The following is a 56,676-nucleotide window of genomic DNA, read 5'->3' as shown; positions in this document are numbered from 1 at the left end:
GGCGCGGCATGCGTTCAGGCGGACGTCGGCGGGCAGATCAGCCGGGCGCGCGCGACGTCGTGGTTCATCTGCTCGATCAGCGGGCCGATTCCATCGAACCGCACGTTGCCGCGCAACCGCTCGACAAATTCGACAACGACCTCTTCGTCGTATAGGTCCAGGTCGGTGCGGTCCAGGACGTAGGCCTCCACGGTGCGCTGGGTGCCGTCGAAGGTCGGGTTGGTGCCGACCGAGATGGCCGCCGGCATCCGGTGATCGGGATTACTCGTCGGCAAGGCCGGGCGCCACAGGTAGCCCGCATAGATCCCATCGGCCGGGATCAAACCGACAGCGTCCTGGCTGAGGTTGGCGGTCGGGAATCCCAGTTCGCGACCCCGCTCGAAGCCATGGACGACGGTGCCGCGCACGCTGTGCGGGCGACCCAGCGTATGAGCGGCGCTGGTGACGTCGCCCTCAGCCAGCGCAGTGCGTACGCCGGTGGACGACCAGCGACTTCCCTCGCCCACGTCATCGAGGACGACGACCTCGAAACCGAGTTCGGCACCAAGGGCGCGCAGCGTCTCGACGTCGCCAGAGTTGCGTACGCCGAACCGAGTGTCTTTGCCACACAAGACTGCTGCGACATGAAGGCGGTCGACGAAGACGCCCTGAACAAACTCCCGCGGCGTCATGGCCGCGAGCTCGGCGGTGAACGGAAGCACCAGGGTGGCCGCGATGGCGGCGGCTTCGATCCGGTCGAGCCGGGTCTGCAGGTCGGCGATCGGCTGCGGCGCTCGCTCGGGGTGTAGGAAGGCCAACGGATGGGGGTCGAAGGTGACCGCAACCGGGGCTGCGGAGCGCCGGGCGGCCTCATCGACCACCTGGGCGAGCAACGCCTGATGACCGCGGTGTACGCCGTCGAAGTTGCCCATCGCAACGACCGTCGGGCCGAGGTCGGAGGGGATGTCGTCGAGCGAATTCAGCCGGAGCACGGCCGCAACTCTAGTGCCCGCTCAGTTGGGGGCTGCGGCGTAGTCGACGCTGTCGTCGCCCTTGTCGAGCCCGAGCAGCTTCCAACCGATGATCGCCAGCACCCAGGTGACCAAGAAGATACCCACGATGATGAACCCGATGCCGTTCAGATCGATCGACCCGACGGCTGCGACGGGACCGGATTGCAGGTCGAGTCGGTCGGCGAAGACGGAGCAGAGCTCGATGCCGCCGATCACGATCGCGACCACCACGGACAAGCCGGTGACCGTCGCGTTGTAGTAGAGGCGGCGGACCGGACGAGCGAACGCCCACCCGTAGGCCTTGCTCATCATGATGCCGTCCGCGCCGTCGAGCAGGCTCATGCCGGCGGCGAACAGGATCGGCAGCGTGAGGATGGCGTACCAGGGCAGCGCCACCGCGGCAGCGCCACCGGCGATGACCAACAGACTGACTTCGGTGGCGGTGTCGAAACCGAGTCCAAACAAGAACCCGATCGGATACATGTGGCGAGCCTTGGTCACCGACTTGGTGAGGCCGCCGAGGATCCGGTTCATGAAGCCGCGCTTGTTGAGGTGGTCCTCCAGCGCGGCCTCGTCCAGCTCGCCGTCACGCGAGCGGCGCCAGACGCGCAAGATGCCGACGAGCGCGATCGCGTTGAGGATCGCGATGATCACCAGGAAGGTGCCTGAAACGGTGGTGCCGATCAGACCGGTGACGGTGTGCAGCCGCGAGCTGTCGTTCTCGACCGAGCCGGCGAGTGCGCGAACGCCGAAGGCGAGCAGCGCGCAAAGGCCGAAGACCACACTGGAGTGGCCGAGCGAGAACCAGAAACCGACGCTCACCGGGCGACGGCCGTCGGTGAGCAGCTTGCGGGTGGTGTTGTCGATCGCCGCGATGTGGTCGGCGTCGAACGCGTGACGCATCCCTAACGTGTAGGCGGTGATGCCGAGCCCGATCCCGAACGTTTGCGCGTGAGCCTGGCCGCCGACCGCCAGGTTCTGCGGCGAGATGAGGAACACCAAAGCGCCCCAACCCAGCACATGGAGCAGCAGGACGAACGCGCTCATACCAAGGATGCTGCGACGTTCCGTGCGGTCGAAGGATGCTGCGACGCGCTGCCAGCGAGCGGGCACGGTGATCGAAGTCATGATCGCACCTTAGCGCTACCTGCGATCGTGTCGCATCAGCCTGGGGCGGGAAAAACTACGTGACTGCGCACCGCGGTTCCGGACTGGTCGAGCATCGCGACAAGGTCATCGCCGTGCAAGGCCGCCACCACAGAGTCGGCATGGTCCGCCGGACCGATCTTCTGGCCGTAGCGCAAGGCCCGGGCTTCCAGTTCGGTCAACTCGCGCACCGGGAACTGCGCCCGAGCGGCGTCGGCCATTGCGAGCACCGGCAACGGTTGCTCAGATTCTTGGCGCGCCGTCAGTTCATCCAGGGAGGCGCACTCCTCGAGCGCGTAGCGCCCGACCCGCGTACGCCGCAGGGCTGTGAGGTGGCCACCGACGCCGAGGCCGGCGCCAAGGTCGCGAGCCAGGGCTCGTACGTAGGTGCCGGACGACACCTCGACCTCAACCTCGAGATCTACGACCTGGTCAACCTTCACCGTCGACAAGAGGTCGAACCTAGAGACGGTGACCTCGCGCGCTGCCAGCTTCACTTCGTCTCCGCCGCGCACCTTGGCGTAGGCGCGCTGCCCGTCAACCTTGATCGCGCTCACCGCGCTGGGCACCTGCTGGATTCGTCCGGTCAGCCCGGCGATCCCGGCCTCGATCGACTCCGCGGTCAGCCCGGACGCATCGCCCGTCGAGGTGACATCGCCCTCGGCATCATCGGTGACCGTGGCCTGACCGAGTCGGATGGTCGCGGTGTAGGTCTTGTCGCAACCGACCAGGAAGGTGAGCAGCTTGGTGGCGCGATTGATGCCGAGCACCAAAACGCCGGTGGCCATCGGGTCGAGGGTGCCGGCATGACCGACCCGTCGTGTTCCGGCCAGCCGGCGGCATCGAGCCACCACATCGTGGCTGGTCCACCCGGCTGGCTTGTCGACCAGCAGCAGGCCGTCGCCGGTCACTGCTCCTCGTCGGGCGCAGCCGGCTTGCGGTAGGGGTCGGCGTCACCGGCATAGGTCGCGCCCGCGGCCCGCGCCAGTTCGGCGTCGCGCTCGCGAGCAACAGCCAGCGCCGCCTCGATGTTCGCAGCACCTTCGGGGATGGCGTCCGGGATGAACTCCAAGGACGGCGTCAATCGGATGCCGAGGCCCTTGCCGACGTGGGAGCGAATGCGGCCACGGTTCTGCTGCAGAGCCGCAGCGGTGTCGGAGCGGGCGGCGTCGTCACCGAAGACGGTGTAGAAGACGGAAGCGTGTTGCAGATCACCGGTGACCCGGACGTCGGTGACGGTGAGGAACCCGAGCCGTTCGTCCTTGAGCCGGAACTCGATGTAGTCGGCCACGAGGAACTTGATTCGTTCGGCAATCTTGCGTGCGCGTGCGGGGTCAGCCATAAGGACAAACCTATCCCGCCGGGCGCTGACCTCACACCTTGCGGGCCACGACCAGGTCCCGATCGATCGACGCATCGACCCGGTGTCGGAACCGCTCCCCCGCGTCGAAGACGTCCAGACCGTGCTGTTCGAGCAACAAGCGCAGTTCGTCGGCGGGCGCCACGTGACGGTTGTACGACAAGCCGACAGCACCACCTACCCGCAGCGCGCGGATCCAGCCGGGCAGTGCGCTGTCGAGCAGCGCCAGCGGGCTGCGCGACAGTCGGTCGCCGTGGGAGCCGTGTTGGACGCCGTACGGGGTGTCCGTGACGATCACGTCGAACCCGGCCCCTCGTACGAGACCGTCGAGCGCTGTTGTGTCGGTGTTGAGGTAGACGAGCCGGTGCGTCTTTCCCGCCTTGTAGGCGTCCTTGTCGGGAGCCACGGTCAGTTCCAGTTGACGCCCACGGGCTCGCCCCCCGGTGGTGCTCGCGCCGCGATCGAGGGTGTGCTTGAGGCGGTGGGTCTGCACCCAGGTTTTCAGGAAAGTCGCGTAGGCGTCGTAGTCCTTGCGGTCCAGGTCGACGCCGGTGACGTCGTAGCCGGCCAACAGCGCGATATTCAAGGTCGTGCCGCGGCCACACATCGGGTCGAGAACCTCCAGGCCGCCGGTGAGCCACCGCTCCGGGCGACGGGTCGCAGCCGCGGTCACGTTGAGGCACAACCGGGTCCACTGCTCGTTGGTCTTGCCCTGATATTTCTGAATGGTGACCAGGTCGTCGGGGTAGAACTGCCGCCGCTGCATCGGGACCGGGCGCAGCAGGTCACCCTCTGCAGAGAAGACCGCGAAGGTGGTCGACAGATTCGACAGGATCGCCACCGCATCCGCGGCCTCGGTCTGCACCGCCAGGTAGGACACCCCGCCCAACTCGCGGACAGTCACCTCGGCGGTCCCGCCGAACGCTGCCAGGACGGTCTGCGCCTCGGCCGCGGCAAGGTCCGTCGCCGCTTCGGCGTAGACGCGATTGGCCGAGGGTGCAACGAGGAACAGAAAGTCAGTCACGATCGGCCAGGCTACCGGTGGAGGCTGCGAGCACCCTCGGGAAGTGGTCGTTATAGCGACCGAAATCCATGACTACGGCTGTAGTTGGGGCTGGTGTTGGTGGATGGGCGGGGGTGAAACGCGCGAGGCCCCCGGCACCGCTTTCGCAGTGCCGGGGGCCTCGACCGCTCAAGAGCGGAGCAACGCACCGATCAGGCGCGCGGCTTCTCCCGCATTTCGTACGTCGCGATGAGGTCACCGAGCTGCAGGTCGTTGTACGACCCGAGGTTGACACCACACTCGAAGCCCTCGCGGACCTCGGTGACGTCGTCCTTGAACCGGCGCAGGCCGGCCACTTCGATGTTCTCGGACACGACAACACCGTTTCGGGTGATGCGCGCCTTCGCGCCACGCTTGATCTCGCCACTGCGGACGATCGAACCGGCGATGTTGCCGAACTTGGAGGACCGGAAGATCTCGCGGATCTCGGCGGTTCCCAGCTCGACCTCTTCGAACTCCGGCTTGAGCATGCCCTTGAGGGCCTGCTCGATCTCTTCGATCGCCTGGTAGATGACCGAGTAATAGCGAACCTCGACACCTTCCTTGTCGGCGTACTCGGCGTTCTGACCTTCGGCTCGCACGTTGAAGCCGATGATCACCGCGCTCGAAGCAACCGCGAGGTTGATGTTGTTCATCGTGATCGCACCAACACCACGGTCGATGATCCGCAGGTCGACCTCGTCGCCCACGTCGATCTGCATGAGCGCATCTTCGAGGGCTTCGACCGAACCGGACACGTCGCCCTTGAGGATGAGGTTGAGCGTCTCGACTCGACCAGCAGCGAGCTGCTCGTTGAGGTCCTCCAGGCTGATCCGCTTGCGCGCCTTGGCCAGGCTGGCCTGACGGTCGGCAGCTTCACGCTTCTCGGCGATCTGACGGGCCGTGCGGTCGTCCGGAGCGACGATGAACGTGTCACCTGCGCGCGGGACGGAAGCCAGACCCATGACCTGCACCGGACGGGACGGGCCCGCTTCGGTGAGGTTGTTGCCGTGTTCGTCAAGCATCGCGCGGACACGGCCGTGGGCCGTTCCGGCCACGATGGCGTCTCCGACGTGCAGCGTTCCCGACTGCACCAGCACGGTCGCGACCGCACCGCGGCCACGGTCGAGGTTTGCCTCGATCGCGACACCACGGGCGTCCTTGTCCGGGTTGGCGCGCAGGTCGAGCGACGCGTCGGCGGTCAGCAGCACAGCCTCGAGCAGCTCGTCGATGTTCTCGCCCTGCTTGGCCGAAACGTCGACGAACATGGTCTCGCCGCCGTATTCCTCGGCGACCAGGTTGTACTCGGTCAACTGCTGGCGGATCTTCTGCGGGTTGGCGCCATCGACGTCGATCTTGTTGACCGCGACCACGATCGGCACGTCGGCCGCCTGGGCGTGGTTCAACGCTTCGATCGTCTGCGGCATCACACCGTCGTCGGCCGCGACCACCAGGATGGCGATGTCGGTCACCTTCGCACCACGTGCACGCATGGCGGTGAACGCCTCGTGACCCGGGGTGTCGATGAAGGTGATCGCACGATCGATGCCTTCGTGTTCCTTGTGGATCTGGTAGGCACCGATGTGCTGGGTGATGCCACCGGCTTCGCCGGCCTGGACCTTCTCGTTGCGGATGGCATCCAACAACCGCGTCTTACCGTGGTCGACGTGACCCATGACGGTCACCACGGGAGGACGCGCCTGCAGGTCTTCGTCATCCTCGGCTTCAGCCTCAGCCTCAAGGTCGAGTCCGAAGGAGTTGAACAACTCCTTCTCCTCGTCCTCGGGAGAAACGACGCGGACGTCATAGCCAAGCTCGACACCGAGCAGCTTGAAGGTGTCCTCATCCAGCGACTGCGTCGCCGTGGCCATCTCGCCGAGGTGGAACAGCACGGTGACCAGCGATGCCGGATTCGCATCGATCTTGTCGGCGAAGTCCGTCAGCGAGGAGCCGCGACGCACCTGCACGATGGTGAAACCGTCGCCACGGGGCACGGTGACACCGCCGATGCTCGGCGCCTGCATCTGCTCGAATTCCTGACGCTTAGCGCGCTTGCTCTTGCGGCCGCGGACCTTTCCGCCGCCTCGACCGAACGCACCTTGGGTGCCGCCACGACCACCGGGGCGGTTGCCACCGCCACCGGGACGACCGAAGCCACCGCCGCCACCGGGGCGACCTGCGCCACCAGCGCCGGGACGACCAGCGCCACCGCCGCGCGCCGGGCGTTCACCCGGACGAGCCACAGCCGACTGGTTCGGCATCATGCCGGGGTTCGGACGCGCACCGCCACCGCCACCGGCGGGAGCACCTGCACCCGCACCCGGACGGGGAGCACCCGGACGAGCGCCGGCCGGACGCGGGCCCGCTGCACCACCGGTGCCACGAGCCGCCGCCGGACGGGGCATGCCCTGGCTGGGAGCGAACGGGTTGTTGCCCGGACGGGAAGGCTGCGACGATCCGCTGCGCATTCCCTGGTTCGGGCTGAACGGGTTGTTGCCCGGACGCGGCGCGGAGTTGCCCGGACGCGGGCCGGGGCGGCTGCCGCCCTGGCGCTGGTCACGGCCACCATCGCGACCACCATCACGACCACCATCGCGACCGCCCTCACGAGCCGCCGGTGCGGCGGGTGCGGGAGCAGCAGGGCGAGCGCCCGGCTTGGGAGCCGGACGGTTGCCTGCCGGCTTCGCGGCGGGTGCGCCGGCAGCCGGAGCTGTCTGCGGGGTCGCCTCGGCAGGCGCCGGGGTCGAGGTTTCGGGCGCCGGGGTTGCCACAGCAGCCGGAGCCGGGGTTTCGACAGGAGCCTGCGGCTCGGGAGCCTTCGGGCCTGGACGCGGACCCGGCGCAGCAGCGGCGGGCTTCGACGTTGCGGGCTTCGCCGGGCTCGGCGTTGCAGCGGGAGCCGGCGCAGCCGGCGTTGCCGCGGACGGGGTTGCAGCGCCCGGCTTGGGCGCCGGACGGCTCGCGCCGGGCTTCGGCGCAGCAGCGGCGGTGGAGTTGCCGGCGCCTGCGGTAGCGGGCGGGTTCTCCTTGATCTTGCGCACCACCGGAGCTTCGATGGTCGAGCTCGCCGTCTTGACGAACTCTCCCTGCTCCTTCAGATACGCAAGCAGTTCTTTGCTCTCGATCCCGAGCTCTTTTGCGAGCTCGTGAACTCGGACCTTAGCCACACTTCTCCTTCGAGGTTGCGACGGTCCGAGCGGCGTTCTCACGCAGGACGAACCGTCAGTAGAGGGTGCTCATCGCTGAGTACTCATCGGGTGCTCATAGCGTCAAACCCGCTTTCGGTTCTCTACCGGCGCGTCATCGGGTGATGACACGTGGTGGGCGACCCACTCCACGAGGGAGTCGACGCCCGGTTCACTGGTCGCACGCAGCGCTCGGCGAAAAGCGCGCCGTTGCAGCGCTCTTTCCAAGCAGTGCGATTGAGGGTGGAGCCACGCTCCCCGACCGGGGAGGCGGCCGCGTTCGTCGACCGTCAAACGGCCGTCGGACACCTTGACCCGCACCAGACTGGACCGCTCGTCACGCGCCCGACAACCGACACACGTCCGCATTGACGGCGGTGCATGGTTGATGGACGACGAACTGTCCGCAGCCAAGTCTAGCGCAGCGTTCACGAACCGCTAACCGCGGTATCGGGCCTGATGTCGATCCGCCAACCGGTCAACTTCGCCGCGAGGCGGGCGTTCTGGCCCTCCTTGCCGATAGCGAGCGACAGCTGGAAGTCGGGCACGATGACGCGGGCCGCGCGGCCCTGAAGGTCGGTGATTTCGACCGACTGCACCTGCGACGGGGACAGCGCGGAGGCAACGAAGGTCGCGGGGTCTTCGGAGTAGTCGACGATGTCGATCTTCTCGCCGTGCAGCTCGGTCATGACAGCCCGAACGCGCGAACCCATCGGGCCAATGCAGGCACCCTTGGCGTTGATGCCGGCCACCTTGGTGTGCACCGCGATCTTGGTGCGGTGACCCGCTTCGCGAGCCAGCGCCGCGATCTGCACCGTTCCGTCGGCAATCTCGGGAACCTCGAGCGCGAACAGCTTCCGCACCAGGTTCGGGTGGGTGCGCGACAGGCCGATCTGCGGACCCTTCGGGCCGCGCTTCACGCTCACGACATAACAGCGCAGCCGCTCGCCGTGCTTGTAGCTCTCGCCGGGAACCTGCTCGGCCGACGGCAGGAAGCCCTCGACGGTGCCGAAGTCGACCCGGACCGTACGCGGGTCGCTGGACTGCTGAATGACACCGGCGACGATGTCGCCCTCGCGGCCCTTGAAGTCGCCCAGGATCGCTTCGTCTTCGACGTCGCGCATCCGCTGCACGATCACCTGGCGTGCGGTCGACGCGGCGACGCGACCGAAGTTGGCGGGGGTGTCGTCGAACTCGGGACCGGGGGCGCCCCGGTTGCCCTCGTCGTCGACCTCAGCATCTTCGCGGGCCCAGACCACAACGTGGCCCGAGCGGCGGTCGAGTTCGACCCGCGCGTTGCGGTAGGTGCCCTCAATGCGGTGGTAGGCGGTCAGCATTGCCTGTTCGATGGCGGGCACGATGACATCCATCGGGATCTCGCGCTCCCGCTCAAGTGCGCGCAGGGCGGCCATGTCGATGTCCATCAGTGTTCCTTCGACTCGGATCGGTTGAATTCCACGGAGACTTTGCCCTGACCGATGTCGCCGAAGGCGACCGTACGGACGGACTCGTCGTCGCCGCGCAGGTCGACACCCTCAGCGGCGACGCGGACGATTCGCCCGCTCACGTCGGGGTGACCATCGGTGGTGATCGTGACCAGACGGCCGACATTGCGGCGGAAATGCCGGGGCAGCGTCAGCGGACGGTCGACGCCCGGGGAGGAGACCTCCAGCACATAGGGCGCCTCCCCCATCGCATCGGTCTCGTCGAGGCGATCGGAAATCACCCGCGTGACGTCACCGACCGCGTCGAGGTCTAGGGAGTCGATGCTGCTGGTCTGATCGTCGGCGTCGAGATGGGACAGGTCGCGGTCGACCAGCACCCGAACGAGCCTGCGCTTGCCGGCAGGGGTGACCGTGAGGTCCTCGACGAGCACGCCCAAAGGAGCAACAGCGGTCGACAGGTCGGCCAGGATGCGCTCGTGGCGCTCGGACGGACTGGCACTCATGGCCGGACTCCCTGTGTTTTCGAGTGGGGATCCACCACTCTAATCGGGAGTCACGGCGGCTGACGAATCGCGACCAATGCCCCGGTGATCAGGCGACGTGAATGCCGCACTCCGTCTTGGCGGTGCCGGACCAACGGCCCGCACGAGCGTCTTCACCGGCCAACACTCGGCGGGTGCATGGGGCGCAACCGATCGACGGGTATCCCTGGGAGAGCAACGGATTCATGATCACGTCGTGTTCAGCGACATAGGCCGCCACTTGGTCGTCGCTCCACGTCGCCAGCGGCGCCAGCTTCAGCAACTCACGGCGCTCGTCGTAGGACACGACCGGGGTGTTTGCTCGGCGCTCGGACTCCGAACGGCGCAATCCGGTGGCCCAGGCGGACCGGCCATCGAGCGCCTCGTCGAGCGGGTGGGTTTTGCGCAGGGCGCAGCAGAGGTCGGGATCGCGGTCGTGCAGTTTTGCGCCGTACGCCTCGTCTTGTTGCGCGACGGTCTGTCGCGGCGTGATGTTCAGCAGCCGTACGTCGTATTCCGCGGCCACCCGGTCGCGGGTTTGCAGGGTCTGCGGGAAGTGGTAGCCGGTGTCGAGGAAGACAACCTGGACGCCGGGCACCACGATGCTCGCGACATGCACCAGCACCGTGTCCTGCATCGATGCGGCGACGACGAGGCCATCGCCGAACAGGTCGCCGGCCCACGCCAAAATCTCCTGGGCCGGAGCGTCGGCCAGTTCGCGCGCAGCGGCCTCGGCGATCGCCGGGAGGTCATGGCTCATCGCAGGTCTTCCTCGGCCGCGCGCGCCACCCAGTCGGTGAATCGTTCGTTGCCGGTCCGCTGCGCAGCGAAGGCGGTCACGACGCGCTCGACGTAGTCACCGAGCTCGGCAGAGGTGACCTTGTGAGCGCGCAACTTGCGGCCCCATCCAGTTTCGAGACCGAGGCCACCACCGAGGTGCACCTGGAAGCCTTCGACCTGTTCGCCGGCCTCGGTGGTGACGATCTGTCCTTTGAGGCCGATGTCAGCTGTCTGGATCCGGGCGCACGAGTTCGGGCAACCATTGAGGTGGATCGCCACCGGAACGTCGAGATCGAGATCGGCGAGGCGTTGTTCCAAGTCGGCCACCAGGTCGATCGAGCGCTGCTTGGTGTCGACGATCGCCAACTTGCAGAACTCCAGGCCGGTGCAGGCCATGGTGTAGCGGCGCCACTGCGACGGTCGGGCCTCGAGCCCGATCGCGCGCATACCGACGATCAGTTCCTCGACCTTGTCCGCCGCGACGTCCAGCACCAGCAACTTCTGGTGGGCCGTCAGCCGTACGCGCTGGGACCCAGCATTCTCGGCGAGCGCCGCAACGCGGGCCAGGATGTCGCCGGACACCCGGCCGGAGATCGGCGCGAAGCCGACGTAGGAGTTGCCGTCGATCTGGTCGTGAACACCGACGTGGTCGTAGCGCGTGTCGTCGACCACGGCAGCCGGGCCATCGGGCAGCGCATGCCCGAGGAACTCCTGCTCCAGCACCGCGCGGACCTTCTCCGCTCCCCAGTCCTCAACCAGGAACTTCAGTCGCGCACGACCGCGCAACCGGCGGTAGCCGTAGTCACGGAACAGGCAAACGACGGCGTACCAGACCTCGGGGATCTGCTCGAGGGTGACGAACGCGCCCAGTCGTTGAGCGAACTTGGGATTGGTCGACAGGCCGCCGCCGACCAGCAGGTCGAAGCCGGGACCGAGCTCGGGGTGAACAACGCCGACGAATGAGACGTCGTTGATCTCCGGGACGCTGTCGGGCAGCCAGGCGATGGCGGTTTTGAACTTGCGGGGCAGGTTGGAGATCGTCTGGTCGCCGATGTAGCGACGGGTGATCTCGGCGATCGCCGGAGATGCGTCGATGACCTCGGCTGCGCTCACCCCGGCCACCGGGGATCCGAGGACGACGCGGGGGCAGTCACCGCAAGCCTCGGTGGTGGACAGGCCGACCGCTTCCAGCCGCGCCCAGATGGTGGGGACGTCCTCGATCCGGATCCAGTGCAGCTGGATGTTCTGCCGGTCGGTGATGTCGGCGGTGTCGCGGCCGAACTCGGTGGAGATCTGCGCAATGGTGGTCAGCTGCTCGGTGGTCAGGGCGCCGCCATCGCAGCGGACTCGCAGCATGAAGAATTCGTCGTCGAGTTCCTCGGGCGCCATCGACGCCGTACGGCCGCCGGGAATCCCTTGGCGCCGTTGGGTGTAGAGACCCCACCACCGCATCCGGCCGCGCAGGTCGTCGCCCGGGATAGAAGCGAACCCCTCGCGGGAGTAGACCTCTTCGATCCGACGACGCACGTTCAGCGCGTCGTCCTCGGCCTTGAACTCTTCGTTGTGGTTCAGCGGTTCCCGCTGACCGAGGGCCCATTGACCGTTCGAACGGGTCGTCACAGCAGCAGTCACAATCCATAACGTGCCATTTCGTTTGGTCCAACGCAAAATGATGCACCGCTTCGTCCGTCACGCGAGACGGACGAGTGCTCGGTCGCATGCCAAAATGACCGGCATGACCACCCGGCGCGCCTTGCTCACCGCCGGGCTCGTCTTCCCACTGGCCGGCTGCAGTGTTCGCCTCGAGCGCGATGCACCCGACATCCCGGGGGTCCCCACTCAGGCGCCGCCGGTCGACCAATCCCTGCTGAGCGCCGCGATCACCCGGTTGCGCGCGGTGATCGCCGCGGTCGAGGGCAGCGCGCCGCAATTCGCGGCCCGCCACCGCAGCCAGCTGGAACGACTGATCGCCGTGGCGGCGAGCGACGGGATCACCGCGCCGCCGACGACCCCTGCGGCCGCCACGTCACCTGCTGCAGCCACCTCGCCGGGAGCGACGAGTTCTGCGTCGAGTTCCGTGACGGCGGCCTCCACGGCCCCGTCGTCATCTGTGTTGGCCTCGTCATCGTCTTCCGCTACGCCGTCCACCCCCTCCGCTGCGGCAACCGCTGAGTCAGCGGACCTCTCCGCCGGTTGGTTGCGGCAGGTCGCCGGTGGATCCGACGCCCATCGCCCGATGCTGGCTGCGATCCTCGCTTCCCAGCAATGGGCGGCGGGGTCGCTGAAGGGCAAGCCACTGCCTGCCCGACCCGGCTTGGCCGCCGCCGATGCCGCCGTGGTGCTGCGTCGGCTCTGGGTCGCGACCTATGCCGCGGAACAACTCATCGCGCGCACCCCGACCAAGCAGCGGGCGGGGCTGTCCGTCCTGCTGACCTGGCTTTATGCCGAGCGCAGCCGCCTGACCCTCGAGGCCGGACCGTTGAAGCCGACCGAGCCGTTGTCCTTTGTTCTGCCCACGAACGCCACGGATCCGGCCGCCGCCCGCGCGGTGATGGGTCCCCTGGTGGCCGACATCGTCAGCGCCTGCGCTTCGGCGTCGACCGGCGGCTCGCGCGCCCCATCGATCACCCGGATCATCCAGCTCTGGGGCGACAGCGCGGCGCAAGCGGAGACCTGGGGACATCCACCCACGCCGTTCCTCGGCCTGACGTGAGGTCGATTCCGGCCGCGTTCCGCGAATCCGTCGCCGGCCGACCGCCGGAACCCGACGTCAGCGGCGACGACTGGCTGGCCGCACTCCCCCGGTTGATCGACGACGTGCTCGCCGACTGGTCGCTCACCGTCACCGGGCCGGCGATGTTCGGGCAGTGCGCGCTGGTGCTGCCCGTCGGCGACGCGGTGTTGAAACTGACGTGGCCGCACGCCGAGGCCGCGACCGAACACCTCGCGCTGCGCGCGTGGGACGGACACGGCGCCGTACGGCTGCTGCGGGCTGACCCGCGCCGCTGGGCGCTGCTGCTGGAACGCCTCGACCCCACCGACCTCTCCAGCGTCGACCTGTTGGAGGGCTGCGAGATCATCGGCGGGCTCATCCGCACTCTCGATCGGACGGCGCTCCCCCAGCTGGCAACCCTGTCAGCCACCGCGGCCGGGTGGGAGTCGCTCTGCCACAACGGATCTGCCGGAGTTCCGCGCAGATTCACCGACCAGGCGGCAACCCTTATCCGTGACATGACCAGCGGGCGCGACGTTGACCAGCGGTTGATCCATCAGGATCTGCACTTCGCGAACGTGCTGCGGGCGCAGCGTGCGCCGTGGCTGGCGATCGACCCGAAGGCGCTGAGCGGCGAGTGGGAGTTTGCCGTCGCGCCGGTGATCTGGAACCTGCCCGAGCAGGCAGCGGCCGCGTACAACGTCCGTAGTCACTTGCGCCTGCGACTCGGCTTGGTCTGTGAGGCGGCGGGCCTCGACGAGGACCGCGCGGCGGCCTGGACCTTCGTACGCGTCGTGGTCAACGCGTTATGGGGCGACGACTCGCCCGAGTGGGTCACCCGGATGATCACCATCGCCAAGGCGATGACGGACTAACCCCTGCGTTCGCCGCGCGCTTGTTGCCCGCAACGTGATGGAGCCGGGCCCCCGAACGGGGACCCGGCTCCATGACGTACGAGGGTTCAGCTCACTTCGCGGCGTACTGCTGGACGACAGAGGCGAACGAGTTCTGCTTGGTCAACAGCGTGTTGAACGCCGTCTTGTCGTTCGAGGTGCTCTTGCCGTTGATGATGATCGTCGGGGTGCCGTTGACACCGTTCTTGCCCGAACGGGTCTCGGTGGCCTCGACGTACTTCTTGTACTTGCCCGAGTCGAAGCACTTGTTGAAGGTGGTCAGCGCGCTGCCCTTGATGCCGGCTTGTGAGCCGAGCGACTTCAGCAACTCGGTGGTGTAGCCGGCGCCCTCCTTCGCGGGCTGGTTGGCGTAAACCAGGCTGTGATACTCGGGGAACTTGCCCGCGTCAGCGGCGCAGAAGCCCGCGCTGGCGGCGTCGGCCGAGGCCGTGTTGCCGAAGTTGTTGTCGAGGAACGTCATCATGTGGACCGTCAGCTTGATCTGCCCGGCCTGAGCCATCTGCATGACCTGGCTGCCGTTCAGTTTCTCGAAGTCATTGCAGATCGGGCACTGGAAGTCCTCGTAGAGCTGGACCTCGGGAACGCCGGCCTGCGCCTTCTCCGGGTAGATCTTCAGACCGTTGCCATCGGCGACCGAGTTCGTCGGGCCGGCGGCAGCAGTCTTGGTGCTGCCGGAGGAGTTGATCAGGACGGCGGCGAAGGCGCCGATGACCAGCGCGACGACCAAGACGGTGGCGACGATCAGCTTGATCCGACCGTTGTCCTTGGGCTTGGCCGCGGCCAACTTCTGCGACGCATCGGGACGGGGCATGTGATGAATTCCTTCGGATGGTTCGGGAGTGGTGGCACCGCGAGGGCAACGACGCGGCGGTGGCCAGGGTTCCGGGTCGGTATTAGCCGAACACCAAGCGGTCGACGCTGAACTTCGTACGGTCCCAGATGACTAGCCAGCCGGCCAGTATCAACAGGCCGACGTCACGCAGCGTTTCGGTGCCGTAGGCCGGGTCGGCGGTCGCGCCACCCCCGCCGAAGCAACCGCAGTCGATCTTGATGCCGCGCGCCCAGACCGAGATGATCCCGATCAGGAAGGCGATCATCAACAGGCTGCCGATAACTGCGGCGAACCTGGTCATGAACCCGATGATGAGGAAGACCCCGACCACAATCTCGACCCAGGGCATAACCATGCCCCAGGCGTTGGCGAGGTCATAGCCGAGCAGTTGGTAGGCGCGGGTGGCCTGCTGGGTCTCGGGGATGTTGCCGGCCTTGGTCACGCCGGCGACCAGCATCACCACGCCGAACACGAGGCGGGCGACCAGTCCAATCCATGGCTTGACGGCAGCAGATCGGCCGGTGGTGATCGATTCAGTCACGTTCAGTTCCCTCGGGTCGGTTGTCGGCAGGATTGTGACATGTCAACCTGTGGCGCCGAACTGGTGGGCGACATCCCAGCCGATCTTCAGGATGAACGCCGAAACGACCACGACGAACACCAACCGTACGAAGCCCGCGCCGCGGGCCACCGCCGTACGGGCGCCGATGTAGCCGCCGGCCATGTTCGCCGCGGCCATCGACAGACCTAAGCCCCAGTAGCCCGCGCCTTGCGGGAGGAAGATCACCAGCGACGCCAGGTTGGTGGCGAAGTTGGCGATCTTGGCCTTGGCCGAGGCTTCCAGGAAGGCGTAGCCCAGCAGCCCGACCATCGCGAACACCAGGAACGATCCGGTGCCAGGGCCGAGCGCGCCGTCGTAAATACCGATCAGGAATCCGGCGCCTGCGGCGGTGACGATGTGTCGTCGTCCGGTGTGGCGCAACACGGTCTCGGCGCCGAGGCTCGGCTTGGCGAGCGTGTAAATCATCACCGCGATCAGCGCCACGAGAATGATCGGGTTGAACGCCGATCGCGGCAGATGGCTGGCGATCAACGCCCCCAGCAGCGATCCGGCGAAGGCCGGCACCGCCAGGGCGACCGCCGTACGAGGGTCGGGTCTGACCCGCCGCCAATAGGTCACGCTGCTGACCGAGGTGCCCGCGATCGAGGCCATCTTGTTGGTGGCCAGCAGTTGCACGGGCGCCGCGCTCGGAAACGCGACGAGCAGGGCCGGGAGCTGCACCAGCCCGCCCCCGCCCACGACGGAATCGATCCAGCCGGCAAACAGCGCCGCTAGGACCAGCAGCACGAAGACGGTGATACTCAGGTCGGCCACGTGGGTCAGGCCTCGTGGTTCCAGCGCCGGACGTGGTCGACCACCTGGTCGAGGCTCTGCACGACGGCGTCGGGTTCCACGGCCACTTCAACCCGTTGGTCAACCGGAATGTCGCTGTGCGGAACGAGGATCGCCCGCATACCGACCTGCTGGCTGCCATGGATGTCTTCGAAGAGCCGGTCCCCGACGTAGACGCACTGTGCCGGTTCAACCCCGACAGCGGTCGCAGCCGCACGGAAGGCCTGCGGGTGCGGCTTGGCCCATGGCGTCTCGCTGGAGTAGACGTCTGCATCGATCAGGTCGAGAACCCCGTCGCGGGCGAAGATGCCCCGATGGTGCTCGCGGGACCAGATCGTGTTCGACAGAACACCGACACGAATTCCGTTCTCCCGCAACCGTTCCCACAGTGGTCGTACGAGTGGGTCGGTGTGGGTGTGTTCCTCCCAGAACGCGACGTGTTGGCGTAGGGCGACAAGATGCCGCGGGTCATCGGGGTCGAGCCCGGCGGCGCGCACGATGCTCTCCACGCTGGCGCTTGTGTGATCGGTGCGGGCGTGAGCCCACGCCGCGTTGCTGGCGGCAACGATCCGGTCGGCCAGCGCATCGGCGCCCGCCGGATCCCAGACGTGGGCGTAGCCGAGCCACTCGCGGTGATAGTCGATGTCACCGTGCCAGGGGGTGAGGGTGCCGCCCCAGTCGAAGATGACCGCACCGACGCTCACTCGCCACGCACCTCGCGGAGGGTCTGCGCCACCAACTCTTCGATGGCGACCTCGCGGCGTTCGCCACTGCGGCGGTCCTTGAGTTCAGCCTTGCCCTCGGCCAAGCCCTTGCCCAGCACCACGATGGTCGGGACACCGATCAGCTCAGCGTCCTTGAACTTCACCCCGGGCGAGACCTTCGGACGGTCGTCGTAGAGCACCTCAAGGCCCTGGGCCTCGAGCGCGGCCACCGTCTCCTGCGCCTTGATGAACGCCGCGTCGTCCTTGCTCGCGACAACGATGTGGACATCGGCCGGCGCAATTTCGCGCGGCCAGACCAGGCCGTACTGGTCGAGGTTGTCTTCGGCGATCATCCCGACCGAGCGGGTGACGCCGACGCCGTACGACCCCATGGTGACCGTGGTGAGCTTGCCGTTCTCGTCGAGCACCTTCAGCCCGAGCGCCTCGGCGTATTTGGTGCCGAGCTGGAAGATATGGCCCATCTCGACGCCGCGGGCCAGCTTCAGACCGCTGCCGTTCGGGCCGATGTCCCCCTCGCGCAGCTGCGCGGCCTGGATGGTGCCGTCGGCGGTGAAGTCGCGGCCGTGGACGAGGTCGATGACGTGTTTGCCGTGCTCGTCGGCGCCGGTGACCCAGGCCGAACCCTGCGCGATGCTCGGGTCGAGCAGGTAGCGGATGCCGCTCCCCTTCTCCGACCCCAGAACGCCGGGGCCGATGTAACCCTTGGCCAGCATCGGGTAGTCCTTGAAGTCCTTCTCCTCGAAAGGCGTGACGGCGGCCGGCTGGACCTGCACCTCGAGCCGCTTCTCGTCGACCTCACGGTCGCCGGGGACGCCGATCGCCAGCGGCTCGCGGGTGCCGTCGGGCTGCACCAGCATCACGATGACGTTCTTCAGGGTGTCGGCCGCGGTCCACGTACGGCCGTCGGTGCGCGGGTGGTTCGCGTTCAGCGCGTCGACGAGGGTGTCGATGGTCGGGGTATCGGGGGTGTCCTCGACGTGGGCCGGCCCGGCCGTGATCTCCACCGGCGGCGCTTGCGGGATTTGCACGGCCTCGACATTGGCGGCGTAGCCGTGGTCGTCTCGTACGAAGGTGTCTTCACCGATGTCGCTCACCGCGAGGAACTCCTCGCTCGCGGAGCCACCCATCGCGCCGGCGTCGGCCTGCACGATCACGTATTCGAACCCGAGCCGGTTGAAGATCCGGATGTAGGCCTCGCGGTGGGCGTCGTAGGACTTCTGCAACCCAGCCGCGTCGATGTCGAAGGAGTAGGAGTCCTTCATGATGAACTCGCGCCCGCGCAGGATGCCCGCCCGCGGACGCGCTTCGTCGCGGTACTTGTTCTGCATCTGGTAGAGCGAGACCGGCAGGTCCTTGTAGGAGGAATACATGTCCTTCACCGCGAGGCAGAACATCTCCTCGTGGGTCGGGCCCAGCAGCATGTCGTTGGCCCGACGGTCCTGCAGGCGGAACAGGTTCGGGCCGTATTCGTTCCAGCGACCGGTCTGCTCGTAGGGTTCGCGCGGCAGCAGTGCAGGGAACTGCACCTCTTGGCTGCCGATGCGGTCCATTTCTTCGCGGATGATGCCCTCGACCTTGGCGCGGACCTTCAGTCCGAGCGGCAGCCAGGTGTAGATGCCCGGGGCGACGCGCCGGATGTAGCCGGCTCGGACCAGCAGCTTGTGGCCAGGCAGTTCGGCATCGGCCGGGTCCTCGCGAAGGGTTCGCAGGAACAGGGTCGACATGCGCATAGCCACCGGGGAACTCCTTGGGCGTGTGGGACAGGACTGCTGGCCAGCCTATCGAGCCCGCGCCCCCACCCAAATCCGCGTGAGTTTGGCGCGAGGGGGCGAGGGACGACGCATCAGGCGGGCAGGGCGCGGCGGGCGATGGTTCGCGCGTCGGCAGCGGCCGGGAGGGTGCCGAAGACGCCGTCCCACTCCCCCGCGATCCGGCTCGCCACGAAGGCGTCGGCGACTGGGGCCGGGGCGTGCTGGGCCAGCAGCGCCGCTTGCAAAAGCACCGCCATCCGGGAAGTCAGCGACCGGGCGCGTCCCTGCGCCGCATCGAGGTCGGCCGCAGCCTCCAACAGGTCGAGCATCAACTGGTCGGCGGCGGCGTCCAGCACCGCGTGGGCTCCCGCGGCCTTTCCGATCTCCGTTCGCCACGCCTCAACCGACTCCGGCGACTTCGCCAGAACCCGCAGCAGATCGAGGGCGTTGACGTTGCCGCTGCCCTCCCAGATCGAGTTCAACGGTGACTCGCGCACCAGCAACGGCATCCCGGATTCCTCAACGTATCCATTTCCGCCGAGACACTCCATCGCCTCGACGGTCACCATCGGCGCCCGCTTGCAGACCCAGAACTTCGCCAGCGGCAACGCCATCCGACGCAGCGCGAGCTCGTGGTCATCGTGGGGTGACTCGACTGCGCGCGCCAACCGCAGCGCAAGGTGCGTGGCGGCCTCGGACTCGATCGCCAGATCGGCCACGACGTTGGTCATCGCCGGTTTGTCGAGCAGGGTTCCACCGAACGCGGATCGCTGGGAGACATACCAACTCGCCTCTGCGACAGCGCGTCTCATCAATGATGCGGACCCGAGCACGCAATCCAGACGGGTGGCCGCGACCATCTCGATGATCGTCGCTACCCCGCGCCCCTCGTCGCCGAGCCGGGTTGCGCAGGCGCCACGGAACTCCAGCTCGCTCGACGCATTCGACCGGTTGCCGAGCTTGTCCTTCAGCCGCACGATCTCGATCGCGTTGCGCGTTCCGTCCTGTTTCACCCGCGGAACCAAGAAGCAGGACAGCCCCTGCGGCGCCTGCGCCAACACCAGGAACAGGTCGTTCATCGGCGCCGAGGTGAACCATTTGTGGCCGAACAGTTCGTACGAACCGTCGTCCTGCCGCTGCGCCCGCGTCACGTTCGTGCGTACGTCGGAGCCGCCCTGCTTCTCGGTCATGCCCATCCCGACCAGCAGCCCGGCCTTGCCGTGCGGCTCCCGCAGCCCGAAGTCGTACGTCGGTGAGGCGATCAGGTCGGTCCATTCTTTCGCGAGGGCGTCGTCGGCCCGCAGCGCGGGAACCGCGGCGTACGTCATCGTCAGCGGGCAACCGTGGCCCGGTTCGAGCGGCGTCCAGGCGATATAGCCGGCCGCTCGGCGCAGGTGTGGCAACGGCGCCTCACTGACCCAGGCGGTCGCGCCCAGGCCGTGGGCAAGCCCGCGACGCATCATGTGATGCCAGCTCGGATGGAAGTCGATCTCGTCGACCCGCTGGCCGAACCGGTCGACCGTCCGCAGCGTCGGGCCGTGCTCGTTGGCCAGCATCCCGTGGTCGCGGGTCTGCGCGGAGCCCGCCTCCACCCCCAGGTCATCCAGCGAGGTCAGCAACGTCTCGGCGAGATCCCCAGCCTGAGCGCGTACGGCGTCGACGAGGGCTGCGTCGCCGCGTACGGCATGATGTCCGACGAGCGGCGTCGGCTGATTGGTCGGGATGCGAGCGAATACGTCGACGTCCATGACTCGAATCTATCCACGCCTGTCGCGCGAGGGGACCAGTTGATCCACACGACACCACTTCGGTTGCGGGACAAGCAATTCGACGCGTCCCGCCCTGCAGTCATGGCGATTGTGAACCGCACACCTGACTCGTTCTGGTCGGGCAATCGGCATGACTCGTTCGACTCGGCCCTGCAGGCATTGGATGCCGCGGTCGAGGCAGGCGCCGACATCATCGACGTGGGTGGGGTTCGTGCCGGCCAGGAGGGCGACTGGGTCGACGACACCGCGGAAATCGAGCGTGTCGTGCCTTTCCTTCGCGAAGCGCGCGAGCGGCACCCCCAGGTGTTGCTCTCCCTGGACACCTGGCGGGCGTCCGTCGCACGGGCCGCGGCCGGTTACGTCGACCTCGTGAATGACACCTGGGCCGGCAGTGACCCCGAACTCGCTACTGCCGCAGCGGAATTGAATGCGGGCTACGTCGTCAGCCACACCGGCGGCCTGCCGCCGCGTACGGACCCGGTCGGCATCCGCTACGCCCCCGCCGGGGCGGGACGCGCCGCCGAAGATGACGCGGTCGTCGCGTCGGTGGTGCGGACCCTGCGCGAGGGGGCAGAGCGCGCCGTGGCGGCCGGCGTACGCCCCGACGCAGTCGTCGTTGACCCCACGCTCGACTTCGGCAAGACCACCCATCACTCGTTGGCGGTGTTGCGCGCGACCGATCAGGTCAGCGCCCTGGGATTCCCTGTGCTGCAAGCACTTTCGCGCAAGGACTTTGTGGGCGAGACGCTGGACTTGGAGGCCGACGACCGACTCGAGGGCACCCTCGCGGCGACCGCGATCGCGGCGTGGATGGGAACGGTCGTATTCCGCGCTCATGACGTTCGGGCCACCCGGCGGGTGGTCGACATGATCGCCGCGATTCGGGGCGACCGGGAACCGGCCGTCGCGACCCGCGGCGAGCCCGGGGATGGTCCCTCGACGCTGTTGCGCTGACTCCGGCGCGATCGCCGGGGGCTGAGGTCAGGCCGTGCGGGCAGACCACGCCCACTTCACCAGCGGCCACTGCAGCGGCAGACGAGCGACGGTTCCGGCAGCCCTCGCAACCCGGGCGCCCGTGGGTCGACGGCGCGCAGATCGGACCGCATCGACGGTCATCTGCACGTTTCCGGGGAACACACCAACCAGCAGCGCCGCTGACGCGGGTCCAGCAACGCGGCGCGTGGCAGGGACCAACAGCCCTGCCGCGCAAGCCAACTCGGCGACGCCCGAGGCGAGGACGACCTCCCGCTCGTGACCAATCATCGACGGGACCAGCGGCTCAAACACCTGCGGGCGAACGAGGTGGATGATCCCGGATGTGGCAAAAGCACCGGCGACCACGCGGGCGCCGAGGGGCAGGGAAGTGAGGGGCAGGGAAGTCATGCGCCGACCGTACGCCGGGTCAGAGAATGACCGTCGAGAAGGTGTCGACCTGGCGGAACCCGCAGCGCTCGTAGGTGCGGATCGCGGCGGTGTTGAAGTCGTTCACATAGAGCGAGACGGTGCGGGCGTGGTGTTCCAGAACGTGTCGCACCACCGCATGCATCGCCGGGGTGGCCAGTCCGCGGCCACGCAGTTCGGGCGCCACCCAGACCCCCTGCAACTGCGCGACACCAAAGGCCAACGACCCGATGTCCGCCTTGAACACGACCCGGCCGGCCTGGACCATCACGTAGGTGTGGCCGCGGTTGATCAGCCCCGCCACCAGGCGCCGGTATTCGCGGTCGGAACCGTAGAACGGCGGATAGCCGATCTCGCCGGTGAACATGTGGGCAGCCGCGGGCAGAACCAGGTCGACCTCGTCGGGCCGCGCGGGCCGCACCCGCGGATCCAGGTCGACGTCGGGACGCAGATCCGCAGCGGTCATCGACATCACCGGCTGAGCCGTCCGGACCGTACGAGGCGTGCCCCAGTCGCGTTCGAGCCGTCGCCACAGCGGCAGCACCTGCTCCGAGCGACCAAACAGCGAGGAGCTGCGACGTCGATAGCGCCGCAAACGGGCGGCGTAGAGCTCGATCTCGTCAGCCGCGACTTCCACCGGGACCACGTTCGCGGAGGTCCAGCACATCGACCTCAGGTCGTCTGCGGGGTGGATGCTGACCAGGTTTTGCACCGCGTGGCGGCCGCCGGCGAGCAACCGGGCGGCGACAAAAACGTGGACGTCGGGACGGGTCGCGCACAGTTGCAGCGCAGCATCGAACCCGCTCTGGGGAACGACATTGGGAACTCGATGGGTGCGCAGCACCCCCCTAGCCTGCCAAGTCGACGCCCAGATTGGCGGGATATCCCACCAGCGTGCTGGATAGGCTGCCAATCATGACTGCGGAACCGACCTCCTCGTCCCCGATCGGCACCCCAGTTCACCTCGACTTCCGCAAGTACGACGACCGCGAACATTGGCAGGAGCATTACCACCTGCTCGGCGTCGACGAGGTGGGTGTGTGGCTCGGGATGGCGCAAGGTGTGTCCTTCGCCCGACCCGGCGTCAACGTCGTGGCGAAATCGGACACCGTACGGCTGCTGCCGCACGGTGCGCTGTGGGCCGCCTGCTTCAACGCACCCGGCCCCGACGTGACCATTTCCACGTACGTCGACATCACGACCCCGGTCCGGTGGACGCGGACTCCCGACGGTTTACGGGCGACTCTGGAAGACATCGACCTCGACGTCATCGAGCGCCCAAGCGGCGAGATCTACATCGACGATGAAGACGAGTTCGCTGACCACACAGTCGAATTCGGTTATCCACCTGAGCTGGTCGCGGCCACCCGGCAGGCCGCCGACGAGGTGTTCGCGATGGTGCAGAGCCATGTCGCGCCGTTCGACGGCAGCGGCGCGGGCTGGCTGGCCCGCGTCATCCACTGAGCCCTGGATCAACGCAGCGGCCGGCCAGTTGAACCGGCCGGCTGCTGCTTAAGAAGGACTTCAGCTGACGGTGACCGACGGCGCTCCTGCACCGGCCTCGTCGATGGGCTCGCCCATCTCCTCGGCGATCCGCATCGCTTCTTCAATCAGGGTCTCCACGATCTGGCTTTCCGGGACGGTCTTGACGACCTCGCCCTTCACGAAGATCTGGCCCTTACCGTTGCCGGAGGCGACACCCAGGTCGGCCTCGCGGGCCTCCCCCGGACCGTTGACGACACAGCCCATGACGGCCACACGCAGCGGCACAGTCATGCCTTCGAGGCCCTTGGTGACCTCTTCGGCGAGGGTGTAAACGTCGACCTGCGCGCGGCCACAAGAGGGACACGACACGATCTCCAGCTTGCGCGGCTTCAAGTTGAGGCTCTGCAGAATCTGGTTGCCGACCTTGACTTCTTCGACCGGCGGGGCCGACAGCGAAACCCGGATCGTGTCGCCGATGCCCTTGGACAACAGGGCGCCGAAGGCGGTCGCCGACTTGATGGTGCCCTGGAATGCCGGACCGGCCTCGGTGACGCCGAGGTGGAGCGGCCAGTCGCCGCGCTCGGAGAGCATCTCGTAGGCCCGCACCATCACGACGGGGTCGTTGTGCTTGACGGAAATCTTGAAGTCATGGAAGTCGTGTTCTTCGAACAACGACGCTTCCCAGACCGCCGACTCCACCAGGGCCTCAGGGGTGGCCTTGCCATATTTGGCCAGCAGTCGCGGGTCGAGCGAACCGGCGTTGACACCGATTCGGATCGAAACGCCAGCGTCTTTGGCCGCCTGGGCGATCTGCTTGACCTGGTCGTCGAACTTGCGGATGTTGCCCGGGTTCACCCGGACCGCCGCACACCCGGCGTCGATCGCGGCGAAGACATACTTCGGCTGGAAGTGGATGTCGGCAATCACCGGGATCTGAGACTTCCTGGCGATCGCCGGCAGGGCTTCGGCGTCGTCCTGGCTCGGGCAAGCCACTCGTACGATGTCGCAGCCCGACGCGGTCAGCTCTGCGATCTGCTGCAGCGTGGCGTTGATGTCAGTGGTGGGAGTCGTGGTCATCGACTGCACGCTGATGGGTGCGTCACCACCGACCTCGACCTTGCCGACCTTGATCTTGCGCGTCTTGCGGCGCGGGGCCAGCACGGGCGGCGGCAGTGGCGGCATTCCGAGATTGACGTTCATGCCTCAAGTATCACGCACGGCCACGCAGGTGCAGCGACTTGGTGTCGGTGTCGAGCACCGCCCGGGCACCGATCGGCAGCGACTGCAACGAAACCCCATGGCCCACATCGAGACCGGCGAGCACCGGCACCTCGAGGTCGCCGAACCGGTCGCGCAACAGAGCGGCCACCAACGAGGGCTCGTCGCAGCGGTCCCAGGTTCCCAGCAGCACCCCGCGTACGCCGTCGAGGTAGCCGCTGCGCCGCAACTGGGTGAACATCCGGTCGAGCCGGTAGGCCGTCTCGTCCTCATCTTCCAGGAACATCAACGCGTCCCGGGCGGACACGGCGGTGTCGCTGCCGGCGGTCGCGACCAACAAGGACAGGCAGCCACCGACGAGGACGCCCTCGGCGCGACCGGGTGTGATCGTCCAGCCGCCCGGGAAGTGCAGCTGCGGCGGGTCGCCGAACAGGAATCCGCGCAGACTGCGCTGCGCAGGCTCGCCGAAGAAGTAGCTGGTGGCGGGCATCGGCCCATAGAGACTCACCCACTGCAAGTGGCGCAGCACAGCTTCCAACACCGCGGTGACATCTGAGAACCCCACTACCCAGCGGGGGCGAGGGTGCTGCGCGGCGAGCGCCGGCCAGTCGATGAGTTCCAGCGCGCGGGGCGCGCCGTCGCCGCCTTTGGCGAAGATAACGGCGTCGAACTCGGGGCCGGTCAGGGCGTGGACCAGGTCGTCGGCGCGCATCCGGTCGCTGCCGGCAAGATGCGGAAATGTCTCGTTCGGCGCAGCAAGGGCCGACGGCAGCACCACCGGATCGAGCTCCCAGTTCCGCAGCACCTGCAGGCCGCGAGCCAGGACTTCTTGATTGACCGGGCCACTGGCGGAAAGGACGGCCACCTGCGAGCCAGGGCGCAGGCGGTCAGGACGCCGGTTCACAGCTTGATCGGGTTGACGATGTCGGCGTAGGCCAACAACACGAACATGACGATCAGCAGCAGCGAGACACCGTAGGCAATCGGCATGCCCTTCGCCGCGTCGGCGTAGATCGGGCCGGAGATTCCGCGGGCGCGGGCGATCGCGCGCTTGAGCGCTTCCCACAGGGCGGTGGCGAGGTGGCCGCCGTCTAGCGGCAGCAGCGGGACCAGATTGAAGACGAACAGCGCCATGTTCAGCCCGGCCACCATCAACAAAAGGAACGCGAGCTTGTCGGTCCAGGCCGGGGCGGCGTTGGTGACCTCACCGGCCAACCGGCCGACGCCGACGACCGAGACCGGACCGTTCGCGTCGCGAGTTCCACCACCGAACGCGGCTCGGGCAACACCGACCATCTTCTGCGGGATCTTTACGAACACCGAAGCGGTTCCGCTGAAGGCGCTCCAGACCTGCCCCGGAGCCTCCGTCAGTGAAGTGCGGTGAGTCTTCGAGGTTCCACCGATGGCCGCTCCGACCACGCCGACCCGCACTGTCTCGGTCTCCCCCAGCCAATTCACGACCGGGGTTCCGTGGGAGTCATATTTCGGCATCGTCCGCTGCACTGGCGTGACCTGGATGGTGCGCCGTGCACCGGCTCGCTCCACCACGAACGGGATCGGTCGGCCGGCATTGCGACGAATCACATCGGTCGCCTGCTGGCTCGTGGTGATCGGGACCCCGTCGATCGACACGATCCGGTCTTTGGCCGTGAGGCCGGCTTGTTGCGCGGGCGACTGCTCGTTGGCTGGGCACTGCGTGGTCGAGCCCTTAGCCGTGGTCGGCAGGCACTGCTGCACGCCGGCGATGTCGGCGGTCACCTGCTGCGGCAGTCCGATGCCGCAGTTGACGACGGTCAGCAGGACTGCGCTGATCACCAGGTTCATGAACGGCCCGCCGAACATGATCACGAGCTTGTTGATGGTCGGCAGTTTGTAGAAGACCCGGTCGCGGTCGGCAGGAGTGATCTCCTCGTACGCCGCCTCGCGGGCCTGGTCGATCAGTTGGCTGAAGCGACCGGTGGAGGAGGCACGGATGTGCAGGTTTCCCTGGGCGTCAGGTTCTTCCTCGCCACGAGCGGGCGGGAACATGCCGACCATCCGGATGTAGCCACCCAACGGGATGGCCTTCACGCCGTATTCGGTCTCGCCCTTGCGGCGCGACCAGATGGTCGGGCCGAAGCCGACCATGTATTGGGTGACCTTCACCCCGGACTTCTTCGCCGGGACGAGGTGGCCGATCTCATGGAGCGCGATCGACACTGCCACACCGACCAGTAGAAGCAGCACACCCAGGAGGAACATCACGCCGGGCAGTCTCTCACGGGCGTCCGACAACCTTCGGTCCACGCGGGCGGCTGCACCCCGCTGGCATCGCGAGCGCGAGCCCTGGATCGAGGCCTGATTGAGGGCCGAGAATCGCTTCCCCTGGCGCTTTCCCGCCGGCCTCAGCGCACCCGCGACAGGTTCAGACTTGGGCGAGCAACTCCGTGGCACGGGTTCGGGCCCACTGCTCCGCCGCCAACACCTGGTCAACGTCCAGTTCGCCGCCGGGAGAGTGATGTTCGTCAACGACGCGCTGCACGGTGTCGACGATGCCGGTGAACGAGATGCGCCCGTCGTGGAAGGCCCCGACGCACTCCTCGTTGACCGCGTTGTAGACGGCTGGATAGGTCGACCCGGCGCGACCGACCTGACGAGCCAGACGTACGGCGGGGAAGGCCTCGTCGTCCAACGGCTCGAAACGCCAGTCGGCCGCTTTCGTCCAGTCGATCGGGGTCTCGGCGTCGGGCACTCGATCTGGCCAGCCGAGACCGAGCGCGATCGGAACCAACATGGTCGGCAGGCCGAGCTGCGCCACAACGGCTCCGTCGACGAACTCGACCATCGAGTGGATGAACTGCTGCGGGTGCACGACCACCTCGATGTCATCAATCGGGATGTCGAACAACAGGTGCGCCTCGATGACCTCCAAACCCTTGTTGATCAGCGTCGCCGAGTTGGTGGTGATGACCTTGCCCATCGCGAAGTTGGGGTGTTTGAGGGCCTGCGCCGGCGTGACGGTCTTCAGCTCCTCGCGGGGCATCCCGCGGAACGGCCCACCACTGGCGGTGACGATCAACCGGCGCACCTCACCGGCCTCCCCTGCCCGCAGGCTCTGCGCAATCGCCGAATGCTCGGAATCGACTGGCACGATCTGACCGGGCCGCGCGGCCGCTTTGACCACCGGGCCGCCGACGATCAACGACTCCTTGTTCGCCAGAGCCAAAGTTGACCCGGCGGCGAGCGCCGCGAGTGTCGGCCGCAGTCCGATCGATCCGGTGATCCCGTTGAGCACCACGTCGGCGCCGACCGAAGCGACCTGCGTCGAGGCGTCCGGCCCGACGTACAGCTTCGGCGCGAAACCCGGGGCTAGCGCGTGAATGCGATCGAGCAACTCGTCGGCGTTCCCGGCAGCGACCCCAACGACGTCGACCCGCAGCTGCGCCGCCTGGCGGGCGAGCAGGTCCAGATCGCGGCCACCGGCGCTGAGCGCGACGACCCGGAAGCGGTCGGGGTTGGCCAGGACGATCTCGATCGCCTGTGTTCCGATGGACCCGGTGGAGCCGAGCAGGGCGATGGTGCGAGGTGAGGTCACCCGACCATTGTGCCGCCCGGCTCGTCAGCCAGCAGCGCGAGCACCTGCTGGAGCACCGTCGACCCGTCCGTCGGGCGAAAGCTCACCGGACGTGTGTCGCCCGGAACAGAACAGGTTGACCAGGCACCGCGCGCGCCGATCATGACTCCGAGCAGCGGTCCTCGTTCGCGGTCGGGGCGCCAGACCGTGGCGTCGAGTCGGGATCGCACCTCGCCCCACGGCGGATTGCAGGGATCGACACAGACGGCGGGCCCATGACCAGCGACGAGAGTGTCGGGCGCGATCACCTCGGTGACCAACTTCGTGAGCTGGTCACGCTCGTGTAGGTCGAACTCGTGAACCCCGTCGGGTCCGAGGTCTTCGACCAGCCAGGCCGTCCCGACGTCGTGGACATAGCGAACGTGTTCCACCGACTCGACGTGGATCAGCAGCAAGGTCGCCGCACTATTGCGGCGCAGTTCCAGCATCTGCACGACCTGGACCGGGACCAGCAGCGCTCCGTCGACGGATCGGGGCAGTCCGTGGGCGAACAGGGCACGTTGCGCCACTTCGAGGGCGAGCATCGTCTGAGTTTGATCAAGCCGTCCGAGGAAGGGCGCGGCCACGGCAGGGTGGACGGCGGCGAACAGTTCCAACTCCTCGTCGGTGAGCCGCAGCATCGGAGGGTCGAGACTCATGAGGTCGGCACCATCTGGAACCGGGCAAACGGATCTGCTTCCCCCGTGCGCGGAGTTCGAACCGGCGGGTGCCACGGGGCCGGCGGTCCGTAGGGCAGCTGGACTCGGACCGGACGCCGGGGCAGGACGAAGATCCGCTCCGCAGCCTGGCCGGTCAGTCGGGTTTCCGCCCTGTTCTCCAGCCACCACAGCGCCAGCACTCCGCCGGGGCCGAGCATGCCGTGGTCGCGTTCGTCCTGCAGTGACTGTTGGGCCGTGGACTCCCAGAAGGTGTTATCGGACAAGTTCTCCTTGTTGTCATACGCCTTGTTGCCCGCCTTCCAGACGGCGTAAGTCGTCAACATCAACGCGCCGCCCAGCTTGGTCTCCGGATTGCGCGACACGAGAACGCCGCTGATCTCAACCAGTCCCATCGCTCGGGTGGCTGGGTCACGCCAACCGGTATAGCCGCCACCAGTGATGACGTCTCTCGCGCCGGGGACCATCGCTTCGGCTGTCCCGATCCCAGAAAGAGCGCGGACCGTCTTCAACAGGACTCCGCCCGCGCGCCCGCGGAACACCGACGACATCCAACCCTTCTCCAGGAAGCCGGTCACCGTTCCCTTCTCAATCACGGTGAGCGCCCCGATCCGTCGACTCGCCAACGCCGGATCGGTCACCGGGCTGCGGGTCTTCCACAGCCAGTAGGACGCCCCGCCCTTCTGGAAGAGGTTCCAATAAGCCAGGCCCATGCCGTAGACCTCCATCCCGCGACGCCACAACGCGGTGGGCGGGGTGTAGGTCGTCAGCGAGAAATGCAAGGCGCGCAGGCTGGTGCGGTGATCGGACCGCACTTGCTCCAGGTCGTGGGTCAACCGGCGGACTAACGCGACCGCAGCGGTGACGTCGGCGGGACTGGTTGCGGTGGGGTCGAGCGGGCCGAGCCTGAGCGCCGTACGGGCATCGCGCAGGTCACGCTCGGCCGCATCGAGTTTCGCGAGCAGCAGCCGTTCGCTGCTCTGATGGCGCTCCAGCGCGCCGGCGAACCGGCGGAGGTCGGCCGCGAGCGGTCGCAGCTGATCGGCCGCGCTGTCGGCATCCGAGGCATGCAGCCTCGCCGCGCAACCGAACTGCAATGCAGCGGTTCCGCCCCAGGAGGCCATGCTCGCCGCCTGCTGGCAACGCGTGGTCCCGGCGTGGCTGGCTAGGGCTTCCGCGCGGTCGGACAGGGTGGTCGCGGCAATGCGCACCTTCTCGGGGTCACCGAGGATGGTGGTCATGAGGCGCTGCCGGTCATCCCGGTGAATACGACGTTCTCGGTCATGGAGTAGTTATCCCCCGCCGATTGCGTGGCCGCGGCAAGGTTGCCGGCTCCAGTGTTCAGGCCGGCGATGGCGACATTCCACGCGCCGCCCAACGCCCGCGCGTCAGCCGCGCACACCCCGTCACCGCAATGGTCGGCCACGGCATTCAACGCCCCGCGTACGTCGGTCGGCGCGAGCCGTATGTTCGTCGCCGAACGCCGCAGCGCGCGCGAATCTGCTTGCAACTGCGACGGATTCACCGTCAGTGACATGACTGCCTCCCCAGAGTTTCGTCTCTGTTCGGAAGCGTATGACCAAACGCGAAGGCGCCCCGGAAGTTATCCCCAGGGCGCCTTGCTGTGGAAAACCTCAGAGGGCGATGCCGACGTACTTCGTCTCGAGGTACTCCTCGATGCCTTCGAAGCCGCCCTCGCGACCAAACCCGGAAGCCTTCACACCACCGAAGGGCGCGGCCGGGTTGGAGACGATGCCCTGATTGACGCCGACCATGCCGTATTCGAGCGCTTCGCTCATTCGCAGCGCGCGCGACAAGTCGCGGGTGAAGAAGTAGGCGACCAGACCGAACTCGGTTGCGTTAGCGCGGCGTACGACGTCGTCCTCGTCGGTGAACGTCTGCAGTCCGGCGACCGGGCCGAAGATTTCCTCCGCGGCCATCCGGGCATCGCCCGGAACGTCGGTCAGCACCGTGGGGGTGAAGAAGTATCCGGTTCCCTCGGCCGGCTTGCCGCCGGTGACAACCTTCGCACCGCGGTTGGTGGCGTCGTCGAGGAGTTCCTGCACTCCACGCACGGCCTTCGCGGTGATCAACGGACCGACGGTCACGCCGTCGTCCATCCCGTTGCCGACTGTCATCGCCGCCATCTTCGCGGCGAACTTCTCGGCGAACTCCGCGGCGACGCTCTGGTGCACGAAGAAGCGGTTCGCTGCGGTGCAGGCCTCACCGATGTTGCGCATCTTGGCCAACATTGCGCCCTCGACTGCCGCATCGACATCGGCGTCGTCAAAGACGATGAAGGGTGCATTTCCACCCAGCTCCATGGAGACCCGCAGCAGCTGCTCGGCCGACTGTTCGACCAGCTTGCGGCCAACGCCGGTCGAGCCGGTGAAGGTGAGTTTGCGAGCGCGCGGGTCGCGGATCAGCGGCTCCATCACACCGCCGGAGTCGGAGGTGGTGATCAGGTTGACAACACCGGCCGGAACGCCCGCCTCGGTGAGCACGTCCATCAGCGCCAGCATGGTCAGCGGGGTCTCGGCGGCCGGCTTGATGACGACCGTGCAACCGGCCGCGAGCGCTGGACCAATCTTGCGGGTGCCCATCGCCAGCGGGAAGTTCCACGGCGTGATCATCAGGCACGGTCCGACCGGCTGCTTCATCGTCATCAGCCGGGTGGCGCCGTTAGGCGCGGTGGACCAGCGGCCGGAGATCCGGACAGCCTCTTCGGCGAACCAGCGGAAGAACTCCGAGCCGTAGGCGACCTCACCGCGGGCTTCGGCCAGCGGCTTGCCCATCTCGAGAGTCATCAGCTCGGCGAAGAAATCGGTGCGCTCGACCAGCAGTTCGTAGGCCTTGCGCAGCATCTCGCTGCGATCGCGCGGGGGCGTACGCGCCCAGTCCGCCTGGGCGGCCGCGGCTGCGGCGAGCGCCGCCTCACCGTCGGCGGGCGAGGCGTCGGCGACAGTGGCCAACACCTCCTCGGTGGCGGGGTTGTGCACGTCGAGGGTGCGACCACCCTGCGCGTCGCGCCACTGGCCGCCGATGAACAGTTGGGTCTTGACCTGCGAAACCGCGTTGGCACTCATGCGCTCAGTATTGCGCCGACCGCGGCGCCCCGCAGCAAGGGGCCACTTGCCCGCCCGCGACCCTCCCCACTTGTCCGGGCCCGCCCCACCCCACTTGTCCGCCATTTCGGTGGCGTGTCACGGCGTGGATGACGGACAAGTGGGAGGCGGACGAGTGGAGAGGGGCGAGTGGGATCAGGCCGACTTGCGACGGCTGCCGATGAACTGACCAACGACCACCAACACCACCGCGATCAGGAACATCGAGAAACCGATGACGTTGGCCTGGGCCGGGATGCCGCGCAGCGAGGAGACGTAGATGAACTTGGGGAAGGTCGTCACGTCTCCACTGACGAAGTTGGTGATGATGAAGTCGTCGAAGCTGAGCGAGAACGACAGCAGCGCGGCCGACACGATCCCCGGCAGCACCAGCGGGAAGGTGACCCGCCAGAACGTGGTGCCCGGCCCCGCGTAGAGGTCCTGAGCCGCCTCCTCCAACCGTGGATCGAGGCTTTGCAGCCTGGCCTTCACGGTAACCACCACGAACGAGATACAGAACATGATGTGGGCGATGACGATGGTCCAAAAACCCAGCGTCAGGAAGGTGAATCCCTGCACGAAGATCGTCAGCAGGCTGGCCCCCAACACGATCTCCGGGGTTGCCATCGGCAAGAACACCAACACGTTGCCCGCGCCGCGCCCGACGAACTTATGGCGTACGAGGGCGAAGGCCAACGCTGTTCCGATCGCCGTCGCAATCAGCGTCGCGAGGAAACCCACCCGCAGTGAAACTCCGAGCGCGTCGCAGACCCCTGGCGCACCGCATGGGTTCCCCCAGTGCTTGAGCGTGAACCCGCGCCAGGTGATGTTGGATTTGCGGTAGTCGTTGAAGGAGAAGACGAAGGTGTATGCCACTGGCACGAACAGATAGAGCAGCGCCGCGAGCGCGATGATCATCGCAATCCGGTCGCCAATCGCGCGTTGGATCCGGCGCGGCAGCGAGGTGTTCACAGAACCTCCTCGGTTCCGAAGCGGCGGACGTAGAGGGTGACCATCACCAGGATCATCGCCATCAGCGTGAAGGACAGCGCCGCGGCGATCGGGAACCCGCCGGGCACCTTGAAGAACTGGCTCTCGATCACGTTGCCGACCATTTTGGTGCTGCGGTCGGATCCGAGCAGGTCGGCGTTGACGTAGTCCCCGGCCGCCGGGATGAAGGTCAACAGCGTCCCGGCAATAACGCCTGGCATCGACATCGGGAGGGTGACCGTACGGAAGGTCGTGAAGCCGTTCGCGTAAAGGTCCTGCCCCGCTTCGATGACCCGCGGATCCGCTCGTTCGAGCGAGGCGTAGATCGGCAACACCATGAACGGCAAGAAGTTGTACGTCAGCCCCGCCACCACCGCGATCCACGTCTCGGTGAGGCGACCGCCGGGCATGAACTGCAACAGGTGGAACCACCTCAGCACACTCGCCACCGGGCCGTCGTCAGCAAGGATCTGCTTCCACGCGATGGTGCGCAGGATGAAGCTGGTGAAGAACGGTGCGATCACACAGATCAGCATCACGTTGCGCCATTTGCCGGCTTTGAACGCCATCGCGTAGGCCAGCGGGTAGGCCAAGCAGAAGGCGAAGAAGGTGGCCAGGCCGGCGTAGAGCAGGGAGCGTCCGAAATGGCCCGCGAACTGGGTCCACGCGTCCCAGTAGTTCCCGACGTTGACGTCGCGGTAGTAGTAACCCGGGAAGTTCGGGAATCCCGACTGCAGGCTCACCGCACCCAGCTGGATCAGCGGCACCACGAAGAACAGAATCAGCCAGATCAGCCCAGGCAGCAGCAGCAGGTAGGGCGTCCACCGGCGATTCATGCGATGACCCCCGCGCAAGAGGGCGGCGTCATGAGACGGCTTCCTCGTCGGCCTTGGCGAGTTCGCCCTCGGCGTCAACCAGGAAAGCGTGTTGCGGCGACCAGGAGATCCACACGTCGTCGCCGGGGCGCAGATGCTGCGGGTCGACGTCCATGTTCTGTTCGTAGACCGCCCAGGTGTTGCCGGCCGGCGACCGCACCAGGTAGTTCGTGGCGACTCCGATGAACGACACGTCCAGCACCTTTGCCGGCCCCATCACCGAGCGCTGCTCGGTCGACGGGCCTGGATCGGCCTCGTGAACCCGGCACTTCTCCGGCCGGACTCCCAGCCGTACCTTCCCGGTCCGCAGCGCGGATCGGGCGGCCGGGACGGGGAAGCGTTCCTGACCGTAGGAGAAGGTCACCCAGTCGCCATCGGCGGTGGCTGAGCCGGCCGTCAGGTTCGACTGACCGAGGAAGGTCGCCACGAAACTGGTCAGCGGCAGGTCGTAGAGCGTCTCCGGCGACCCCATCTGCTCGATGTGTCCAGCGTTCATCACCGCGACCGTGTCAGCCATGGTCATGGCCTCCTCCTGGTCGTGGGTGACGTGGATGAAGGTGAGACCGACTTCGGTCTGGATCCGCTTCAGCTCCACCTGCATCTCGCGTCGCAGCTTGAGGTCGAGGGCACCCAGCGGCTCATCGAGCAGCAACACCTCGGGTCGGTTGACCAAAGCGCGAGCCACCGCGACCCGCTGCTGCTGTCCACCGGACAACTGCTGCGGCTTGCGCTTGGCCAGGTGTCTCAACTGCACCAAGTCAAGGGTCGAATCGGCTTGTGCCATAGCGTCTTTCACTCCCCGACGCTTCGGGCCGAAGGCGACATTGTCGCGTACGGACAGATGCGGGAAGAGCGCGTAGGACTGGAAGACGGTGTTGACCGGGCGTTCGTACGGTCGACTGCCGGTGAGATCTGTATCGCCGATGAGGATACGGCCGGAGGTCGGCTGTTCGAGCCCAGCGATCATCCGCAGGGTGGTCGTCTTGCCACAACCCGACGGTCCGAGCAGGGCGAAGAACGACCCCCGCGGAACGTCGAGATCGAGGTCATCGACCGCGGTGAAGTCGGCGAACGACTTGGTGACCCCTTTGAGGTGCAGGTCGCCGTTGGCGCTGCGCAGGTCATTCATCAGTTGCCCACCACCTTTGCCCACATGGCGCTGTAATCCGCGTCCTCCTGGGCGTCGAGGGCGCGGAAACCCTGGATGTGGTGCTGCTTGATGTAGTCCTCCGAAGGGAAGATGAACGGGCTCTTGGCCAACTCCGGGTCAATCTTTTCCATCTCGGCTTGGGCTCCCTCAACCGGACAGACGTAGTTGACGTAGGCAGCGACCTCCGCAGCGACCTTGGGGTCGTAGTAGTAGTCGATCAGTCGGTGCGCGTTCTTGCGGTGACGGGCGGTGATCGGCAGCATCAGGTTGTCGCTCCACAGCGTCCCGCCCGATTCGGGGATCACGAACTCCCAGTTGTCGTTGCCGGTCTCGGCCCGCAACACGAACAAGTCGCCGCTCCAGACAATGCCGGCGATCGCGTTGCCACCCTTGAGGTCCTCCAGGTAGGAGTTGCCCTTGATCCGGCGGATGTTGCCGTCGGTGACTCGCTTGCTCACCTCATTGAATGAGTTCTCGACCTGGGTCTTGGTGAACGGCTTCGAGATGTCGACACCCTGGCTCTGCATGATCAGGCCGGCGGTGTCGCGGAATTCCGACAGCACCACGACGCGACCCTTGAGGTCTGACCGCCACAGGTCGGCGATGGCCTTGACCGGGGAGGTCTTGGTCTTGTCGTAGGCAAGCCCGGCGAAACCGGACTGCCAGGTGATCGAGTGTGCGCGACCCGGGTCGAAGGAGACCTGCTGCAACGAGGGGCGCAGATTGTGCACATTGGCCATCGAGATCAGGTCCAGCGGCTGAACCAGCTGATCGGGGATCAACCGGTTGGCCATCCAGTCGGTGAGCACCATCAGGTCGCGGTCGATGTCCTGACCGGCCCGCAGCTGCGGCGAGATCTTGTTGACATAGCTGTCGTTGTCGTCGATGTCCTCGGCGTAGGTCGCCTTGATCCCGGTCTTCTTCTCGAACGCGGCCAGGGTCGGGTAGGTCTGCGTCTTGTCGTCGAAGTCGAGGTAGGCGGTCCAGTTCGCCCACTTCACCTGGTGGTCCTTGTCGGAAAGGTCGACGGGCAGCTTGAGCGCAACTTGGGTTCCGCCGCTCGGCGGTTTCGGCGGGGCGCAGGCCGCAGTGAACGCCGCGAGTGCGGCAGCACCGCTGACTCCCAACAGATTTCGTCGGGACATCATGCCGCTGCGCGCGAGACGCACCAGATCCCTCGTACGAGGATCGGGCGGCGGATGCTGTGTCATGCGGGCTCCTTCAAGCAGGATCGAAACCAACTTCGGGAAATCATGGCGTCCCACTCCCCCGGCTGTCCCGCGATTGCTCGAAGGAGTTGGACAGTTGCCCAGAAACGCCCAGTGGATGCAGATCCACGTCAGGGACGACGTGGTTCTGCATCCACTCAATCGTGCGTACGGAACCGCTCGGGTTAGCTGTCGATGTTCGCCATGACGTGCTTGATCCGGGTGTAGTCCTCGAACCCGTACATCGACAGGTCCTTGCCGTAGCCGGAGTGCTTGAACCCGCCATGCGGCATTTCGGCGACCAACGGGATGTGGGTGTTGATCCACACACAACCGAAGTCGAGGGCCTTGCTGACGCGCATCGCGCGACCGAAGTCCTTGGTCCAGACCGAGGAGGCAAGTCCGTATTGGACGCCGTTGGCCCAAGCGATTGCCTCGGCCTCGTCGGAGAACTGTTGGACCGTGATGACCGGTCCGAAGATCTCGTCCTGGATCACCTCGTCGTCCTGCTTCAGGCCGGAGACGACGGTGGGTTCCAGGAAGTAGCCATCGCCGAGCGCTGTCATCCGGTTGCCGCCGGCGGCAACGGTCGCGTGGGAAGGCAGTCGCGACAGCATGCCGGTGACCCGCTCGAGTTGAGCCGCGTTGTTGACCGGTCCGAGCAGCGCGTCCTCGTCGTCGGGCTTGCCGACTTTGGCCTCGTTCTTCGCATACTCAGCGAGCGCGGCGACGAAGTCTGCGTGGATGCGCGGGCTGGTGAGCACCCGCGTCGCTGCCGTGCAGTCCTGACCGGCGTTGAAGTAGCCCGCGATCGCGATCCCCTCAACCGCCGCCTCGATGTCGGCGTCATCGAAAACGATGACCGGCGCCTTGCCGCCCAACTCGAGGTGCACCCTCTTGAGGTCCTTCGCGGCCGACTGCGCGACCTGCATGCCCGCGCGTACGGAGCCGGTGATCGACACCAGCTGCGGGGTGGCGTGTTCGACCACGAGACGACCGGTGTCACGGTCTCCGGTGACCACGTTGAAGGTGCCCTCCGGCAGGAACTCGGCGGCGATCTCCGCCATCAGCAGGGTGGTCTCCGGGGTGGTGTCGCTCGGCTTGAGGACCACCGTGTTGCCCGCCGCCAGCGCCGGGGCGATCTTCCACATCGCCATCATCATCGGGTAGTTCCAGGGGGTCACCTGGCCAACGACACCAATCGGCTCGCGCCGGATCCAGCTGGTGTGTCCCTTCATGTATTCGGCCGAGGCGCGACCTTCCAGGACTCGCGCGGCCCCCGCGAAGAAGCGCAGGTGGTCGACCATCGGCGGCACTTCTTCCGACGCGGTCAGCGCGTAGGGCTTGCCGGTGTTCTCTGCTTCAAGCTTGATGAAGTCGTCAGCGCGCTTCTCGATCGCGTCCGCGAACTTCAGCAGCGCCTGCTGACGCTCGCTGGGGGTCGTCTGCCCCCACTCGCCGAACGCCTTGCTCGCCGATGCGTAGGCCGCATCGACATCGGCCTGCGTCGATACCGGCGCCTTCGCCACGATCTGCGCATCGACCGGATTGACGATGTCCTGTGTCGCGTCGGTCTCGGCATCGACATACGAGCCGCCGATGAAGTTCTTCAGTTGCCTGACCACGAATGGCCCTCCTCGCTCGGATTGGTCTTCCGAGCCTAGGGGGCGGTGATCCAGGTCGCAGCAGGGTCTGGCTAACTACGTCGCTGCCGACAACGCGAGCAGGTGAAATTCGCTGCGTTATCGCGCCCGAGTCGCCGCCGATCAGCACTCGATCACATTCACCGCCAGCCCACCCCGGGCCGTCTCCTTGTATTTGATCGACATGTCCCGGCCGGTGTCTCGCATCGTCTTGATCGCCTTGTCGAGGCTGACGTGGTGGGACCCAGTTCCGTTGAGCGACAGCCGAGCTGCGTTGATTGCCTTCACCGAGGCGATGGCGTTGCGCTCGATGCACGGGATCTGCACCAGTCCGCCGACCGGGTCGCAGGTCAGCCCGAGGTTGTGTTCGATGCCGATCTCGGCGGCGTTCTCGACCTGGCCGGGGCTGCCGCCCAAGATCTCGCACAACGCGCCCGATGCCATCGCGCACGCCGAGCCGACCTCGCCCTGACAGCCGACCTCGGCACCCGAAATCGAGGCGTTCTCCTTGAAGAGGATGCCAATCGCTGCGGCGACGAGCAGGAACCGTACGACTCCGTCGTCGTCTGCGCCTTCGACGAAATCCCGGTAGTAGTGCAGCACGGCCGGAATGATCCCGGCCGCGCCGTTCGTCGGCGCGGTGACGACTCGACCGCCGGATGCGTTCTCCTCGTTCACCGCCAAGGCGTAGAGGTTGACCCAGTCCATGACGTCCAACGGGTCGTGTCGATCCCTTGCCAGCAGATCGCGGTGCAGCTTCGGCGCGCGGCGCGGCACCCGCAGGCCACCGGGCAACACGCCCCCGCGGGAGAAACCGGTGGTCACGCACTCCTGCATCACCGCCCAGATCCGCAACAGCCCTGATCGGATCTCGGCTTCCGAGCGCCACACCTGTTCGTTGCGCATCATCACTTCTGAGATCGACAACCGCTCGCGCGCGCAGATCTCCAACAGTTGGCCCGCGGTGTGGAATGGCAACGGCAACACCGTGTCGTCCTGCACGACGCGATCGGCGCCGGTGGCGTTCTCATCGACGACGAACCCGCCGCCCACTGAGTAGTAGACCCGGCTGGCGATCACCTCGCCCGCCGCGTCGAAAGCATCGAACTGCATGCCGTTCGGGTGGGTCGGCAGCGACTTGCGGCGGTGCATCACCAGGTCACGGTCGCCATCGAACGCGACGACGTGATTGCCACCGAGATTGAGCAGTCGGCGGGCACGGATGTTCTCCACCCGTGCGTCGGCGGTGTCGGTGTCGACGGTCTCGGGATCGGCGCCCTCCAGGCCGAGCAGAACCGCCTTGTTCGAGCCGTGGCCATGACCGGTTGCACCCAGGGACCCGAACAACTGCACCTTGAGCCGTACGACGTCGTTGGTTCGTCCCGCTGCCGCCAAACCGTCGGCGAACCGTCGGGCGGCTCGCATCGGCCCCACCGTGTGGGACGACGATGGCCCGATACCGATCGAATACAGATCGAAAGCGCTGAGCGCCATGGCAATTGGCTCCTCGTGGGTGTCAGGTGGCCCGGCGGGCATCCGGTGTGACACCCATCCGAATGTAACCCGCCGACGGCGGCCGTACGGTAGGGGCCATGGATACTCGCGAGTTCGACATTGTGTTGTTCGGCGCCAGCGGTTTCGTCGGCGAACTCACCGCCGCACACCTGGCCCGTCACGCCCCCGAAGGCACCCGTATCGCCCTCGCCGGTCGCACCCCGAGCAAGGTCGAGACCGTCCGCGCGACGCTGCCGACGCCGGCCGACACGTGGCCGATCATCACCGCCGATTCCGCAGACGAGGCCTCGCTGCAGGAGATGGCCGCTCGCGCCCGCGTCGTGGTCACCACCGTCGGCCCGTACGCGAAATACGGCCTCCCGCTGGTCAGCGCTTGCGCCGAGGCCGGCACCGACTATGTCGACCTGACCGGGGAGGTGCTCTTCCACCGCGACGCGATCGACCGGTTCGACGCTGTCGCCCAGCGCACCGGCGCCCGCATCATCCCCTCCTGCGGCTACGACTCGGTGCCCTCCGACCTCGGAGTGTTCCTGCTCGCCGAGGCGATCCACGCGGCTGGCGACGGCGACCTGACCGAGACCACGACGTACGCGAGCATGAAGGGCGGCGCGAGCGGCGGCACCATCGCCTCGGCAATCCATCAGGCCGACGAGATGCGCGGCGATTCCGCACGCCGCAAGATCGTCACCGACAAGTTCTCCCTCTCCCCCGACCGCAGCAGCGAACCGCGCGGTGAGTTCAAGGACACCCCGAAGGTCGAGTTCAGCGACGCCATCGGCGCGTGGACCGGACCCTTTGTGATGGCGTCCTACAACACCCGCGTCGTACGCCGCAGCAACGCCTTGAGCGGTCATTCGTACGGCCCCACCTTCCGCTACCGCGAGGTGATGAAGACCGGCAAGGGACTGGCCGGTCGGGTCACCGGCTACGCCGTCACCGCGGGCCTCGGCGCCGCGATGGGCGCTTTCGCGGTCGCTCCCCTGCGGCCGGTGGTGCAGAAGATCGTCCCGGCGCCCGGCTCGGGCCCCGATGAGAAGGCGCGTGACGCGGGCTTCTTCAAGATGGACATTCACACCACCACGACCACGGGTGCCAAATGGCACTCCGTCATTGCCGCCCAAGGAGATCCGGGCTACAAGGCGACCTGCGTGATGATCGGCGAGGCGGCCCTCGCCCTTGCGCTGCAGCGCGACGACTGCCCGCTGCCCGAGGGTCGAACCGGCGGGGTGTTGACCCCGGCAACCGGGCTCGGCCAGCCGTACGCAGACCGCCTGGTGGCGCAGGGATTCACGATCAGCGCGGAGCGCGTCTGAGCGGGCAACTCCGCCGGCTGGAATCGAACGGGTAGGTCACCCGCGCAGAATGCCGGCCAGGTCGTCGAGCACCGACGCGTCCTCGATCGTCGAGGGCACCGGCGCGTCTTGGCCATCGGCCATCTGACGCATCGTTTTGCGGAGGATTTTTCCCGACCGCGTCTTGGGCAGCGCGGTCACCACATCGACGCGCGCCGGCGTCGCGACGGCGCCAACTTCGGCTCGCACCCGTTGGATCAGTTCGGCTTGCAAGGTCGCGAGCCCGGCCTCATCGAGGTTCGCCCACCGTTCGCCGGCCTTCAACACCACCAGTGCCCGGGGCACCTGCCCCTTGAGCGGGTCGGCGACCCCGATGACCGCGCACTCGGCGACGCCAGGGTGCCCAGCCAACGCGGCCTCGATACCGCCCGTCGACAGCCGGTGACCGGCCACGTTGAGAACGTCGTCGGTGCGCCCGAGCACGAACAGGTAGCCGTCCTCGTCGATATAGCCGCCATCCCCGGTGAGGTAGTGACCCGGATACGCCGACAGATAGGACGACTCGTAGCGCGCATCGTCCTGCCACAAGGTCGGCAGGGTGCCCGGTGGGAGCGGCAGCTTGATGCAGACGGCTCCTTCCACCCCTGGGGCGCAGGGTTCACCCGACGGGTCGAGCACCCGCACGTCGTAGCCAGGCGCCGGAACACCCGCCGACCCCGGCTTGATCGGCAGTTGCTCCAACCCCATCGGGATTGAGGCGATCGGCCAACCCGTTTCGGTCTGCCACCAGTTGTCGATCACTGGAACACCGAGTGTGTCGGTGGCCCATTGCCACGTGTCCGGGTCGAGCCGCTCCCCGGCCAGGAACAGCGTCTTCAAGCTGGACAGATCATGGCCGGCCGCGAGCGCCGCTTCCGGGTCCTCCTTCTTGATCGCCCGGAATGCGGTCGGCGCCGTGAACAGTGCCTTCACCCGATGCTCGGCGATGATCCGCCAGAACGTCGAAGCATCCGGTGTGCCAACCGGTTTGCCCTCGAAGAGCACCGTGGTGCAGCCCGCGATCAACGGCCCGTAAACGATGTACGAGTGGCCGACCACCCAGCCCACGTCGCTGGCCGTGAACCACACATCGCCCGGCTGCATGGCGTAAATGTTTGTCATCGACCACTGCAGGGCGACGGCGTAGCCGCCGTGATCGCGTACGACGCCCTTCGGCTTGCCGGTCGTGCCCGAGGTGTAGAGAACGTAGAGCGGATCTGTAGCGTCGACATCAACACACGCTCCGGGTGTCACGACGCCCGGCCGCATGGCCGCTGCCCAGTCGATGTCGCGCTCCCCCATCTCCGCCTCGATCTGCGGGCGCTGCACCAGCAGAACTCGATCGGGTTTGTGAGCGGAACGTTCGATTGCCTCATCGACCATCGGCTTGTAGGGCACGATCCGGGTGCGTTCCACGCCGCAGGAAGCGGTGATGATCACCTTCGGCTGGGCGTCGTCGATCCGGGCAGCGAGCTCGGCGGGCGCGAAGCCACCGAACACGACCGAGTGGATCGCGCCGATCCGCGCGCAGGCAAGCATAGAGATGACCGCCTCGGGGATCATCGGCAGATAGATCACCACGCGGTCGCCGTGTTCGACACCGAGCGCCTTCAGGACCCCCGCCGCTCGAGCAACAAGATCGAGCAGCTGGGCGTAGGTGTAGCTGCGCACCGTGCCGGTGACCGGGCTGTCATAGATCAGCGCCGTCTGATCGGCGCGACCGTCGATCACGTGGCGGTCCAGCGCGTTGAAGCAGATGTTGGTGGTGGCTCCCGAATACCACCGGAACAGGGGCGGATTGGTGTCATCGAGCGCCGCTTTGGGCTTGCTCATCCAGTGGACAGCCCGGGCGGCGTCGAGCCAGAAACCCTCCGGGTCGGTCCTGCTGCGCTGATAGTCGTCCGCGTAGGCACCCATACCGGCGATCCTGCCACCGACCCCACGGCTGTGGTCCGACTCTGGGCTCAGTAGTCGCCCTTGATCACGAAGTAGCTCCCACGGATGGTTCCGGCCAGCTTCGACTTCTGCCGGGCGAACTTGAAGCTCGACAGTTCCTCGGGCACCTCCATGCCCTCGGACAGTTTGAAACCGACCGCGCGCTTTCCACCATCGGCAACCGTGTAGAGGACGTTGATGGAAAGTCCCGACTCGTAGAACACGTGGACCCAGTGGATCCCGTCGACGTCGGAAACGGCCACTTCCAGAGCCGGCGAGCTCACGACGATTCCGCGCTCCTCCTGCAGGATGCGGGTGACCCAGGCGAGTGTTTCGGGAGCATCGGCCGCTGCATCGACGGTGAAGTCGTGGTCGTATTTGGTCTTGAAGTAGCGCGCCTCATTGGCCCGCAACCCTGCCAACGCTTCGACGACCGGGGATGACTCGAGTCCCTCGGTGGACACGTTCTTGAAGTCGACGACCTGGCTCATGGCACTCCTTGGGTGGGGTTGGGCTCGCCCGAGAATACTGCGCCCACCTCAACGACTACCCCACTCCCACACCGGCGTCGACAACAGCCCCTGGCCACGAACGCGGGTCTCCCCCAGGTCCTTCTCCAACTCGACAAGCAGTCGCTCGGGCGGCGCTTCCTCGGGATCGCTGAAGGTCGGATCGAGGTGGTCGAGCAGGGTTGCGGAATGGGTGACGACCAGCAGCTGGGTGTGGTCGGCCGTGCGCCGGATCAGCCGGCCGAGAGCGGGGAGCAGCTCAGGGTGCAGGGAGGTCTCCGGCTCATTCAGCACCATCAGGGTCGGTCGATCGATCGAGGTCAGCGCGGCGGCCCACAGCAGGAAGCGCAAGGTTCCGTCGGACAGTTCTCGGGCCAGCAGCGGACGCAGCATCCCGGGCTGCCGCAACGCCACCTGCATCGCACCGACCGGACCGTCGAGCAGCAACTGCGAACCGTCGAAGGCGTCGGCGACGGCCGCCTCAAGGTCACCGAATCCTGCCTCCAGCGTGGTCGCCACGGTGGCGGCCAGGTCGTGTCCGTCACCGGACAGCGAGCGGGTGCGGGTGACGACCTGCGGCAGCCGGGCGGGCGCCGCAGCGTCGGTGCGGAATCCGTCGTAGAACCGCCATCGGCGCAGTTCGTGACGCATTGCGCTGACCTCGAAAAAGCGCCCGGGGTCGGCGAACTCGGTGAGCATCGAACGGTCCGGCGGCAACTCGCCGACCTCGGTCCACGAACGCTCCTGCCGCTGTTCGACCGACCGGCGCCGACGGCGTACGAGGGTGGTTCCCGGCCGCATGATCGGACCGCTGAAGATCACTTCGCGTTTGATCTCCGGGTCATGGTCGAATACCGAACTCGCCGCCGGCGGAATTCCGAGATCAACGAGATAGCCGAATTCACTTGTGGCGCAACCCAGCCCGAGCGTTATCGGCTTCCCGCGGCGGACCGTTCCTTGCACCGGAGCGCCGCGGCGCGCGGCGTTGAGGGTCATCGGCCCGGCCCACAACGCAGACTGCAGGCCACCCTCGCGAGCCAGCGAACCAACGACGTCGCCGCTGCCGCAATCGGCCATCAGGCGCAGCGCGCGATAGAGCGAGGACTTGCCCGAACCGTTGGCGCCGGTCACCACGGTGAGCGGCGCCAACGGCAGGACGACGTCGCGCAGTGAGCGATAGCCGGTGACCGCAACCGTCGAGATCATGGCTCGACGGTAGGCGCGACCACCGACAAAGCCCCCTCCCTACATCCGTAGTAGGGGGCTTTCGTCGTTATAGCGACCAGTTCTCCGGCTCAGGAGCAGGGACCCCACAGCAACAGCGAGCGACGCGTCGCGGCCGACAGCGAGCAGCCGACTCCGTCGGTGCCCATCGTCACGACGTGCCAGCCGCGGCTGTCGTGTCGCTCGAGAACCTGCGCCGGGTCGGTGCGGCCGTCCTTGGGCGTAACCACGACCGACGCGTACGAACCGGAGATCCGCACCCGTCCGACCCGAATGTCCGTCGCCGGAACCTGGCCGAGGTAGGGGTTGTGGTGCTTGGCGGCGTAGGCGATCGCCGTCACCGTGTGTCCGAGCGTGCTCGCGCTCGCCGCGGAAGTTCCCGTCGCGGTCACTCCACCAGCCAACACAGCCGCCGCGCCCGTCATCGCCAGAGCTTGCTTGATCATCGCAATCCTTTCGTCGCGCCCCCGAGTGGGCGTTGTCACAGTGGCTTGTCCACCGCCCTCGTCGACGACGACCCGCAGCGCCTGGTTGGCTTCGAAATCGAAACGTGATGAACCGCTCGCGCCGATCCCCAAGAACGGCAGGATGGGCCGGGTGAAGACCTCGGAGATCGAGTCCCTGGACGCCCTCGACCGGCTGCTGCGGCGCGGTGGGCGGGCGCTGCGCGGTACCCGTTTGCAGAACCTCGACCTCGCTTCGCGCGAGCGGGAATTACTGCGCCAGCACGACTTTCACGGTTGTGTGGTGCTCGGCGGCCTCTCCACCCACACCCTCGACAAGCACCTGCGCGCGCACGGCGCGGTCGTCTTCCACGATGACCCGGACGTGCCGGTTCCGGTGTTCCGCAGCACCCTCTACGACTACACCGACCTCTACGCCGGACTGCTCGATCATGGCTATCGGCACACCCCGGACTCCCGTGCGTACGCATGGAGCCGAGACGTCCGCTCGGCGCGCGATGCCTACGCCACGCTGCAGCGAGCCATCCATGACGATTGCGTCACCGACGCCCTTACCGAATGGACGACAGACCGGCAGATCGTGGGGGTGATGGGCGGTCACGCCGTACGCCGTGGTTCTTCGCAGTTCGAGGCCGCGGCCCTGCTGGGCGCTCACCTCGCAGGCGCCGGCCGTACGGTCGCGACCGGCGGCGGACCCGGCGCCATGGAGGCCGCCAATCTCGGTGCGCTGCTGGGAGATTCGGCAGATTTGCGAGTGGCCTTTCAGACTCTCGCGGCAGCGCCCGACTTCCGCGACGGCATCGACGGATGGGCGAAGGCTGCCTGGGCCGTCCGACAGAGCGCCGGGCCAGGCAGCGGACGCTCGCTGGGTATCCCCACCTGGTTTTACGGTCACGAGCCGCCCAACATGTTCGGGACGGCGATCGCGAAGTACTTCTCCAACGCCCTACGCGAAGACATCCTGTTGGCGATCTGCAACGCCGGGATCGTCGTTTTGCCCGGTGCGGCCGGGACCGTGCAGGAGATCTTCCAGGTGGTCACCCGGCTCTATTACGCCGACGCGCCAGGGCCGCCGTTGGTGCTGGTCGGCCGGGAGCAATGGACCCACGTGGTTCCGGTTTGGCCCGCTTTGGAAGCGCTCGGTGCCAACTCACCGCTGGGCGACAGTCTCCACCTCGTCGATACCGTCGAGGAGGCCAAGGCGATCGTGCTCGGCTGAGGCCCAGCACGATCGGTCAAGGGGTCAGGCAGTCGAAGCCGCCAACTGACCGCACGCCCCATCGATGTCGGAGCCACGCGTGTCGCGCACCGTCGTCGGGATGCCGTGAGCCCGCAGCCGCTCGACGAACTGCTGCTCGACGCCCTTGCGGGAGGCGGTCCACTTCGAACCCGGGGTCGGGTTGAGCGGGATCGGGTTGACGTGGACCCAGCCCTTGCCGCGGCTCGCCAGCTTCTCGCCGAGCAGGTCCGCGCGCCAAGCGTGGTCGTTGATGTCCTTGATCAGCGCGTATTCGATCGATACCCGGCGACCGGTGGCCTTGTAGTAGCGGAACGCCGCATCCAACGCCTCGTCCACCGACCAACGGGTATTGATAGGCACCAACTCGTTGCGCAGCTCATCATCCGGTGCGTGCAGCGAGAGCGCCAACGTCACCGGAACACCCTCGGCCGCCAACTTGTCGATCGCCGGCACCAAGCCGACCGTCGACATCGTCAGACCACGCGCGCTCATGCCGAGTCCGGCCGGCGCAGCGTCGGTCAAGCGGTGGATCGCGTTGATCGCCTGGCGGTAGTTCGCCAGCGCCTCGCCCATCCCCATGAAGACCACGTTGGAGACGCGCAGCGGCGCCTCGCGGTCTTGGCCGTCACCGCCGGCCAGGCCGCCATGGCGCAGCAGTCGCGCACCAGCGACCACCTGCTCGACGATCTCGGCGGTCGACAAGTTGCGGGTCAGACCCTCCTGTCCGGTGGCGCAGAACGGGCAGTTCATGCCGCATCCGGCCTGGCTGGAGATGCACATCGTGACCCGACCCGGGTAGCGCATCAACACCGACTCGACCAGCGCGCCGTCGAACAGCCGCCACACCTGCTTGAGGGTGCGGCCGCCATCAGCTTCCAGGGTTCGTACGGGGGTCAGCAGCTGCGGCAGCATCGCGCCGACGAGCTCCTCCCGGCCCGCCGCTGGCAGGTCGGTCATGTCCGCAGCATCGGTGACGAGATGCTCGAAGTAGTGCGTCGACAGCTGGCGAGCGCGGAAACCCTTGTGTCCCAGCGCTTCCACCGCCTCCTTGCGGCCGGCTTCATCGAGGTCGGCAAGGTGGACCGGTGGCTTGCCACGACGCGGCGCGGCGAAAGTCAGCTGGCCCGGCACGGGCCGGCTGGTCGGGTTGGGCAGTTCAGTCATGATGTTCCTACCAGAGGGGTCAGGATCGCCCAGACGATCGGGACGCAGATCAGCAGCGAGTCCAGCCGGTCCATCAGACCGCCATGGCCGGGGATGAGGTTGCTCATGTCCTTCACACCCAGGTCGCGCTTGATCATCGATTCACACAGGTCACCGATGGTGGCGCCGACGACGACGCAACAGCCCATCAGTGCGCCGACCCACCATCGGCCGTCCAGCAGAAAATGGACGCTGAGAGCCCCGGCGAGAATGCATGACACCGCGGATCCGGCGAAGCCCTCCCAGGACTTCTTCGGCGAGACCGTGGGCGCCATCGGATGCTTGCCGGCGACGACCCCGACGGCGTAGCCACCGATGTCGGAGCAGATCGTGGTCACGATGAACACCACGATCCGTTGCGGCCCGTCGTCGGGTCGCAGCAGCAGCATCGCGAACGAGACCAGGGAGGGGACGTACAACGTGGTGAGCGCACCAGCAGCGACGTCGACCGGTGCGGCCTCGTCGTGGGTGACCGCGCGCCACAGCAAGATGGCCAAGATCGCCAGAACGACGCTCGAGGCCAGGGCTTGGGCGCCGAAGAAGTAGGCGACCGGCGGAATGACCACGGCCGAACCCAGCGTGGGGATCGCGGGGGGCGCGATGTGGCGTTGCGACATCGCACGCAGCAATTCCCACGCACCGACGACCGACGCTGCGGTCGCGACGACGATGAACCCTTCCTTGCGGGTGAACAGCGACACCAGCACCAGCGCGCCCAGCGTCACACCCACACCCACCGCGGCGTAGAGATTGCGGCCCGCTCGCGGCGTGGGGTTTACCTTTTCGCCCTGGGCGACGTCACCGCGCTTGCCACGACGCGACAGCACCACCGGCGCCGCCTCGTCGGGCAGCGCCGGTGTGTCCTCGGTGTCGTGGTCGCCGTGGGTCATGGGATGCGAGTTGCCTCAGACCTCGAGGAGCTCGGATTCCTTCGACTTCAGCAGCGTGTCGATGTTGTCGACATGCTTCTTGGTCAAGGCTTCCAGGTCCTTCTCGGCGCGCGAGCCCTCATCCTCACCGACGTCGCCGTCCTTGACGAAGCGGTCGATCTCCTCCTTCGCCTTGCGGCGAATGCTGCGGATGGAGACGCGGGCCGCCTCGGCCTTGTCGCGAGCGATCTTGATGTAGTCGCGACGACGCTCTTCGGTCAGCTGCGGCAGGTTGATCCGGATCAGGTTGCCGTCGTTGCTGGGGTTGACCCCCAGGTCGGACTCACGCAGGGCCTTCTCAATCGCGGTCATCGCCGACTTGTCGAACGGCTGAACGAGGATCGTGCGCGCTTCAGGTGTCTGGAACGAGGCCAACTGCTGCAACGGCGTCGGAGCGCCGTAGTAATCAACGGTCAGCTTGTTGAACATCGCGGCGTTCGCGCGACCGGTGCGGATCGCGGAGAAGTCCTCCTTGGCCACTTCGACGGCCTTGTCCATCTTCTCTTCGGCCTCGAAAAGGCTCTCTTCGATGCTGCCGTCCATGGCGATGGTGCTCCTTCGTCGTTTGTGAGTGCTGGCGTCTGGTTCAGGCCGGAACGACCAGCGTCCCGATCCTCTCACCTTGCAGTGCGCGGGCGATGTTGCCGTCGCCTTCCATCCCGAAGACGACCATCGGCAGCTTGTTTTCGGCGCCCAGCGCGAACGCGGTCTGATCGATGACACGCAGTTCCCGCTCCATGGCCTCCTGATAGGTGACCTGCGCGATGAGCGTGGCGTTCGGGTCCTTCTTCGGGTCGGCGGTCATGACACCCTCGACCCCGTTCTTGGCAATGAGCACCGCGTCGCAGCGGCTTTCCAGCGCGCGCTGCACGGCGACGGTGTCGGTGGAGAAGAACGGCATCCCCATGCCAGCCCCGAAGATCACGACGCGGCCCTTTTCCATGTGCCGGATCGCCCGGCGCGGAATGTAAGGCTCGGCGACCTGGCCCATCGTGATCGCCGTCTGCACGCGGGTCTCGATCCCCTCCTTTTCCAGGAAGTCCTGCAAGGCAAGGCAGTTCATGACGATGCCAAGCATGCCCATGTAGTCGGCTCGCACGCGGTCCATTCCGCGCTGCTGCAGTTCGGCGCCGCGGAAGAAGTTGCCGCCGCCGATGACCACACAGATCTGCACTCCGGCGCGGTTGGCCTCACCGATCTGGCCGGCGATCTTCTTGACGACATCGGGGTCAAGGCCGATGTGACCGCCGCCGAACACTTCGCCGGACAGCTTCAGCAAGACCCGTTCGTACGGGCTGCTCGGGTTGGACTCGGACATCGGGACTCCCACTGCTCGGACGATTGTTCTCCGCCGGCAAATACTTCCACACCGCAGGGGCAGGTCCGAACCGATCTTGCGCCGTTGCCGGATGACTGGCACTCTGGACCGGCCGATCCGATAGTCACACTGGCACCACAAGTCAACTACCGTCACGGCGTGTTGCCCAACCGGGCACACGCAGGCGGCCGCCCACACCTCGGAGACAACCAAACGATGAGCCTGCGACGGATTCACCGCATCGTGTTGACCACCCTGACCAGCGCGGCCCTCATCCCGATCGCCGCTCCCGCCTTCGCAGACAGCAACGCGAACGTGAGTGCGTTCTCCAGCACCGGCGTTCGCAGCGCCGGCGTCGCAAAGATGGGTTGCACTCGTTACCCGTCCGGCCGCGACATCAACGTGACCCGCTCGATGTATCAAATCGCGTGGTCCCGCGGCGTCTCGGCCAAAATGAAGCTCGCCATGTTTGAGGCGGGCTGGGTCGAGTCGTGGCTGAACAACCTGGCGTGCGGTGACGCGGACTCGCTCGGTATCTTCCAGATGCGCCCCAGCATGGGCTGGGGCACCGCAACGCAGCTGCAGAACGTCAGCTATCAGGTCAACAAGTGGCTCGACGTGGCCAAGCCCCTGGAGAGCCGCTATTCCACGGCCGGGCAGCTGGCCCAGGCGGTGGAGCGCTCCGCCTACTCCTACCGCTACGACCAGTCCGCCTCCACGGCGCAGAAGTACATCACTGAGGCCGGCCAGCCGTACGGCGGCATCGGCACCCTGTGGACCAAGCTCGGCGCCGCGAGCGGCAAGCTCGGCAAACCCACCACCCCGGAACTGACCTGGTCGACCGGGGTGCGCTATCAGAAGTTCGCCGGAGGCAGCATCTACTGGTCCAGCGCGCACGGCGCCGGGGCGGTCTATGGCGGTATCGGCAACCTGTGGACGAAGCTCGGCGGCGCGTCCGGAAAGCTGGGCCTGCCGTTGGGGGTCGAGGCGAACTGGGCATCCGGCGGCCGCTATCAGAAGTTCACCGGAGGCACCGTCTTCTGGAGCAGCAGCCGCGGAGCAACTGCGGTCTACGGTGAAAACGCTGCCTACTGGACCAACACCGGTGGCGCAGCGACTTGGGGCCTGCCCACCTCGCTCGTCCAGACGGCTGCTAAGTCGCCGACCGGTGTCACCGGAACGAAGCAGACCTTCGAACGCGGAACTCTGTATTGGTCGACCACCTACAAGAACCGCTGGCTCGCCCCCGCACTCACTGCAGCAATGGCGCAGCAGGGTGGCGAGGCGAAGGTGGGCTATCCGACCGCCGAGGCGACCCGAACCGCGGCCGGCGTCACCAGCCAGTCGTTCGAGGTGGCGATCCTGCAGATCACCGCTTCCGGGGTCATCTCGAAACTCGCCCGCTGAGTCCCCCAACCAAACACGAGGCCCGCCGCAGGATTCCTGCGACGGGCCTCGTGGTGTGCATCCGTAAGGATGCGATGAATCAGACGCCGACCTTGAACCGGGAGAACCCGGCGATCTCGGAACCGGACTCCTGAGCAACCTTGGCAACCGTCTTCTTCGCGTCCTTGGCGAACGCCTGCTCGAGCAGGACGTTCTCCTTGAAGAAGCCGTTGACGCGGCCCTCGATGATCTTCGGCAACGCAGCCTCGGGCTTGCCCTCTTCCTTGGCGGTGGCCTCGGCGACACGGCGCTCGTTGGCGACGGTGTCGGCGTCGACCTCCTCGCGGGACAGGACGGTCGGGCTGAACGCGGCGATGTGCATCGCAACGTCGCGCAGGGTCTGTTCGTCACCCGAACCGGCCACGATCACGCCGATCTGAGCCGGCAGGTCGGGGCTGGTTTTGTGCAGGTAGGACACGACCTTGTCACCTTCGACGGTGGCAACGCGCTTGATCTCGATATTCTCACCGATGGTGGCGTTGGCCTCATCGAGGATCGCCTGCACGGTGGTGCCATCGAGGTCGCTGTTCAGCAGCGCCTGAGCGTCGGCCGCCTTGATCGCGACGGCCTGGGCCAGAACGCGGTCCGCCAGCTCGCCGAACTTCGCGCCCTTGGCAACAAAGTCCGTCTCGCAGAGGATCTCGACAAGGGTGCCGGAGCCGCCCTCCGCCTGAGCCCGCACCAGACCATTGCTGGTGGTGCGGCCCTCACGCTTGGTGACGCCCTTCAGACCCTTCACACGCAGGATCTCGGTGGCCTTCGACTTGTCACCCTCGGCCTCGTCGAGAGCCTTCTTGACGTCGAGCATGCCGGCACCAGTGGACTCACGCAGCGCCTTGATGTCGGCAGCGGTGTAGTTCGCCATGAAAGTGTTCGCTCCTTCGCGAATCAGCAGGTGATCAGGACTGGTCTGCGGCCGGAGCCTCGGTGGCCTCGGCAGCGGGGGCCTCAGCGGCCGGAGCCTCGGTGGCCTCGGCGGCGGTGGCCTCAGCAGCCGGAGCCTCGGTGGCCTCAGCAGCCGGAGCCTCTTCGGTCTTCGGGGCGTCGGTCTTCGGCGCCTCGTCGGAACCGAGCAGCTCGCGCTCCCACTCAGCCATCGGCTCGTTCTCGGTGGTCTCGCCGGACTTGCCGCCCGAGCGCGAGATCAGACCTTCGGCGACGGCGTCGGCAACCACGCGGGTCAGCAGGGTGACCGAACGGATGGCGTCGTCGTTGCCCGGGATCTTGTAGTCGACCTCGTCCGGGTCGCAGTTGGTGTCGAGGATCGCGATGACCGGGATGTTGAGCTTGCGCGCCTCGGTAACGGCGAGGTGCTCCTTCTTGGTGTCAACGATCCACACGGCCGACGGGACCTTGTTCATGTCGCGGATGCCGCCCAGGGTGCGCTCGAGCTTGTCCTTCTCGCGCTTCATCACCAAGAGTTCCTTCTTGGTGCGACCCGAACCGGCGACGTCGTCGTAGTCGATCTCTTCGAGTTCCTTCAAGCGCGACAGACGCTTGGAGACGGTGTTGAAGTTGGTCAGCATGCCGCCCAACCAGCGGTAGTTCACGTAGGGCATGCCAACGCGGGTCGCCTGCTCGGCGATCGACTCCTGCGCCTGCTTCTTGGTGCCGACGAACAGGATCGTTCCGCCGTGACCAACGGTCTGCTGAATGAACTCGAACGCGTCGTTCAAGTAGGTGATCGACTGCTGCAAGTCGATGATGTAGATGCCATTGCGCTCGGTCATGATGAAGCGCTTCATCTTGGGGTTCCAGCGACGGGTCTGGTGCCCGAAGTGGACGCCGCTCTCGAGGAGCTGGCGCATTGTGACGACGGCCATGCCGAAGTCCTTTCGTCGATTTTCCAGTTGTCTCGCCGGCGGTTGCCGGCAAACCTGGTGCTCCGAGTCCGCCCCACCCGCGAACGGGACTGCGGGGACGGTGTCCCCCGGCCGAGACCGGTGGGAGCACGCGAATTTGACCCGCCGAGACGGGTCATTGACCAATTCTAGGCCCCTGGCGCCCGATCCGCCGAATCCGCGCGCTGCGTACGCCGTAGCCTGGCTCGGTGAGCGATCGACGTACGCCCTTGGTGTCCCGGATGCAGTCCTATGGTGAAACGGTTTTCGCCGAGATGACCCAACGCGCGCTTGCGGCCGACGCGGTCAATCTCGGGCAGGGATTCCCCGACACCGACGGCCCCGCCGCGGTGCTGGAGGCGGCAACCGCCGCAATCCGCGAGGGCCGCAACCAATACCCGCCGCTGGCCGGTGTGCCCGAGCTGCGGGCTGCGATCAGCGCCCACCAGCAGCGCTTCTACGGCCTGCATGTCGACGCCGACCGCGAGGTGCTGGTGACCGCCGGCGCGACAGAGGCGATCGCTGCGGCGGTTCTCGCGCTGTGTGAACCGGGCGACGAGGTGGTCACCTTCGAGCCCTACTACGACTCGTACGCCGCCTCGATCGAACTCGCAGGCGCCGTACGACGCACGAGCGTTCTGCGTTTCCCGGACTTCGCGGTCGACGAGGCATCGCTGCGCGCCGCATTCGGGCCGCGCACCCGATTGGTGCTGCTGAACACACCGCACAATCCGACCGGCAAGGTCTTCTCCCCCGCCGAGCTGGAGCTGATCGCCGACCTCGCCCGGGAGCATGACGCCTACGTCGTCACCGACGAGGTCTACGAACACCTCGTCTACGACGGTCGGCACTCGCCGATGGCCGCCCTGCCCGGGATGGCGCAGCGCACGCTGACCATCTCCTCCGGCGGCAAGACCTTCGCCACCACCGGTTGGAAGGTCGGCTGGTTGACCGGCCCGGCCGAACTGATCGGCGCGGTCCGCACCGTCAAACAGTTCCTGACCTTCGTCTCCAGTGGCCCGTTCCAGCCGGCCATTGCGGTTGGGTTGGGTCTGGACGACGACTATTTCGATGGCTTCCGCGACTCGATGCGGGCGCGGCGCGACAGAGTCGCCGACGGGCTCAGCGAGCTCGGGCTACCGGTGTCGGTTCCGGCTGGCGGCTATTTCGTCATCGCCGACTGTTCGCGGTGGAACCCCGACGCTTTACAGCTCTGTCGCGATCTGCCGACCGGCGCTGGCGTTGCCGCGGTGCCGGTGTCGGCGTTCGTCGACGACCGAGAGTCCGCCGCTGGGTTGGTGCGTTTCGCGTTCTGCAAACGCGACGAAGTGCTGTCCGAGGGACTGCGACGACTGCGGGCGTACGGCGCTTCGAGGCGCTGACCCACAGGCCACTATCGCGGCGGGCGTTCTGCACAGCCTCTATCGAGCCCGCGGCAGCGGCGGACCGGCGAGCCGCATGCTGCGCCGGTGACTTCCTTTCTGGTGTTGCTCTGGACCGCCACCCTCGTCGGGGTGGGTGCGCCGGCCACGACGGTTCCGCAGACCGGATACGACTGGCCCTTGAGCCCGCCGCCGCCAATCGCGCGACCTTTTGAGCCGCCGCCTGCACCCTGGGCGGCCGGCCACCGCGGGGTCGATCTGGTCGGCGCCGAGGGTGCCGCCGTACGAAGTGCCGGGCCCGGTGTCGTCAGTTGGTCAGGGATGCTGGCCGGGCGCGGCGTCGTCTCGGTGACTCATCCAAACGGCTGGCGCACGACGTACGAACCGGTCGAGGGACGGGTGCCCGTCGGGTCGCGGGTCATGACCGGCTCCCTGCTCGGGACTCTCGCCGTCGGCGGTCACTGCGTCCCGCGTGTCTGCCTGCACTGGGGGCTGGTCATCGGTGACCGGAACTATCGAGACCCGCTGCGCCTGCTGTCCACTCCACCGGTGGTCCTGCTGCCGGTGGAATGAAGCGTCACAGGTCGTCGTGGTGGGGCCAGGGGTCGCGGGTGCAGCCCTGCAGACCAAGCGTCTGCTGCAGCATTACCGGCGCCGGCTTCCCCGGCCCGGGGCAGGTGCGGTGACCGAAGCCGAGCAGGTGGCCGACCTCGTGGTTCACCATGTATTCGCGGTAGTCCACCAGGTCGTTCGGGTAGTAGGGCACCCCGCGCTGCCAGCGCAGGTAGTTCAAGACCGCGCGGCCATTGTTGGCGCAGCTGACCTCTCCGTTTGTCTGGGCAGGAGCACACAGTTTGTCGACCGTGTCGGGGCTGGCGAACGTGACAATGACATCGGGTTTCTGGCCGGCTTTGACCTGGGTCGCTGTGAGGCGGGCGAAATGCACCGGGAGTTGGGTCTGCCAGCCGCGCGGGTCGACCAGGGTTCGTTGGGCCGCTGCGGCCAACGACTTGCCGTCAGCTCCAATCCCGTTCTCGACTTCGACCGCGTAGGTGACCGTGCGGCCCTTGGACGCCACATCTGCGCCGGGAACGTCGAACGCGGTGAACGCCCCAGGACCGTGTTGCACAACGGGTACGACACGCGCTGTCGCTTGAGTGGTGGGACTGGCCGTGGCTTTCGCCGGTTGAGTGGTCGTGGTGGCGGAGGTGGTCGGCCCTGCCCCGGCCCCTGACGAACTCTCGGCGGCAGCGCTTCCCGTAACACCTGACCCACCACAGCGGGTGAGAACCAGCAGGAGCAAGACCACCACGAGCACGCCCGCCACGAGGACACTGCGGCGCCGGCGCCGAAACATTTCCTCGCGCGCGGTGCGACGAGTGGGGCTCAACTGCAAACCGGGATCATGCACGAGGATGAGCTTGGCGGAAGGAACGCCGCAAACGTTCGACCGACACGTGTGTGTAGACCTGAGTCGTGGCCGGGGTGGAGTGACCGAGCATCTCCTGGACCACGCGAAGGTCCGCTCCCCCTTCGAGCATGTGGGTGGCCGCGCTGTGTCGCAGCCCGTGCGGGCTGATCACAGATCCGAAGCTGGTGGAGGTCTGGGCACGGTCCAACGACCGGCGTACGGTGCGCGGGTCGAGTCGAGCCCCACGGGCACCAAGGAACAGCGCCGGCCCGGAGGTCGAGGTCACCAAGCGTGGCCGGCCGAGGACCAACCAGCGGTCGATCGCCGCCGCGGCCGGAACCCCGTAGGGAACGGTGCGCTCCTTGTTGCCCTTTCCGAGCACTCGCACCACACGACGTTCGGCGTCGCAGTCGTCGACGTCGAGTCCGACCAACTCACCGACCCGCAGCCCGCTGGAATACAGCAGCTCGAGCACCGCGAGGTCACGCAGGTGGACCGGCTGCCCATCGTCGGCTCCGACCTCGGCGACATGCATCAGTTCGGCGGCTTCACCCTGGCGCAGAACCCCCGGCAGTGACCGCGAACGCTTCGGGGTGGCCAGCCGCAACGCCGGGTCAGCACTCAGCAACCCGACTCGGGTGGCCCACCGGAAGAAGGTACGAACGCTGGTCGCCCGTCGCGCCAGCGTCGACTTCGCCCCTCCCGCCTCGGCCAAGACGCCCAACCAGGAACGCAAATCGGCAAGCCGAACCTGGGACCAGTCGCCGATCTCGTTCTCTTCGAGGTGCCTTCGCAGCGAGTTCAGGTCTCCGAGATAAGCCCTGACGGTGTGGTCGGAGCGGTTGCGTTCAGCGCGCAGGTGTCGCTCGAATTGAGACAACCACTGCTCGAAGTCCTGGGCCACATCCGCCAGATTAGGCGGCTGCGGCAATGATCATCGGGAGCAACGCCGGGCGCTCGGCGCGCCCACCGCCCGCCGCGCTCACCGCGCTCACCGCGCTCGGCGCACTCACCGTC

55 protein-coding genes (1 of these 55 running past the window's edge) are annotated in these 56,676 nt (G+C 66.8%); 9 read left to right on the top strand and 46 right to left on the bottom strand.

Annotated features, from left to right (window positions below; all coding sequences use genetic code 11):
* From rodA to ACYU98_RS02145, 12 genes are all read right to left on the bottom strand, one after another.
* On the bottom strand, nucleotides 1–10 hold the beginning of the coding sequence (gene rodA, locus ACYU98_RS02200; protein ID WP_460466541.1) for a rod shape-determining protein RodA. It extends 1,127 nt beyond the left edge of the window; the window shows 10 of its 1,137 coding nt (coding positions 1–10); it begins with the start codon at nucleotides 8–10; its stop codon lies off the left edge, out of view.
* A 4-nt stretch (nucleotides 11–14) separates the two neighbouring features.
* Entirely contained in the window at nucleotides 15–971 is a 957-nt protein-coding gene (locus tag ACYU98_RS02195; RefSeq protein ID WP_460466540.1) for a bifunctional riboflavin kinase/FAD synthetase, read from the bottom strand.
* Between the two features lie 21 nt (nucleotides 972–992).
* Entirely contained in the window at nucleotides 993–2,120 is a 1,128-nt protein-coding gene (gene nicT / locus ACYU98_RS02190; protein WP_460466539.1) for a Nickel transporter NicT, read from the bottom strand.
* A 35-nt stretch (nucleotides 2,121–2,155) separates the two neighbouring features.
* A complete protein-coding gene (truB, locus tag ACYU98_RS02185) occupies nucleotides 2,156–3,049 on the bottom strand; it encodes a tRNA pseudouridine(55) synthase TruB (RefSeq protein WP_460466538.1) in 894 nt (297 codons plus the stop codon).
* Nucleotides 3,046–3,480 (bottom strand): 30S ribosome-binding factor RbfA, encoded by a 435-nt coding sequence (gene rbfA, locus ACYU98_RS02180; RefSeq protein ID WP_460466537.1) that lies wholly within the window; start codon nucleotides 3,478–3,480, stop codon nucleotides 3,046–3,048. The genes truB and rbfA overlap by 4 nt, the downstream gene beginning before the upstream one ends.
* Nucleotides 3,481–3,511: 31 nt before the next feature.
* Nucleotides 3,512–4,522, bottom strand: a complete 1,011-nt coding sequence (locus ACYU98_RS02175; protein ID WP_460466536.1) for a TRM11 family SAM-dependent methyltransferase — start codon at nucleotides 4,520–4,522, stop codon at nucleotides 3,512–3,514.
* Nucleotides 4,523–4,713: 191 nt separating this feature from the next.
* Nucleotides 4,714–7,707 carry a translation initiation factor IF-2 gene (gene infB / locus ACYU98_RS02170; protein ID WP_460466535.1) on the bottom strand — a complete coding sequence of 998 codons (2,994 nt, stop codon included), beginning with the start codon at nucleotides 7,705–7,707 and terminating at the stop codon, nucleotides 4,714–4,716.
* A gap of 102 nt (nucleotides 7,708–7,809) precedes the next feature.
* Nucleotides 7,810–8,094: a YlxR family protein gene (locus ACYU98_RS02165; protein ID WP_460466636.1), complete on the bottom strand. Its 285-nt coding sequence runs from the start codon at nucleotides 8,092–8,094 to the stop codon at nucleotides 7,810–7,812.
* Between the two features lie 59 nt (nucleotides 8,095–8,153).
* Nucleotides 8,154–9,149 carry a transcription termination factor NusA gene (gene nusA, locus ACYU98_RS02160; protein ID WP_460466534.1) on the bottom strand — a complete coding sequence of 332 codons (996 nt, stop codon included), beginning with the start codon at nucleotides 9,147–9,149 and terminating at the stop codon, nucleotides 8,154–8,156.
* A complete protein-coding gene (gene rimP, locus ACYU98_RS02155) occupies nucleotides 9,149–9,673 on the bottom strand; it encodes a ribosome maturation factor RimP (RefSeq protein WP_460466533.1) in 525 nt (174 codons plus the stop codon). The genes nusA and rimP overlap by 1 nt, the downstream gene beginning before the upstream one ends.
* Nucleotides 9,674–9,761: 88 nt before the next feature.
* Complete coding sequence (locus ACYU98_RS02150; protein ID WP_460466532.1) at nucleotides 9,762–10,451, bottom strand: phosphoadenylyl-sulfate reductase; 690 nt, start codon at nucleotides 10,449–10,451, stop codon at nucleotides 9,762–9,764.
* Nucleotides 10,448–12,103 (bottom strand): nitrite/sulfite reductase, encoded by a 1,656-nt coding sequence (locus tag ACYU98_RS02145; protein ID WP_460466531.1) that lies wholly within the window; start codon nucleotides 12,101–12,103, stop codon nucleotides 10,448–10,450. Before ACYU98_RS02145 ends, ACYU98_RS02150 begins: the two co-directional genes overlap by 4 nt.
* A 103-nt stretch (nucleotides 12,104–12,206) precedes the next feature.
* Between ACYU98_RS02145 and ACYU98_RS02140 the strand changes: the two genes are divergently transcribed.
* Together ACYU98_RS02140 and ACYU98_RS02135 are read left to right on the top strand one after the other, a co-directional pair.
* The gene (locus tag ACYU98_RS02140) at nucleotides 12,207–13,184 is read left to right on the top strand and encodes a hypothetical protein (RefSeq protein ID WP_460466530.1); all 978 of its coding nucleotides are present in this window, start codon (nucleotides 12,207–12,209) and stop codon (nucleotides 13,182–13,184) included.
* Nucleotides 13,181–14,059 (top strand): aminoglycoside phosphotransferase family protein, encoded by an 879-nt coding sequence (locus ACYU98_RS02135; protein ID WP_460466529.1) that lies wholly within the window; start codon nucleotides 13,181–13,183, stop codon nucleotides 14,057–14,059. Before ACYU98_RS02140 ends, ACYU98_RS02135 begins: the two co-directional genes overlap by 4 nt.
* 91 nt (nucleotides 14,060–14,150) lie before the next feature.
* Here ACYU98_RS02135 and ACYU98_RS02130 read toward each other — a convergent pair whose 3' ends face one another.
* The 6 genes from ACYU98_RS02130 to ACYU98_RS02105 form a co-directional block, all read right to left on the bottom strand.
* Complete coding sequence (locus ACYU98_RS02130) at nucleotides 14,151–14,909, bottom strand: DsbA family protein (RefSeq protein ID WP_460466528.1); 759 nt, start codon at nucleotides 14,907–14,909, stop codon at nucleotides 14,151–14,153.
* A gap of 82 nt (nucleotides 14,910–14,991) precedes the next feature.
* Complete coding sequence (locus ACYU98_RS02125) at nucleotides 14,992–15,471, bottom strand: DoxX family protein (RefSeq protein WP_460466527.1); 480 nt, start codon at nucleotides 15,469–15,471, stop codon at nucleotides 14,992–14,994.
* 42 nt (nucleotides 15,472–15,513) lie between these two features.
* Nucleotides 15,514–16,305, bottom strand: a complete 792-nt coding sequence (locus tag ACYU98_RS02120) for a TSUP family transporter (RefSeq protein WP_460466526.1) — start codon at nucleotides 16,303–16,305, stop codon at nucleotides 15,514–15,516.
* A 5-nt stretch (nucleotides 16,306–16,310) separates the two neighbouring features.
* Nucleotides 16,311–17,027, bottom strand: coding sequence for an HAD family hydrolase (locus ACYU98_RS02115; RefSeq protein WP_460466525.1), 717 nt, complete (start codon nucleotides 17,025–17,027; stop codon nucleotides 16,311–16,313).
* On the bottom strand, nucleotides 17,024–18,778 hold the full coding sequence (locus ACYU98_RS02110; RefSeq protein ID WP_460466635.1) for a proline--tRNA ligase: 1,755 nt from the start codon (nucleotides 18,776–18,778) through the stop codon (nucleotides 17,024–17,026). The genes ACYU98_RS02115 and ACYU98_RS02110 overlap by 4 nt, the downstream gene beginning before the upstream one ends.
* A 113-nt stretch (nucleotides 18,779–18,891) precedes the next feature.
* Nucleotides 18,892–20,547, bottom strand: coding sequence for an acyl-CoA dehydrogenase family protein (locus tag ACYU98_RS02105; protein WP_460466524.1), 1,656 nt, complete (start codon nucleotides 20,545–20,547; stop codon nucleotides 18,892–18,894).
* 102 nt (nucleotides 20,548–20,649) lie between these two features.
* Here ACYU98_RS02105 and folP point away from each other — a divergent pair, with 102 nt between their 5' ends.
* On the top strand, nucleotides 20,650–21,522 hold the full coding sequence (gene folP, locus ACYU98_RS02100) for a dihydropteroate synthase (RefSeq protein ID WP_460466523.1): 873 nt from the start codon (nucleotides 20,650–20,652) through the stop codon (nucleotides 21,520–21,522).
* A 27-nt stretch (nucleotides 21,523–21,549) separates the two neighbouring features.
* Here the strand turns inward: folP and ACYU98_RS02095 are convergent, their stop codons facing one another.
* Together ACYU98_RS02095 and ACYU98_RS02090 are read right to left on the bottom strand one after the other, a co-directional pair.
* Complete coding sequence (locus ACYU98_RS02095; protein ID WP_460466522.1) at nucleotides 21,550–21,951, bottom strand: DoxX family protein; 402 nt, start codon at nucleotides 21,949–21,951, stop codon at nucleotides 21,550–21,552.
* 19 nt (nucleotides 21,952–21,970) lie between these two features.
* Complete coding sequence (locus tag ACYU98_RS02090) at nucleotides 21,971–22,813, bottom strand: GNAT family N-acetyltransferase (protein WP_460466521.1); 843 nt, start codon at nucleotides 22,811–22,813, stop codon at nucleotides 21,971–21,973.
* A gap of 71 nt (nucleotides 22,814–22,884) precedes the next feature.
* Here ACYU98_RS02090 and ACYU98_RS02085 point away from each other — a divergent pair, with 71 nt between their 5' ends.
* Entirely contained in the window at nucleotides 22,885–23,433 is a 549-nt protein-coding gene (locus ACYU98_RS02085; protein ID WP_460466520.1) for a DUF402 domain-containing protein, read from the top strand.
* Between the two features lie 60 nt (nucleotides 23,434–23,493).
* Here ACYU98_RS02085 and ispG read toward each other — a convergent pair whose 3' ends face one another.
* The 14 genes from ispG to ACYU98_RS02015 all read right to left on the bottom strand — a co-directional run bounded on the left by ispG (nucleotide 23,494) and on the right by ACYU98_RS02015 (nucleotide 39,405).
* Nucleotides 23,494–24,654 (bottom strand): flavodoxin-dependent (E)-4-hydroxy-3-methylbut-2-enyl-diphosphate synthase, encoded by a 1,161-nt coding sequence (gene ispG, locus ACYU98_RS02080; protein ID WP_460466519.1) that lies wholly within the window; start codon nucleotides 24,652–24,654, stop codon nucleotides 23,494–23,496.
* Nucleotides 24,655–24,664: 10 nt separating this feature from the next.
* Entirely contained in the window at nucleotides 24,665–25,576 is a 912-nt protein-coding gene (locus ACYU98_RS02075; RefSeq protein WP_460466518.1) for a S66 peptidase family protein, read from the bottom strand.
* Complete coding sequence (locus ACYU98_RS02070) at nucleotides 25,573–26,913, bottom strand: M50 family metallopeptidase (protein ID WP_460466634.1); 1,341 nt, start codon at nucleotides 26,911–26,913, stop codon at nucleotides 25,573–25,575. The genes ACYU98_RS02075 and ACYU98_RS02070 overlap by 4 nt, the downstream gene beginning before the upstream one ends.
* 163 nt (nucleotides 26,914–27,076) lie before the next feature.
* The gene (gene dxr, locus ACYU98_RS02065; RefSeq protein WP_460466517.1) at nucleotides 27,077–28,246 is read right to left on the bottom strand and encodes a 1-deoxy-D-xylulose-5-phosphate reductoisomerase; all 1,170 of its coding nucleotides are present in this window, start codon (nucleotides 28,244–28,246) and stop codon (nucleotides 27,077–27,079) included.
* Nucleotides 28,243–28,923, bottom strand: a complete 681-nt coding sequence (locus ACYU98_RS02060) for a hypothetical protein (RefSeq protein WP_460466516.1) — start codon at nucleotides 28,921–28,923, stop codon at nucleotides 28,243–28,245. Before ACYU98_RS02060 ends, dxr begins: the two co-directional genes overlap by 4 nt.
* The gene (locus tag ACYU98_RS02055; RefSeq protein WP_460466515.1) at nucleotides 28,920–30,182 is read right to left on the bottom strand and encodes a hypothetical protein; all 1,263 of its coding nucleotides are present in this window, start codon (nucleotides 30,180–30,182) and stop codon (nucleotides 28,920–28,922) included. The genes ACYU98_RS02060 and ACYU98_RS02055 overlap by 4 nt, the downstream gene beginning before the upstream one ends.
* Nucleotides 30,179–30,478 carry a hypothetical protein gene (locus ACYU98_RS02050; RefSeq protein ID WP_460466514.1) on the bottom strand — a complete coding sequence of 100 codons (300 nt, stop codon included), beginning with the start codon at nucleotides 30,476–30,478 and terminating at the stop codon, nucleotides 30,179–30,181. Before ACYU98_RS02050 ends, ACYU98_RS02055 begins: the two co-directional genes overlap by 4 nt.
* A gap of 97 nt (nucleotides 30,479–30,575) precedes the next feature.
* Nucleotides 30,576–32,027 carry an NAD-dependent succinate-semialdehyde dehydrogenase gene (locus ACYU98_RS02045; protein WP_460466513.1) on the bottom strand — a complete coding sequence of 484 codons (1,452 nt, stop codon included), beginning with the start codon at nucleotides 32,025–32,027 and terminating at the stop codon, nucleotides 30,576–30,578.
* A gap of 174 nt (nucleotides 32,028–32,201) precedes the next feature.
* Nucleotides 32,202–32,963: an ABC transporter permease gene (locus tag ACYU98_RS02040; protein ID WP_460466633.1), complete on the bottom strand. Its 762-nt coding sequence runs from the start codon at nucleotides 32,961–32,963 to the stop codon at nucleotides 32,202–32,204.
* A gap of 50 nt (nucleotides 32,964–33,013) precedes the next feature.
* Entirely contained in the window at nucleotides 33,014–33,871 is an 858-nt protein-coding gene (locus ACYU98_RS02035) for an ABC transporter permease (protein WP_460466512.1), read from the bottom strand.
* A 28-nt stretch (nucleotides 33,872–33,899) separates the two neighbouring features.
* Nucleotides 33,900–35,039: an ABC transporter ATP-binding protein gene (locus ACYU98_RS02030; RefSeq protein ID WP_460466511.1), complete on the bottom strand. Its 1,140-nt coding sequence runs from the start codon at nucleotides 35,037–35,039 to the stop codon at nucleotides 33,900–33,902.
* Entirely contained in the window at nucleotides 35,039–36,271 is a 1,233-nt protein-coding gene (locus tag ACYU98_RS02025) for an ABC transporter substrate-binding protein (protein ID WP_460466510.1), read from the bottom strand. The genes ACYU98_RS02030 and ACYU98_RS02025 overlap by 1 nt, the downstream gene beginning before the upstream one ends.
* Nucleotides 36,272–36,453: 182 nt before the next feature.
* Nucleotides 36,454–37,893, bottom strand: coding sequence for a gamma-aminobutyraldehyde dehydrogenase (locus ACYU98_RS02020; RefSeq protein ID WP_460466509.1), 1,440 nt, complete (start codon nucleotides 37,891–37,893; stop codon nucleotides 36,454–36,456).
* Between the two features lie 141 nt (nucleotides 37,894–38,034).
* Nucleotides 38,035–39,405: an L-serine ammonia-lyase gene (locus ACYU98_RS02015; protein WP_460466508.1), complete on the bottom strand. Its 1,371-nt coding sequence runs from the start codon at nucleotides 39,403–39,405 to the stop codon at nucleotides 38,035–38,037.
* Nucleotides 39,406–39,503: 98 nt separating this feature from the next.
* Here ACYU98_RS02015 and ACYU98_RS02010 point away from each other — a divergent pair, with 98 nt between their 5' ends.
* Entirely contained in the window at nucleotides 39,504–40,739 is a 1,236-nt protein-coding gene (locus ACYU98_RS02010; protein WP_460466507.1) for a saccharopine dehydrogenase family protein, read from the top strand.
* 36 nt (nucleotides 40,740–40,775) lie between these two features.
* Here ACYU98_RS02010 and ACYU98_RS02005 read toward each other — a convergent pair whose 3' ends face one another.
* The 4 genes from ACYU98_RS02005 to ACYU98_RS01990 all read right to left on the bottom strand — a co-directional run bounded on the left by ACYU98_RS02005 (nucleotide 40,776) and on the right by ACYU98_RS01990 (nucleotide 44,871).
* Nucleotides 40,776–42,674 (bottom strand): propionyl-CoA synthetase, encoded by a 1,899-nt coding sequence (locus ACYU98_RS02005; RefSeq protein ID WP_460466506.1) that lies wholly within the window; start codon nucleotides 42,672–42,674, stop codon nucleotides 40,776–40,778.
* A 47-nt stretch (nucleotides 42,675–42,721) separates the two neighbouring features.
* A complete protein-coding gene (locus ACYU98_RS02000; RefSeq protein WP_460466505.1) occupies nucleotides 42,722–43,183 on the bottom strand; it encodes a phage tail protein in 462 nt (153 codons plus the stop codon).
* A 48-nt stretch (nucleotides 43,184–43,231) separates the two neighbouring features.
* Entirely contained in the window at nucleotides 43,232–44,407 is a 1,176-nt protein-coding gene (locus tag ACYU98_RS01995) for an AAA family ATPase (protein WP_460466504.1), read from the bottom strand.
* An 89-nt stretch (nucleotides 44,408–44,496) separates the two neighbouring features.
* Nucleotides 44,497–44,871: a hypothetical protein gene (locus ACYU98_RS01990; RefSeq protein WP_460466503.1), complete on the bottom strand. Its 375-nt coding sequence runs from the start codon at nucleotides 44,869–44,871 to the stop codon at nucleotides 44,497–44,499.
* Nucleotides 44,872–45,013: 142 nt separating this feature from the next.
* Between ACYU98_RS01990 and ACYU98_RS01985 the strand changes: the two genes are divergently transcribed.
* Nucleotides 45,014–46,108, top strand: coding sequence for an LOG family protein (locus ACYU98_RS01985; RefSeq protein WP_460466502.1), 1,095 nt, complete (start codon nucleotides 45,014–45,016; stop codon nucleotides 46,106–46,108).
* A 24-nt stretch (nucleotides 46,109–46,132) separates the two neighbouring features.
* On the opposite strand, the gene rlmN is transcribed toward ACYU98_RS01985, so the two are convergent.
* The 4 genes from rlmN to pyrH are packed head-to-tail and all read right to left on the bottom strand — an operon-like array spanning nucleotide 46,133 to nucleotide 49,579.
* Nucleotides 46,133–47,293: a 23S rRNA (adenine(2503)-C(2))-methyltransferase RlmN gene (rlmN, locus tag ACYU98_RS01980; protein WP_460466501.1), complete on the bottom strand. Its 1,161-nt coding sequence runs from the start codon at nucleotides 47,291–47,293 to the stop codon at nucleotides 46,133–46,135.
* Nucleotides 47,290–48,222, bottom strand: a complete 933-nt coding sequence (locus ACYU98_RS01975) for a phosphatidate cytidylyltransferase (protein ID WP_460466500.1) — start codon at nucleotides 48,220–48,222, stop codon at nucleotides 47,290–47,292. The genes rlmN and ACYU98_RS01975 overlap by 4 nt, the downstream gene beginning before the upstream one ends.
* A 15-nt stretch (nucleotides 48,223–48,237) precedes the next feature.
* Nucleotides 48,238–48,804 carry a ribosome recycling factor gene (gene frr / locus ACYU98_RS01970; protein WP_460466499.1) on the bottom strand — a complete coding sequence of 189 codons (567 nt, stop codon included), beginning with the start codon at nucleotides 48,802–48,804 and terminating at the stop codon, nucleotides 48,238–48,240.
* Nucleotides 48,805–48,847: 43 nt separating this feature from the next.
* Nucleotides 48,848–49,579, bottom strand: coding sequence for a UMP kinase (gene pyrH / locus ACYU98_RS01965; protein WP_460466498.1), 732 nt, complete (start codon nucleotides 49,577–49,579; stop codon nucleotides 48,848–48,850).
* Nucleotides 49,580–49,795: 216 nt separating this feature from the next.
* Between pyrH and ACYU98_RS01960 the strand changes: the two genes are divergently transcribed.
* Nucleotides 49,796–50,986 carry an LGFP repeat-containing protein gene (locus tag ACYU98_RS01960; protein ID WP_460466497.1) on the top strand — a complete coding sequence of 397 codons (1,191 nt, stop codon included), beginning with the start codon at nucleotides 49,796–49,798 and terminating at the stop codon, nucleotides 50,984–50,986.
* 79 nt (nucleotides 50,987–51,065) lie between these two features.
* Here the strand turns inward: ACYU98_RS01960 and tsf are convergent, their stop codons facing one another.
* Together tsf and rpsB are read right to left on the bottom strand one after the other, a co-directional pair.
* On the bottom strand, nucleotides 51,066–51,890 hold the full coding sequence (gene tsf, locus ACYU98_RS01955; RefSeq protein ID WP_460466496.1) for a translation elongation factor Ts: 825 nt from the start codon (nucleotides 51,888–51,890) through the stop codon (nucleotides 51,066–51,068).
* 34 nt (nucleotides 51,891–51,924) lie between these two features.
* Complete coding sequence (gene rpsB / locus ACYU98_RS01950) at nucleotides 51,925–52,848, bottom strand: 30S ribosomal protein S2 (RefSeq protein WP_460466495.1); 924 nt, start codon at nucleotides 52,846–52,848, stop codon at nucleotides 51,925–51,927.
* Nucleotides 52,849–53,075: 227 nt separating this feature from the next.
* On the opposite strand from rpsB, the gene ACYU98_RS01945 reads away from it, so the two are divergent.
* On the top strand, nucleotides 53,076–54,248 hold the full coding sequence (locus tag ACYU98_RS01945) for a pyridoxal phosphate-dependent aminotransferase (RefSeq protein WP_460466494.1): 1,173 nt from the start codon (nucleotides 53,076–53,078) through the stop codon (nucleotides 54,246–54,248).
* Between the two features lie 87 nt (nucleotides 54,249–54,335).
* Nucleotides 54,336–54,821, top strand: a complete 486-nt coding sequence (locus tag ACYU98_RS01940) for a M23 family metallopeptidase (RefSeq protein ID WP_460466493.1) — start codon at nucleotides 54,336–54,338, stop codon at nucleotides 54,819–54,821.
* A 4-nt stretch (nucleotides 54,822–54,825) separates the two neighbouring features.
* Here ACYU98_RS01940 and ACYU98_RS01935 read toward each other — a convergent pair whose 3' ends face one another.
* Together ACYU98_RS01935 and ACYU98_RS01930 are read right to left on the bottom strand one after the other, a co-directional pair.
* Complete coding sequence (locus ACYU98_RS01935; RefSeq protein WP_460466492.1) at nucleotides 54,826–55,377, bottom strand: DUF3152 domain-containing protein; 552 nt, start codon at nucleotides 55,375–55,377, stop codon at nucleotides 54,826–54,828.
* A 274-nt stretch (nucleotides 55,378–55,651) separates the two neighbouring features.
* Nucleotides 55,652–56,563, bottom strand: a complete 912-nt coding sequence (locus ACYU98_RS01930; RefSeq protein WP_460466491.1) for a tyrosine recombinase XerC — start codon at nucleotides 56,561–56,563, stop codon at nucleotides 55,652–55,654.
* Nucleotides 56,564–56,676: the final 113 nt, after the last annotated feature.

It is taken from the genome of Calidifontibacter terrae (genome assembly GCF_054778835.1).
Note: the sequence above shows the minus strand (reverse complement) of the source record. Positions and strands in the feature narration are given on the sequence as shown.

Bases quoted from the DNA above. Each gene is read 5' to 3' on its own strand.
- ACYU98_RS01960 (WP_460466497.1), top strand. From the start codon at position 49,796: ATGAGCCTGCGACGGATTCACCGCATCGTGTTGACCACCCTGACCAGC.
- rbfA (WP_460466537.1), bottom strand. From the start codon at position 3,480: ATGGCTGACCCCGCACGCGCACGCAAGATTGCCGAACGAATCAAGTTC.
- ACYU98_RS02025 (WP_460466510.1), bottom strand. From the start codon at position 36,271: ATGACACAGCATCCGCCGCCCGATCCTCGTACGAGGGATCTGGTGCGT.
- nicT (WP_460466539.1), bottom strand. From the start codon at position 2,120: ATGACTTCGATCACCGTGCCCGCTCGCTGGCAGCGCGTCGCAGCATCC.
- ACYU98_RS02045 (WP_460466513.1), bottom strand. From the start codon at position 32,027: ATGAGTGCCAACGCGGTTTCGCAGGTCAAGACCCAACTGTTCATCGGC.
- ACYU98_RS01995 (WP_460466504.1), bottom strand. From the start codon at position 44,407: ATGATCTCGACGGTTGCGGTCACCGGCTATCGCTCACTGCGCGACGTC.
- ACYU98_RS01990 (WP_460466503.1), bottom strand. From the start codon at position 44,871: ATGATCAAGCAAGCTCTGGCGATGACGGGCGCGGCGGCTGTGTTGGCT.
- ACYU98_RS02150 (WP_460466532.1), bottom strand. From the start codon at position 10,451: ATGAGCCATGACCTCCCGGCGATCGCCGAGGCCGCTGCGCGCGAACTG.
- ACYU98_RS02030 (WP_460466511.1), bottom strand. From the start codon at position 35,039: ATGAATGACCTGCGCAGCGCCAACGGCGACCTGCACCTCAAAGGGGTC.
- ACYU98_RS01985 (WP_460466502.1), top strand. From the start codon at position 45,014: ATGGGCCGGGTGAAGACCTCGGAGATCGAGTCCCTGGACGCCCTCGAC.
- ACYU98_RS02000 (WP_460466505.1), bottom strand. From the start codon at position 43,183: ATGAGCCAGGTCGTCGACTTCAAGAACGTGTCCACCGAGGGACTCGAG.
- ACYU98_RS02060 (WP_460466516.1), bottom strand. From the start codon at position 28,923: ATGAGTCTCGACCCTCCGATGCTGCGGCTCACCGACGAGGAGTTGGAA.
- ACYU98_RS02070 (WP_460466634.1), bottom strand. From the start codon at position 26,913: ATGTTCCTCCTGGGTGTGCTGCTTCTACTGGTCGGTGTGGCAGTGTCG.
- rlmN (WP_460466501.1), bottom strand. From the start codon at position 47,293: ATGACTGAACTGCCCAACCCGACCAGCCGGCCCGTGCCGGGCCAGCTG.
- ACYU98_RS02140 (WP_460466530.1), top strand. From the start codon at position 12,207: ATGACCACCCGGCGCGCCTTGCTCACCGCCGGGCTCGTCTTCCCACTG.
- ACYU98_RS02105 (WP_460466524.1), bottom strand. From the start codon at position 20,547: ATGGACGTCGACGTATTCGCTCGCATCCCGACCAATCAGCCGACGCCG.
- ACYU98_RS02010 (WP_460466507.1), top strand. From the start codon at position 39,504: ATGGATACTCGCGAGTTCGACATTGTGTTGTTCGGCGCCAGCGGTTTC.
- ACYU98_RS02130 (WP_460466528.1), bottom strand. From the start codon at position 14,909: ATGCCCCGTCCCGATGCGTCGCAGAAGTTGGCCGCGGCCAAGCCCAAG.
- ACYU98_RS01975 (WP_460466500.1), bottom strand. From the start codon at position 48,222: ATGACCCACGGCGACCACGACACCGAGGACACACCGGCGCTGCCCGAC.
- pyrH (WP_460466498.1), bottom strand. From the start codon at position 49,579: ATGTCCGAGTCCAACCCGAGCAGCCCGTACGAACGGGTCTTGCTGAAG.
- ACYU98_RS02040 (WP_460466633.1), bottom strand. From the start codon at position 32,963: ATGATCATCGCGCTCGCGGCGCTGCTCTATCTGTTCGTGCCAGTGGCA.
- ACYU98_RS02095 (WP_460466522.1), bottom strand. From the start codon at position 21,951: ATGACTTCCCTGCCCCTCACTTCCCTGCCCCTCGGCGCCCGCGTGGTC.
- nusA (WP_460466534.1), bottom strand. From the start codon at position 9,149: ATGGACATCGACATGGCCGCCCTGCGCGCACTTGAGCGGGAGCGCGAG.
- ACYU98_RS02005 (WP_460466506.1), bottom strand. From the start codon at position 42,674: ATGGGTGCCTACGCGGACGACTATCAGCGCAGCAGGACCGACCCGGAG.
- ACYU98_RS02110 (WP_460466635.1), bottom strand. From the start codon at position 18,778: ATGCGCATGTCGACCCTGTTCCTGCGAACCCTTCGCGAGGACCCGGCC.
- frr (WP_460466499.1), bottom strand. From the start codon at position 48,804: ATGGACGGCAGCATCGAAGAGAGCCTTTTCGAGGCCGAAGAGAAGATG.
- ACYU98_RS02165 (WP_460466636.1), bottom strand. From the start codon at position 8,094: ATGCGGACGTGTGTCGGTTGTCGGGCGCGTGACGAGCGGTCCAGTCTG.
- folP (WP_460466523.1), top strand. From the start codon at position 20,650: ATGGCGATTGTGAACCGCACACCTGACTCGTTCTGGTCGGGCAATCGG.
- ACYU98_RS02085 (WP_460466520.1), top strand. From the start codon at position 22,885: ATGACTGCGGAACCGACCTCCTCGTCCCCGATCGGCACCCCAGTTCAC.
- ACYU98_RS02050 (WP_460466514.1), bottom strand. From the start codon at position 30,478: ATGTCACTGACGGTGAATCCGTCGCAGTTGCAAGCAGATTCGCGCGCG.
- rpsB (WP_460466495.1), bottom strand. From the start codon at position 52,848: ATGGCCGTCGTCACAATGCGCCAGCTCCTCGAGAGCGGCGTCCACTTC.
- ispG (WP_460466519.1), bottom strand. From the start codon at position 24,654: ATGAACGTCAATCTCGGAATGCCGCCACTGCCGCCGCCCGTGCTGGCC.
- rimP (WP_460466533.1), bottom strand. From the start codon at position 9,673: ATGAGTGCCAGTCCGTCCGAGCGCCACGAGCGCATCCTGGCCGACCTG.
- ACYU98_RS02055 (WP_460466515.1), bottom strand. From the start codon at position 30,182: ATGACCACCATCCTCGGTGACCCCGAGAAGGTGCGCATTGCCGCGACC.
- tsf (WP_460466496.1), bottom strand. From the start codon at position 51,890: ATGGCGAACTACACCGCTGCCGACATCAAGGCGCTGCGTGAGTCCACT.
- ACYU98_RS02035 (WP_460466512.1), bottom strand. From the start codon at position 33,871: ATGAATCGCCGGTGGACGCCCTACCTGCTGCTGCTGCCTGGGCTGATC.
- ACYU98_RS02015 (WP_460466508.1), bottom strand. From the start codon at position 39,405: ATGGCGCTCAGCGCTTTCGATCTGTATTCGATCGGTATCGGGCCATCG.